Origin of the sequence: Lentzea alba (assembly GCF_047445655.1) — a bacterium.
Classification (GTDB): domain Bacteria; phylum Actinomycetota; class Actinomycetes; order Mycobacteriales; family Pseudonocardiaceae; genus Lentzea; species Lentzea alba_A.
In genome coordinates, this window is record NZ_JAJAEG010000055.1 from 1 (window position 1) to 45,165 (window position 45,165).

Genomic DNA, 45,165 nt, shown 5'->3' on the forward strand with positions numbered 1-45,165 from the left:
GACACCCCCAGCAACTGGGATGTCTTCGCCTTCGCGGTTGCGGAAAGGCAGCGGCCCCCGGCTCCAGCAGGAACCGGGGGCCGCCGAAACGCCTATCAGCCGACGAGTGCGCGCACCCGGCGCAGCACCTCGTCCTTGCCCAGCGTGCGGGCGACAGCGTGCAGGTCGGGGCTACGCGTAGACCCGGTCAGCGCCACCCGGATCAGCTGCGCCGCTTCCTTGATCGAGCCGGGGTAAGCGTCCGGGTTCTTCTTGAACTCCTTGGGGTTCGGCGCGAACCCGTGCTTGCCGGCGAGCTCGCGGATCTGCCCGAACCACTCCTGCCCGTCCTCCAGGTCCGCGTAGCCGTCCGCGAAGTCCGCGGCGAACGCGGAGATCAGCTCGGGCGACAGGCCACCCAGCTGCGAGTCGGTGCGGTCGGACACCAACGTGAACAGCGACGGGAAGAAGAAGCCGTAGGCCGTGCGGAAGTCGGACCACTTGCGGAGGTCCTTGCGCGGGTTCGCGACCTCGGGGCCGCGCTCGACCTGCAGTGCCGCCAGGGCCTCGGCGCGCGACTCCGACAGGACGGTGACCAGCTCCGGGTCGTAGGTGGCAGCCCAGTCCGAGATCCGGGAAATGATCTCCTCACCGGACAGCGTCGCCACGTAGTCGGCGCAGATGTCGTCGAGCTTCACCAGGTCGACCAGAGGCCCGGCGACACCGCACTCGGCCAAGGAGATAGGAGCCGCGAGAGCCTCAGCCAGGGGAAGCTCGGCCAGGCGGGCGTTCACCAGGCCGCGCATGTAGTACTGGACGGCCTCGGCCGGGAAGCCCGCCTCGATGAAGAACTCGACGGACGCCTCGGGGTCCTTGCGCTTCGAGAGCTTGCGGCGGGAACCGCCCTGCTGCTTCATCAGCGGCGCGATGTGGGCGTACTCGACGCGCTCGAAGCCCAGGGCGTCGAACAGCTGCAGGTGGGTCGGGACGGAGGAGATCCACTCCTCGCCGCGGATCACCAGGTTCACGCGCATCAGGTGGTCGTCGACGGCGTGCGCGAAGTGGTACGTGGGGAGGCGCGGTGACTGGTCGGACGCCTTGAGGATCACCACGTCGTTGCGGTTCGCGTCGTGCTCCAACGGGCCGCGGATGGCGTCGACGAACGACGTGCGCTCCCCCGCCTTGCCCGGCGAGCGGAAGCGGACGACGTACGGACGGCCCTCGTCCAACGCGGCCTGAACGTCTTCGGCCGTCTTGTCGCGCCAGATCGCCCAGCGGCCGTAGTAGCCGGTGGGGAGCTTGGTGGCCTGCTGACGCGCGGTGATGTCCGCCAGCTCTTCCTTCGTCGCGAAGCACAGGTACGCGGCGCCGGAACGCAGCAGCTCGCGCACGTACGTCAGGTAGATCTGCTCGCGCTGCGACTGGTGGTACGGGCCGTAAGAACCAACGGAGTCGGCCTCATCGGGCTCGATCCCGAAGTACTTGAACGCCGCGTTGAACTGGTCGACCGCACCGGCGACCTCGCGGGCCTGGTCGGTGTCCTCGACGCGCACGATGTACGAGCCGCCCGAGTGGGAGGCGATGTCGCGGTCGATCATGCCGACGTACAGGCCGCCGATGTGCAGGAAACCGGTGGGCGACGGGCCCAGGCGGGTGACCTTCGCGGCGGAACCGAGCTGTCGAGGCGGGTACTGCTCCTCCCAGAAGGACGGCTCGGGCAGGTCCGAGGGGAACAGGGCGTCGACGACGGCACGGTCGAGCATCGCTGAGGGTCTCCAAAACCGGGGAAAGAAGTCCTCCCAGGTTATCAACGTGCACCGACGGGGAACGCCACTGGGCATGAAGGCAGTCACTTGGCACGGCAAACGCGACGTCCGGGTCGACAACGTGCCCGACCCGGCGCTCAAGGAACCCGAGGACGTCATCGTCAAGATCACGTCCAGCGGCATCTGCGGGTCGGACCTGCACCTTTACGAGGTGCTCGGACCGTTCCTGACCGAGGGCGACATCCTGGGGCACGAACCGATGGGTGTCATCGAGGAGGTGGGCGCGCACGTCACCGAGCTCAAACCCGGCGATCGGGTGGTGATCCCGTTCAACGTCTCGTGCAACACGTGCGTGATGTGCACGCAGGGCCTGCAAAGTCAATGCGAGACCACGCAGGTGCGTGAACACAACTCGGGCGCCGCGCTCTTCGGTTACACCAAGCTCTACGGCCAGGTTCCCGGCGGACAGGCCGAGTACCTGAGGGTCCCGTTCGGCAACTCGCTGCCGATCAAGGTCCCGGAGGGCCCGGCGGACGACAGGTTCGTCTACCTGTCCGACGTCCTGCCCACCGCCTGGCAGGCCGTCGAGTACGCGAACGTCCAGCCGGGATCCACCCTCGCCGTCATCGGCCTCGGCCCGATCGGTGACATGGCCTGCCGCGTCGCGCAACACAAGAACGTCCGGGTCATCGGCATCGACCTGGTCCCGGAGCGACTCGCCCGCGTCAGGGCACGCGGCGTCGAGACGATCGACCTCCGGGGCGCCGGCAAGCACCTCACCGAGGTCGTCAGGGACCTCACCGACGGACGAGGCCCGGACGCCGTGATCGACGCGGTCGGCATGGAGGCCCACGGCGCGCCCGCGGCCAGGATCGCCCAGCAGCTCACCGGGCTGCTGCCGGACCAGGTCGCGCAGAAGTTCATGAAGGAGGCCGGCATCGACCGGCTGAAAGCCCTCTACAGCGCGATCGACATGGTCCGCAGGGGCGGCACGATCTCGATCGTCGGCGTCTACGGCGGCATGACGGACCCGATGCCGATGCTGACCATGTTCGACAAGCAGATCCAGCTCAGGATGGGCCAGGCCAACGTGTGGCGCTGGGTCCCGGAGATCCTCCCGCTGCTCACGGACGACGATCCGCTGGGCGTGGACGACTTCGCCACGCACCGCCTGCCGCTCGAAGACGCGCCCAGGGCGTACGAGACGTTCCAGAAGAAGAACGACGGCATGGTCAAAGTGCTGCTCAAACCTTGATCGGCATATCCTGCCCCGCATGGCCAAGTACCTGGACGTCCACCCGGTCAACCCGCAGAAGCGCGCCATCGACCAGGCCGTGCGGATCCTGCAGGAGGACGGCCTGATCGCGTACCCGACCGACTCCTGCTACGCGCTCGGCTGCCGCCTGGGCAACAAGGACGGCATCGACCGCATCCGGGAGATCCGCAAGCTCGACGACAAGCACCACTTCACGCTGATGTGCGAGAACTTCGCGCAGCTCGGCCAGTTCGTGGTGGTCGACAACGCGGTGTTCCGCGCGATCAAGGCCTCCACGCCGGGCAACTACACGTTCATCCTGCCCGCGACCAAAGAGGTGCCGCGCCGCATGATGCACGCGAAGAAGAAGACGGTGGGCGCGCGCATCCCGGACCACGTCGTGACGCAGGCGCTGCTCGAAGCGATGGGCGAGCCGCTGCTGACGTCCACGCTGCTGCTGCCCGACGAGGCCGAGCCCCTGGTGCAGGGCTGGGAGATCAAGGAACGGCTCGACCACGTGGTGGACGCGGTGATCGACTCCGGCGAGTGCGGCACCACGCCCACCACGGTGGTGGACTTCTCCAGCGGCGAAGCCGAGATCATCCGCTACGGCGCGGGCGACGCGACTCGCTTCGAGTGACGGTCAGGACCGCCGGAACCAGAACTGGTTGGGAAGGCGGCTGTCGCACGTCTCCAGCCTGACGTTGACGAGTCCCACGCGGGCGAGGCACTTGCCGGTGCGGTGGGTGCGGATGGTCAGCCGCGAGGCCGAGCCGCTCACGACCCAGACCTGCGACGGGGACCCGTTGCAGGTCGCGAGACCCACCCGGTCGCCCTCCTCCCAGGCGCACTTGTTGCTCTGGTTGCTCACCAGCTGGGTCTGGCGGCCGAACGACCCCACCCACCGGAAGTTCTGGAACGCGCCGCCGTTGCACCCGGTGTGGTAGACGTCGCCTTCCCGGTGGCCCACGTAGCCGTCCAGGCAGTTGCTCGTGCCCGAGCCCTGGAACTTCCAGGTCACGGCTGCCGAAGCGGGCTGGGCGACACCCACCGCGGCGACGACCGCCAGTGAGGCGGCTCCAAGAACGCTGAACATCTTCATCGGAGGACTCCCCTCTCGCGCACCACAGCTACGACCGCCGGAGCCACTGCTGGTAGACGTTGCTGGAATCGCAGGTCCTGAGCCGGACGTTGGTCGTGCCCACCCGCTGGAGGCACAGGCCGCTGATCTGGTTGCGGATGCTCAGGCGCGACGACGAACCGCTGATCACCCAGACCTGCGCCGGTGACCCGTTGCAGGCGACGAGGCCCGCGGTGTCGCCTTCCCGCACCGCGCACAGGTTGCTCTGGTTGCTCACCAGCTGGGTCTGGCTGCCGAACGACCCCGACCACCGGAAGTTCTGGAACGCGCCGCCGTTGCACCCGGTGTGGTAGATGTCGCCGGAGGCGTGGGTCGCGTAACCGTCGAGACAGTTGCTCTGGTTCACGGCCTGGAACTTCCAGGTCACAGCCGCCGAAGCGGGCTGGGCGACACCCACCGCGGCGACGACGGCCAGCGCGGCGGCTCCAAGAACGCGGAACAGTTTCATCGGATTTCTCCCCCTCACGCGAGAGCCCACGCGGAGCCCTGGACGGAACAGCCCTGCATGATCACGCGGCTCGGAGTGCTGCCCAGGGCCTGAGCGACGCACAGGTTGCCCTGCCTGATGATCAGGCTGCCCGTGTTGCCCCGGACCTCCCACAGCTGCAGGGAGGCGGAGCTGCACGGCTCCAGGTTCAGCCGGTTCGCGCCGGCGGCCTTCTGGACGCAGTGGCCGGCCACGCCCTGGCTGCGGAGCCGGGTCGTGCCGGTGAAGGAGCCGGACCAGTCGAACTTCTGGAACGCGCCGGAGTTGCAGCCGGTCACGTAGACCTCGCCGTCCGCGTGCCCGTTGTAGCCGTCCAGGCAGACGCTCGGCGACACACCCCAGAACCTGTTGACGGCCGCCGAAGCCGGTGACGCGGCGACCATCAGCAGTCCGGCCGCGGCCACCACGGTCAGGACCGCGGACCCGATCTTGCGAAACATCATCATCCCCTCTCGGTCGCGGCAACCCTGCCCGAGAGGCCTTGCGGCGTTTCTGCAATCCGCAGGTCAGAGCGGTGGCGACCCCGCGAGGACCGGGCCCGGTTCGAACAACGCGGTCGCGCCGCCGATGTGGATCACCCTAGGGTGACCGCATGCGCGTGCAGGGCCCTCATGACCCACTGCCGGGAGGCCGTCCGCGGCGGATCGCGGTCACCGGTCCTCCTGGCGCCGGCAAGACGACTCTCGCGCGCGACCTCAGCGACCGGATGGGGTTGCCGTTCGTCGAGTTCGAGTCCTTCTACCACGCTCCGGAGTGGACGGTCCGGCCCACGTGGCAGGAGGACGTCCTTCGGTACCTCGAACGTCCCGAGTGGGCGATCGAGTGGCAGGGCGAGGAGGTGCGCGAGCAGATGACCTCCCGGCTCCACGTCCTGGTGTGGCTCGACCACCCGCGCCTGTTCGCCGTGGCCCGCACGATCGCCCGCACGGTCAAGCGCCGTTTCGGCCGGGGAACCCCGATCGCGGGCGGGAACGTCGAGGGGCCGCTGCGGACGTTCTTCACCGACCCCGGCCACATCGTGAAGGTGTCGTGGCAACGCCACCCGGTGATGCGCGCCAGAGTCCTCAGGGTCGTCGCCGAGGACCGGCATCCCGGTCTGGTGATCGTCCGCCTGCGCGGCCAGCGGCAGGTCGACGCGTGGCTGCGCGGTCCGTTCTCCCGGAGCCTCGCAGCGGCGAGGCCGTGAGTGCGGCGGCAGCTCGAGCCACCGCCGCACCCCAGCGAACTAGGACACGACCAACGCGTAGTCAGCGTCGGTGGCCGCCGTCTCGCGGTGACCGTCCACGTTGACCGACGTCGCGAGCACCTCGACCGTCCAGGTGCCCGCCGCCGGGGCCTGGACGAACACGTTCTCCACCGTGTCGACGGTGTTCGCGGCACCACCGGCGGTGGACCAGTTGCCGCCCATCAGACCGTTGTTGCCCCAATACACAGTGCCGTTGGGCGCGGTGACCTTCAGCGTCAGGTCGTTCACGAGCGCCTTGGCCGCCGTCGGCGAACCGGCCGGGTCGGTGTAGGCCAACGTCGCACGCAACGGCGTCTGGCCGTTCGACGTCACCGTGTACTTGCGCGACTGACCGGTGGTGACCAGGTCGGTCTCGTTCACCAGCACCGGCAGCTTCCAGCCTCCGGCCTTCGCGCGGTCGTACAGGTTGCGGACGGACGCCGTGCCCCAGCCCTGGTGCGTGCGGGTCTGGTCGTGCGCGGTGCCGGAGAACGCGTGCTGGTCAGCGGTGTTGATCAGCAGCGCCTTCGCGGTCGCCGCGTGCGGGCGGGACGCGAACACGTCGCGCTTCTTGCCGGGAGCGCCGTCGAACACGCCGTCGGCCCACATCTGGAACAGCAGACCGGCGTTGCCGCAGGTGATCGGCGTGGCGCCGGACGTGCCGCCGAACGACGGCGTGTATGCCGTGTCGCTGGTGGACGTGGTGGTGTCGATGCCGTCGTAGAAGTTCGACAGCTCCGGCTTGATGCGGCCGTCGGCGGCGGGGCCGATCGACGCACCGCGGTTCCACTTGTCGTCCGCGCGGTCGGCGGTGTTGTAGTGGTAGTGGCCGCCGACCGACAGCACGTTCTTCGCCCACGCCTGCGGGCGCGAGCTGCGGGTGCCGGCGTTGCTCTGCGACTGGCAGATCAACAGGTCGTGGTCGAACACGATCCGGTCCATCTGCTGCGAGATCGCCGTGTAGGACGTGGTGAGCGAGTCACCCCAGCTGTTGCTCTGGAACACGGCCTTGTACTGACCCGCCGGGTCGACGAGCTGCTTGGTGTGCGCGTAGCGGTCGCCGGAGTTGTAGACGGCGAAGATGCCCTGTCCTTCGGGCAGCAGACCGCGGTGCGCGGCCGAGACACCGGACGCGAAGATCTGCCCGTACGTCGCGGTGCCGTGCGAGGTGCTCGACGAGTTCCCGGTGTGCATCACCGGCGGACGCGCGCGGAACTCCTGGTGCGTGGTGCGCAGGCCGCCGTCCATGACCTCACCGCGCACGCCCTGGCCGCGGTAGCCGCCGGCGGTCTCGATGTAGTTGGCACCGGACGAGTGACGCGAGATCGCCATGTCCGTCTCCGGCGCCGACACCGGGTCGACGGCGAGCACGGCGGGCAGCTTCGCGAGCTGCGCGACCTGACCGGCGTCCAGCGAGGCCAGGATGTGCTCACGGCTCTCGGACACCACGTTCACGTTGCCGCCCAAGGACTTCACCTTGTCGGCGACCTTCTGCTGGTCGCGCGTGTCCTGCTCGACCAGCGTGATCAGGTAGTTCGAGGTGCCACCGAGCGCGGCGACCTGCGGACGAGCCTCGAACGGGCGCAGCCCGCTCACGTAGCTCAACCGGGAGACGCGCGCGGTGTTCGTCATGCGCGCGACGTAGGTGCCGTCCTGGACGAACGCACCGAGCCGCACGCCGAGGCCCTTGAGCTGGTGGCGCTGGGCGTCGGACAGGGTGGTGCGGAACTGCAGCAGGTAAGCGCTCTCCACTGGTGCAGCGACGGCAGGAACGCCGCTGATCAGGGCGAACGCGGAGATGGCTGAGATTATTGTGCGCAGCACGAATCCAACCTCCACATCGGCAGGGATGGCGATGACCGGAGGGAGTCACCGCCCGTGACCAGCACGTTACCGTCAATCAGCAGGTCAGGACATCAGTCGATCGGCGGTGATCATCTTGACGACTGGTGTAGAACAATCCCTTTGGCCGCCGATATTCACATTCACCCGGATGGTGCATCCAGAGTAACGTCGGACCAGGTAAGCCCGACATGCCCGGCAAAGCATTTCCGCGCGGAGGACGGATGCCTGTCTCACCTGAGCAGCTGATGGAAGAACTGCGCACGTTGTGCCGCGGGCGCGGTGTGCAGACTCCCGGAATCGACTTGCACGTCGGACCGGCGCTGCGCGAGGTGTGCGGCATCGTGGAGGCGGACGGCGCGGAAGCGGTGAGAACGAAACTGCGGGACTGGGTGACGAACGCGGTGCGCGGTTTCCCGGCGGAAGCCCGCAACGCCGTTCTGGCCCCGCTCGGACTGCACGAGGAGGCGCAGTTCCGGTTCCTCAACGAACGCATCGAGTGGCTCGCGAAGGCGCAGGACCGCGGCGCACGCACGGTGCGCAGGCGAATGGAGGCCGGGCTGCAGCGGCTGGTGGAGGTCGCGCTGCAGCCGGCCCGCGCGGCGACACCGCCTCTCGCGCCCTCGGAACGCTGGCACGTGAAGGAGTTCGACGCGCTGTTGAAGCTGGACGGCCCGACGCCCGCGTGCACCGAGCGCCGGACCGTCGTGGCCGACACCGACGGCGTCAACGAGATCGCGTGGTCCATCACGATCCCCGCCCCGACGCCCGATGGCGCTCCCGGCGACATCGACATCGAGGTGTTGCACGGGGTGGAGCTCATCGGCCACGAACGGCCGTCCCCGCGGCGTTTCCTCATGAAGCTGCGCTTGCCCCGACCCCTCAACACAGGGCAAACGCACCAGTTCGCACTTGAGGTGAGGGTGCCGCGAGGTCAATCGATGCGCCCGACCTACGTGTTCTGGCCGGAGCGCTTGTGCGAGTCGTTCCGGTTGCGCGTCCGCTTCGACCGGGACGACCTGCCCGAATCGGTGTGGCGCGTCGAGGAGGCCCTCGCGCGCGACACCGATGACCTGACGCCGTGGCCGAACAGGCTGCCACTGGACGAGATCGGTGAGATCGACGTGTCCTTCTCACACCCTCGTCAGGGCCGCGGTTACGGCGTGCAGTGGGCACCACGAGCGATCAGATCAGATGCAGAAATGCGGTTCCACGGCTGACACCTCCCTCTCGTTGGATCGGGAGAACCGCAGTCCGAAGTCGGGTCAGATCACCGAAATAGTGAAGAAGCTGCCCACCACGAATCCCAGAAAAAGGCAGATCGCGGCGACCTTCACAACGGTGGCGAGTGAGCAGATCATTCTCATCGAGAAATTCACCTTCTCATTCTGACTGGCTTTCGGGCTGAAGTTCTCGCCGATGCACCAAGAGTGGCTTCACGCCAGTCGAATGAGAACGGGTTTCCTGTTTCCTGCGAAATCAGGAAACCCTCCGAGCTATTTCTGGTTCGCGCGGCGCAGGGCCATCACGAGCAATGCGTGCGAACTGCCGGCATGGGGAAGCATGCCCTGACGGACCAGGTCGAGCGCGTGGCAGAACGGCATGGTCCGCACGCGCAGATCGGACTCTCCGGGCCCCAGCGACGGCTCGCCCTGCGTCAGACCGGTGGCCAGGAAGATGTGGTCGACGTGGTTGCTCAGGCTGTCCGCGCCGTGGATCTGCCCGAGCCGTTCCCACTTCTCGGCCCGCAGGCCGGTCTCCTCGGCGAGCTCCCGACGTGCGGCGGCCTCGGGCCCCGCGTCGGTGTCGTCCACCGCCCCGCCGGGCAGCCGCCACTCGGTGCCGCCGTGCGTGTAGATCCACTGCCGGGTCAGCACGACCTGGTCGTCGTCCTGGATCGCCAGCACCGTCACCGAACCCGGTGCCACCACGTGGGTGTAGGTGCTGTGTCCGCCGTCCGGCCGAACGACGTCATCTGCCCGGACCTCGAACCACGGGGAACGGTGCACCACGCTGGTCGCCAAGCGCTGCCAGACCATCACCACACCAGCCGCCTCGTCGGAGCACGTCGTTGCCATGACTCACATGGAACCATCGACGACCACTTCAGATAGCCCCAGTTGATCGCCAAACTCCGGCCAATTCGTTGACATTCGGTATCCGGGAGTTTGAAGCGATCCACACTACCGAAGAGGGGGTGTAGCCGTTGTCGCCCACGTTCGCACAGGAGGTCCGCCGCCTGCGCACGGAGCGCGGGCTTTCACTCAACCAGATGACCACGCGCGTCCCCTACAGCAAGGGCCACCTGAGCAAGATCGAGAACGGCCAGGCCCGCCCCACACCGGAAATGGCCCGCCTCTTCGACAAGGCACTGCAGGCCGAGGGCCGCCTCATCGCCCTCGCCGACGCTCCGCTGAGTCCCATCCCCACGGACGACACGGTCCTGCTCATCTACGACTCGATGTTCGACCACCACCGCAAGCTCGGCCACCGCTACAGCCCGTCCTCGGTCCTGGCCGGCCTGCGCCCCCAGGTGAACATCCTCAGCGACATGGCCCGTTCCGCCGCCGATCCCGGCCTGAGCCGCGGACTCTGGCTGCTGGCCGCCAAGTACGCCGAGTACGCGGGCTGGATGGAACAGGAACGCGGCGACGACGCCTCGGCCGCCGAACTGACCAAGCGCGCCGTCCAGTACGCCGCGAAAGGCGGCGACCAGGAGCTGGAGGCTTACGCCCTGGTCCGCGCCGCCGAGTTCGCCCTCTACCGCGGCGACGCCCGCGCCACCGTCGACTTCGCCCGCCGTGCGGCGAAGTCCCGCTCCACCGCCGTGCAAGCCGTTGCCGCCCAACGGGAAGCCCAGGGCTATGCCCTCGCCGGCGCCGCCGTGCTCTGCCAAACGGCCCTGGACCGAGCCTCCGAGCTCCAGGAGTCGGTTCACGAATCCCGTTACGGCACAACAAGTCTCGTCGACCAGGTGGCGATCGCCCGCGCCTGGTCGTTCCACGACCTGGGCCGCCACGCGGAAGCCGCCGCGATCCTCGACACGCAGCTTCCCCTGATCGCCCCGACAGCCCTGCGCGCCCGCACCCGCTTCGGCCTGCGCCGTGCCCTGGCGCACGCCGAAGCGGGCGACGTGGACCACGCCTGCGAACTGGTGATCGGCCTGCTGGACGACATCCGCCAGGTGCAGTCCGCAACCGTGCACATCGACCTGACCGCGTTCAGCCGCTTGCTCTCCCGCCTGCGCCCGGCGGCGGGCCGCGAGGTGGCACGGGAGATCAGCGACATCCTGTTCGCGGTCTAGACGGCGGTCCTCCGGCTCTCCTGCTCCAAGGCCTCGGCCATCTCGGCCCACACCTCGGCACATCCCCGAGCCATGTCCGCGACGAGCTCACGGCAGTGCGACGGCACCCCGTCCACCACCGCGGCCCATTCCCCGGACGAGACCGCGTGGGCCTCGAGCCACCGCAACAACAACCGGCCGTGCTCGTTGAACCGCAGCGACGGATCGCGGCGCAGGATCGGCAACGTGACGCCAGGCTCCCGGACCTCGGTCCGCACCACGGGGACCTCTGCCCGTTCAGCCACCTGCATCCGCTCGGGCACGGGATCCAGCCCGGCGCTCAACCGCTGCCGGACGTCCCGGACGGTCCCCGGCGACACCCCGGCCGCACGAGCGATGTCCCGCAACGACGCATCCGGCCGAGCCAGGATCATCTGCCCGGCCAACCGGCGGCCGGCGGCGGAGTTGACCGGCCGGACCTTCCCGTCGCGCCCGACCCGGTGGGCGGAACGCCCGCCCACAGCCCGCCGCAACACGCCGACGGACTTCGCCGCCAGCCCGGTGGCCGCCGCGATCGCCCGGTCCGACCACTGCGGATGCGACCGCAGCAGCCGCCGGGCCGCGGCCTCCCGATCAGCGGTCGGCAGCGTCGCGAGGTTCAACGACACCGACTGGACGAACACGTCCTCTGCCGGACCGTCGATGTACGACACCTCGACGGCACGACATCCGCGCAGCACCGCCGCCCGCAGGCGGTGGGTGCCGTCGACGACTTTCATCGTGCCGCGGTGCACCACGATCGGCGCGAGCTCGGCGTCCGAGGACGCCAGCGACCGGACGAACTCCTCGCTGCAGCCACCAAGGCGCGGTGAATCCGCGGGCTGCAGCACGTTGATGTCAACGAGCATGCGAAACCAAGCCCCCCAGGCTCAGTGCGTCCAGGACCCCCAGCAGACCCCGGACTACCAGGAGCGAAGACTAACTACTCGCTCTGTGGAACCGCTACTCGGTCAGCGAGATCGCCACTCGATCGCGGGGCACACGTCCATCACCATCCGCAGCCCTGCCTCGCGTGCGCGCGAAAACGCGGCGTCGTCCACCACGCCGAGCTGGAACCAGACCGCGCGCGCACCGATCGCGACGGCCTCGTCGACGAACTGGCCTGCCTCCGACGACCGGCGGAACACGTCGACCACGTCCACCTCGAACGGGATGTCGGCCAGCGTCGCGTACCCCTGCTCACCGTGCACGGTCTCGGCCGACGGGTGCACCGGCACGATCTTCTTGCCGCGCTCCTGCAGGAACCGAGCCACACCGTGGGCGGCGCGCGACGGGTTGTCCGAAAGCCCGACGATGGCCCAGACCTGGCAGTTCTCGAGGATCCACTCGACGTCTTCGCGCATGCCACCCAGCCTAATAGTGTGACCCCGGTCACAATCTGCCAAAGCTCGTCGAAAGGTGGCGCCCCTGATCGACGCCTGGGTAGAAACGCACCGGACACACCAGACATGAGGAGAACGAGATGCGGTTCATGGTCATCGTCAAGGCGTCCCCGGAGTCCGAAGAGGGCCAGATGCCCACCACCGAGGACCTCACCAAGATGGGCAACTTCAACGAGGAGCTCGTCAAGGCCGGTGTGATGCTCGCCGGCGACGGCCTCTACCCGAGCTCCAAGGGCAAGCGGGTCGCGTTCGACGCCAAGGGTGCGACGACCGTCATCGACGGCCCGTTCACCGAGACCAAGGAACTGATCGCCGGCTACTGGATCTGGGAGCTGCCGACGCTGGAGGACGCCGTCGAGTGGGTCAAGAAGGCGCCGTTCTGGGACGGCGAGGTCGAGATCCGGCAGATCCACGGCACCGAGGCGTTCGACGACGTCATGACGCCCGAGCTGCAGGAGCAGGACGACCGGCTCCGCGAGCAGATCGCCGCCCAGAACAAGTGACTGCTCAGAACAAGTGATTGCTCAGAACAAGTGAGGTAGCGGCACCTCAGGCGCTGAGTGCGCGGTCAGCGCGACGCTCAGCGTGAGCAACGCACGCGGTGAGGTCGGACGGCAGCCCGTGAGCCGTTCGACCAACCGCAGGCGGTGATCCAGCGTGCTGCGGTGGATGTCCAACCGGCGGGCCGCCGCCGCACGGTTGCCGTCCTCCGCGATGAACGCACGCAGCGCGTCCAGCAACGGCTGTTGCGCCACAACGGGCTCGATCATGCGAGTCAGTCGTTCGGCGACGTGCGGCTGACGCAGCACCGCGAAGTCCGCGAGCACGTGCCGCAGTTCGTACACACCAGGCGCACGGCCAGAGGCGATCCGCAGCACGTCCTCCGCCGTCGCACGGGCAGAAGCCAGGTCACGCCTTGGCGCCCACGCAACGCCCATCCACACGTCGGCACCGAGCCGGGCGTGCAGCTCGCGCGCCAACCCCGTGTGCTCGTCCTGAGCGCACGGCAGCAGCAGGTAGCCACCACGAACCCCGTCGAGCACGAACACGTCCGCATCCTCGCGCACCAGGTCCAGCACCTGGGCCGCACCGTCCTCAGTGGACGAATAGAACGCCACCACCGCGTACGCCAGCGCCAGCCCGTCGAACGAACCGTTGTCACGCCCGGAAAGCAGAGTTCTGGCGAGCTGCCGGCGAGTGGCCACGTCCTCCACGGGCGGAAGGTCGAACGGGCTCAGAATGTCACGCAGCACGTCGTTGAGCAGCCTGCTGTCCAGCACGGTGGTGGTCACGCGTCGCCTCCCTGAGGGCCCTACGGTGTCGCACCAGAACGGTAGGCAACTGTCGACAGTTGGCACAGACCGCTTAAGTCATCCTTAACGTTCACCTGGGGCCGTCAGAACCGTTTCAGCCCAAGGCGTTCGTACGGCTCATGCCGATCGCGGTGCCGAGAACGGCGAGGTCACGGGGGTTGACCGGGCTCAGACCGGTGAGCTGCTCGATCTGCCACAACCGGTAGTCGATCGTGCTGCGGTGGATGAACAGCTTCTTGACAGCTACTGCCCGGTTGCCATCGGCCTCGAGCAACGCCAGCACGGTTTCGACGAGAACCTGGTTCGCCAGCAACGGCGCCACGACCTTCGCCAGCTCGTCGCGCACCTCCGGCGTCTCCAGCACGGCGCTCTCGAACAACATGTCGTCGATCCGGTACACCCCGGGCGGGCGGCCCAGCGACGCGACGAGGGCGTCGATCTCGTCGACCTCCTTGCGCGCCAGCGCAACGCGCGCCGCGGGCCTTTCCGCGACGCACAGCCACACCTCGCCGCCGATCTCCTCGCACACCTCGCGGCACAACGGCAGCGAGGCCGCCTCCGCCAGCGGCAACAAGAGATGTCCGGATGTCGCCAGAAGCGCCGGACCACGCCGTCGGAAAGCGCTTACCACCCGCTGTGTCAACGCCCCGCGCACCGCGACGACCGTGTAGAACGCAGCAGCGTCGTCAGGAGCGTTGCCCGCCAGCAAGGCATCCGCCAGGCCGTCGTCGCCGACGCAGAACGCGGCCATCAGCTCAGTGGCCAGCGCGGTACCGGCGGCGGCCAACGCCCGCGCGTCGCCGCCGTCGTCCAGCATGGTCTCGGTCAGCAACCTGTCCGTCGATCTCAGCGCCACGACGACGTGCGCGACCGGCACCTTGCCCGCGACCAGCCGTGAGCCGACCCGGTGCGCGACGGTGACCGCCGCGTCCTCCCAGCCGTCGGCGTCAGCGGCGGCGGCGCGGTAGACGGCGAGGAACTCCTCGTGCAGCAAGCGACCGACGTCGAAGAGCACGGGTCCCTCCCATCTTTCGCACCTCTGAAGGAAATCAGCACCGGACGTGGGGAAAACCCCAGCGTTCTCCAGCGTCACGCCAGTGTCGCCCACTTTAACGTCGTGCGCATGGCACCTCAGCTGCTCGCCCCGGCGCGGCCGGCGGTCCTCGCACCGTCCAACGAGGCGTGGCGCCAGTTCGCGCACGCCCTGGAGCCCGTCGAGTTCGGCCGCGGCGAGGTGCTGCTGCGCCTGGGGGTCCGCACCGACGAGCTGTACGTGATCCGTGCGGGCAAGGCGAAGACCTGCTGCACGTCCACCGACGGCCGCGAGCTCGTGCTGGACTTCCACTGCGCGGGCGACCTCCTGGTCGAGCCGACGCTGTTCGACGCGACGCCGTCGGTGTCGACGACGATCGCGATCACCGACGTGCAGGCGGGCCGGATCTCGCGCGCCGACCTGACCAAGTGGCTCGCGCTGTGCCCGGAGATCACCGACCGGCTGCTCGGCTGCATCGCGCGCCGCCAGCGCGAGTCGCACCAGATGCGCATGGACGTGGTGCAGCTGGACGCCTCCGCGCGGCTCGCGAAGGCGTTGCTGCGCCTGGCCGGACGGTTCGGCAACGACCGGCGCGGTGCCCTGCTGATGATCGAGGACCTCACCCAGGAGGAGCTCGGCCAGTACATCGGCTCGCGCCGCGACACCGTGAACAAGACGCTGTCGGACTTCGCGCAGCGCGGCTGGATCTCGATCGAGCGCAAGAGCATCTTCCTCACCGACCCGGCGCAGCTGTCCCGCCGGGTCCGCGTCGGCATGCCCGCGGTGCCCGCCCAGCGCTAGAACCCCCGCCAGTTCAGGAGGAGTCGCTTTGACGTCAACAGAAACCAGGACCAGCACGGGCAAGGTCGTGCTGGGAGTCGTCGGCGCCGTCGTGGTGGCGTCGATCGGCAACGCCGCCGTGTCGTTCGCGGCCCAGGCGCTCGGTGCCGACCCGAACGCGGTGGAAGGCCTGAAGCCACAGGGTTACGTCGTGCTGACCGCGGTCGGGGTGATCATCGCCGCGTTCGCCTGGGCGTCGATCCGCAAGCGCGCCAAGGATCCCGCCCGCACGCTCGGCAAGCTCGTGCCGATCGTCGTCGTGCTGTCGTTCCTGGTCGACATCCCGGTGTTCTTCCTGCCGGGCGCCTCCGCCGCCGGTGTGATCGCACTGATGGTCATGCATGTCGTCGTGGCCGCGGTCGCCGTCCCGATCTTCCGCCGCGTGCTGCCCGTCTGACCGACGCAGAAACGGCCGGGGAGACCTCCCCGGCCGTTCTCGCGTTCATTCCGAAAGACTCAGCTCCGGCCACACCAACGTCGTGGCACCCCAGGTGAGACCGCCACCGAACGCCGTCAGCAGCACCTTCTGCCCGGCCTGCAACTCCCCCGACCGCACGCCGTGCGCGAGCGCCAGCGGAATCGAGGCCGCGGAGGTGTTGCCGACATCGGTGATGTTGGAGACGAACTTGTCGCGCGGCACCTCCAGCTCGGCCGACACCGCGTCCAGGATCCGTGTGTTCGCCTGGTGCGCGATCACCTTGTCCACATCGGACGCGACCCAGCCCTGCCGCTTGATGGCGTTGCGAGAAGCGGCGGACATGCGCGCCACCGCGTTCGCGAAGACCTCGCGCCCTTCCATCTGGAAGAACTTGTCGCCGTGCGGCACGATGTCGCGCGACGACCGCTGCCGCGAGCCGCCGGCCGGCACGGTGATCAGGTCCGACAGCTCGCCGTCGGAGCCGAGGTCGAACGGCCCCAGCGCGCCCGGCTCGTCCGGAGACCCGGCCCTCAGCACAACAGCACCGGCGCCGTCACCGAAGATGACGGAGGTGGTGCGGTCCTGCGGGTTGAGGATCGTGGAGTAGGCGTCCCCGCCGATCATGATCAGGCTGTCCACGATCCCGGACGTGATCAGGCCGGCCCCGACCCCCAGCCCGTACACGAATCCCGTGCACACGGCCGCGATGTCGAACGCCGGCACGTCGACCAGGCCCAGCCGCGACGCGATCTCCGGCGCGGTCGCCGGGCAGGGCCGGTCCGGTGTCGTGGTCGCGAGGATCACCCCTCCCGCGCCCGGCACACCGGCCGAACGCAGGGCACGGCGAGCCGCTTCGACCGACAGGTCCGACGTCGCCATGCCGGGTTCGACCACGTGTCTCGTGGCGACCCCGATGCGCGTGCGGATCCACTCGTCGGTCGTGTCCAGCTTGGCTGTCAGCTCGTCGTTGGTGACCACTCGCGGCGGGAGCCATGACCCGAGTCCCGCGACCACCGCTGCGCGCATTCTCCGACCTTCCTCACGCTTTGTCCGCCAGCACTTCCGGGAGGAAGCGGCGGGGAAACCCTTGGAACACCACAGGTCGCTGGAACCGCTCGACGGCGCGCACGCCGACGGAGGTGTGGAACGGAGACGTCGTCGCGGGCCACGGGCCGCCGTGGTGCATGGCGGGGGTCGCCGCGATGTCGTTGGGCCACTGGTTCCACACGACGCGCCCGGCGCGTCCGGTCAGCTCGCTGATCAGCTCGGGCAGGACGTCGTCGTCCTCACCCTGCACGGTCGCCGTGAGCTGTCCGGGCAACGCGGCGGCGAGCTCCAGCAGTTCGTGGCTGTCGCGGTAGGTCACCACGACGGACACGGGCCCGAAGCACTCGGACAGCGCCTCGTCGTGGCCCGCCAGCACGTGGGCCGCGGTGGTGCGCAACAACGCCGGCGCGTGCCCACCGGCCACGGAGCCGCCCTCGACCAGCACGTCCAGGAACTCGGTCAGCGCGGCCACGCCGGTCTCGAAACGCTTCGCCACGAGCTTGTTGAACAACGGCTCCGCCCGCAGCGCGCGCACTTCGGCAGCGACGTCGCCGGCGAAAGCCTCTGGTACCACGAGAAGTCCGGGTTTGGTGCACAGCTGCCCGCTCTGCTGCGACAGAGCTTCGGCGAATCCCCGCGCGATTTCCTCACCGCGCATCGCGGCTGCCCAGGGAGTCACGAACACGGGATTCACACTGCCGAAGCCGCCGTAGAACGGGATCGGCTCCGGCCGGGTCGCGGCGAGGTGGTGCAGTTCGCGACCCACCCGTGTGCTGCCGATGAACGCGACGGCCTTGATCCGCGGGTCGAGCACGAGCTGACGGGCCTGGCGCTGACCGTGGACGAGCGCGAACACGCCCTTGGGCAGCACCTCCTCGACGATCTCGGCGGTGCGGTCGGCGAGGTCGGGATAGCTGTGGCTGGCCTTGACCACGACCGGGCAGCCGGCGGCCAGTGCGGACGCGGTGTCGTTGCCCGCCACGGAGAACGCGAACGGGTACGAGCTGGAGCCGAAGACGGCGACCGGTCCGAGCGGGATCAGCGTGCGGCGCAGATCCGGCCTCGGTCCCGGTGGCCACGAAGGGTCCTCGCGGTCGATCACGACCCCGTCGACCGCGCCGGAACGCAGGTGCTCGGCGAACGAGCGCAGCTGGAACGTGGTGCGACCCACCTCCGCGCGCAGCCTCTCGCCGGGCAGCCGGCACTCCCACTCGGCCAGCGCCACCAGCTCTCCGGTCTCGCGGTCGAGCGCGTCAGCGACGGCGTCCAGTGCCTGCGCCCGATCGTCCGGGCGGGTGGCGCCCCACTCACGGGCGGCGTGTGCCGCCCGATCTAAAGCGGTCTCGATGGAGGACTGCATGGCCCGCGGCCTTACTTGACGTAGTCCGGCGAGACCCGGGGCGGCCAGCTGGCGACGCTGAGCACACCGAGGCTGTAGGCGCGCGAGACGAGCGCGGCGCGGTTGGGTGCCTTGAGCTTCTTGAGCATCGTGCCGACGTGGTACTCGACGCCCTGACGTGACAGGAACAGCCGCGACGCGAGGCGGACGGTCGACTCGCCGGTGGCGATGCCCTCGAGGATCCGGGCGTCGAGCTCGGTGAGGATGCGGTTGCGGTCGACGACGACGGCGTTGGGCTGCTCACCCTTCTCCGGGTTCACGACGACGACGAACTGCACGAGGTCGCCGTGCGCGTCGTGGACGGCGATGCCGGTGATGTCGCCGGTGAAGACGGCGTGGCGCGGGCCGATGCCGGCGAGGTGCTCGACGAAGCGCTGGCGGCGGCCCTCGACGAGGCGGTCGAACTGCTTGCGCATCGGGCCGTGCACGCCGGGGTGCAGCAGCTCGTAGAAGCTGCGGCCGAGCAGCGACTCGCGGGAGTGGCCGAACTGGGTCACGAAGTCGTCGTTGGCCTCGACGACGCGCAGCTGGAGGTCGAGACGGGCGAGACAGAGGCCGGAGCGCTCCAGCAGCGAACGGAACACGTCGGCGTCCGGAACGACGGTGGTGTGGTCAGGTGCGAGAGAACCAGCGGCAACAGTGTGCATCGGAGAGAATCCCTCTCGATCTCGTCGAACTCGGCGTTCCGCGACTGCGTGAGACAAGAACTTGAGATGGTCGCGAGGCGATCTAGGGTTATTTCCCGAATCCGCCTTTGACACGATGAATCGTAGGAAGATTCGCCGAACGCGGTCAACGAGGTGTGAGGGGTGACCCCTAATGTTGTGGTAGGGGTGGTCCGGGGGTTCGGGGAGGCGTCCGAGTATTTCGGTAGGACGTTTCGGCTGCGTCTCACCTGATGATGTGCTACCGCGCTGAGCTGCGCAGACTCGGCCCGAGCCGATCGAGACGCCACCACACGGTAACTGAGGCGTGGGTCAACTGTGCGGTAAGAAGGCACAAGAAATTCGTAGATGTGTCGCAGAGGTTACGCGGAGGGCGGGTACGTCCTGCCGAGTGCGCCCGGCAGTTCGGTGCGCCTGCGGATGCCGAGCTTGCGGAACGAGTTGGTGAGGTGTTTCTCGATCGCCCGCGAGGTCACGGACAGCTCTTCCGCGATTTCGGCGTTGGTGAGACCCTGGACGACGAGCCCGGCGACTTTGAACTCGGTGCGCGTCAATGCCACGGCAATGCCCGGAGAATTACCGTCGAGTTCCTTCGCGATTCTCTGAGCAAGTCTTTCCGCCCCGCTTTGGACGGCGAGCCGGTGTGCCTCGTCGAGGTGGCGTTGTGCCTGTACGTCGCCGTCTGCCCGTTCGCGCGCTCCGAGCTGAAGGAGCGCCTTGGCCCGTTCGTACGGGTTGGCGTGCAGGACCTGGACCGCCTCGTGCAGCATTCCGAGCCCCTTGCGGCCGGGTGTGTAGCGGCCGAGCACGTAGAGCGCCCGCCCGACGCCGACCGGCGCACCCCACTCGACGGCGCGATCCCAGGCCTGCGCCGCGGCTTCCCGCGCGGCGGCCAGGTCGCCGAGCTGGGCGTGCAGCCTGGCCGTCGTGATGCACCACGGCAGCAGCACGGGATTGCGCCATCCCACGGCGTCGAACGCGCGGCCGCAGTCCAAGAACCGGTCCAGCGCCGGGCCCGCCTGTCCCGCCAGCGCCTCTCCCGCCGCGTGCAGCATCCGGTACACCGCGGCGCAGCCGGGAGGTTCGTCGCGGTCGGGCCGGGAGTGGAGGATCTTGGCGATCAGCCCGGGATCCCGCAGTTCCATGGCGACTGCGGTGAGCCCGATGGCGGCGGTCGTCGTGTCGCCGCGCCAGTCGAGCACGGCGAGGTCGACGGCCTGTTCGGCTGCCCGGTGCGCCTCTCCCGGCCTGCCCAGGTGCATGAGCACGAACGACTGCTGGGCGCGGATCAGGGCCTGTTCGACGGTGTTCGTGGCCTGACCGAAGGCCTGGTGGAGCCACGGCACGGCCTCGTGCGCGACGTCCGCGGCGGCGAGAACCTTGATGAGCAACGGGATCGCGGTGTGGACGTGCCGGGGGTGCGGCGGTTCCTGCTTGAGGACGTTGCTCGCGATGTCCGCGACCTCGTGCGCGGGCATGCGGGCGGTGAGCATGGCGGCGTCGAGCAGCACGATCTGCAGTTCACGTTCGCCGGGTGTCACGCCGATGATCTGCTTCAGGCGTTGCGCGGAGTCGGCGAGCGACGCGGGGTCGGAGTGCCACGCATACCGTTGCCGTGCCTCAAGCCTGAACGCGAGCTCCTTGTTGTGGCCGAGGTCAGCGGCGACCTGGTCGATGAGGTCGCGCACAGGCCGTGGCGCCGAACCGAGTGCAGTGGGCGCGATCCGCACGAGCGCGGCGGCTCGTTCCGTGATGTCGCGGAACAGCGGCACGGCGTATGAGATGTGCCGGATGGACGCGGCGGGGTCGAAGAACCTCTCGGCTGTCGCGAGATCGACGAGCAGCCGCGCGCGTTGCTCGGAGTCGCGCGGCACGTCTCGCAGCGCCCGCCGCAGATACCTCGCCGCGACCTCGGGTGCTCCGCGCCGGATCGCCGTGCCGGCCGCGGCCCTGAGCGTCTCGATCGCCCAGCCGCCCTGTGCCGTGGTGACCGACAACAGCCGGGCGGCGACCTGTTCGGCCGGTCTGCCGTTGTCGTGCAACAGTTTCACGGCCCTGACCTGCCAGTCCTCGCGCTCGGCGACGGACATCGACTCCTCGATGGCGTCACGGACGGCGGGCCGGCCGGTCGCGAGCCCGGCCTGGTCGAGCACGCGCCGAGCCTCGCGGGCCTGCTGATCGGTGAGCCGGGCGAGCGACCCGGCCAGTTCGTCGTCGTCTCCGAGCGTCGCCAGGGCTTTGGCCAGGTCCTGGGCGTGCTGCGGCTGGGTCGCGAGGCCGCGCACGAGCCGTTCCTTGAGTCGGGCGGGCCGCATTTCCCTGACGTACGGCGCCTGGTCCGCCGTCGGGCTGGTGACGTGGCTCAGCACCGCGCACAGGAACAGCGGGTTGCCGCCGGTCGCGGCGTGGCAGGCGGCGACGAACTCGTCGTCCGGGGTCTGACCGGTGCGGCGTTCGACGAGCTCGGTGATGGCCTTGGGAGACAACGGCTCCGGCCTGATCTCGGTGCGCCGGAACGCTTCCAGCCACGGGCCGCGCTCGCCGTCCCTGGTCGTCGCGACGAGCAGAACAGGTTGCCGTTCCAGGGTTCTGGAGAGTTTCACGAGCCAGCGCAACGACGGGTCGTCGGCCCATTGCAGGTCGTCGATCAACAGCACCGTCGGCCGCTCGGCGCTCATCGCGTGGGTGAGCGAGGTGAGGCCGCTGACCGCGGCTTCCTCCACCGCGAACGCCGAGTCGACCGGTGCGTCGTCGGAGAACACGGGCAGGGCGAGTCCGGCGGTTCCGGTGAGCCAGCGTTCGCCGCCGCGGCACAGCGCGGGTTCGAGCAGCTGACGGGCGACGCCGAACGCGTAGTCCTGTTCCAGCACCGAACAGTTCGCAGTGAGGACGCGGACGTCGGTGGCTCGCGCTCGAACCGCTTCGAGCAGCGCGGACTTGCCGCAGCCGAGCGGTCCGGTGATGACGATCTGGTCGCCGTGGCCGTCGCGGGCGCGGTGCAGTGCGCGGGTGAGCTGCCGCAGCTCGTCGGTGCGTTCGAGCAGGATCATCACGAGGCCAGGATGTCCGCCAGCTCCGCGCGGCTGGAGATCCCGAGCTTGCGGTAGGCCCTGGTCAGGTGGACCTCGACGGTCCGCAGCGTGACGAACAGGTGGTCGGCGATCGCGCGGTTCGTGACGCCGGCCGCGGCCAGCTCGACGACCTTGCGCTCGCTGGCGGTCAGCACCGCCAGGCCGTCCACTGTGGACGGAACGCGCATCCGGCCGCCGACGCCGAGCAGCATCGTCCTGGCCGAGTCCGCGAGTGCCCTGCTGCCGGCCCGCAACGCCAGCCCGACCGCGACCCGCAGGTGCGTGCGTGCCTCGCGCGCTTGACCCGCGCCGGTCCACCGTTGCCCCAGCAGCAGTTCGGCGCGTGCCTGCTGGATGAGCGAGGGCACGGCCGCGAACCCGTCGGCGGCGGCCTTCGCCATGTCCAGCGCCCCGAGTCCGGTGGTGGTGTACGCCCTGGCCAGCAACGAGTACGCGGCCGCTTCCCTGGAAGGCCACAGCTTCGCCAGCCGGTCCGCCTCCTTCATGGCGGCGGTGGCGTCACGGCCGGCGAGGGTCAAGACCTGGACGATGTCGGTCCACGACGGCAGCGCGCTGGGGTCGCTGAGCCCGACGGCCGACATCACCGTCGCGCACGCCTCCATCCGGTCGGCCGCCAGCGCGATCTCGTCTCGCACGTAGGCGAGCCATCCGGACGTGCGGAGGTACTCGCGGTGGGCCGGCGTCAGGTGCCGGATGTCGTCCTCGTTCACTTCGTCGAGCAGCTGCGCCGCCAGAGGCGTGTTGCCGGTCTGCAACGACAGCCAGGCCAGCAGGATGACGGCACGTGGCTGCTGCCAGCCCCTCTCGTGCGCCGCGTTGACCGCTGTCGACGCGTCGTGCGTCGCTCGTGGGAGATCACCCAGCGACATGTGCACCAGCGCCCGTTGCACGAGCGAGCGGCAGTGGGCGAGCGAGTCCCCGTTGCAGGAGAAGGCGTCGACGGCCCTGTCCAGCACGGCGAGCGCTTCCTCGGTGTGCCCGGCGACGCGCAGCACGGTGGCGGCGGACAGCATCGACCAGTCGGTCAACGCGTCCGCGTCGGCGAGCGCGGCCCGTGCGTAGCCGACGGCCTTGTCGATCGATCCGCCGCCCCGCATGGTCGCCTCGGCCACCACGCCGAGCAGACACCGTTGCGCTGTCGTGTCTCCGGCCTTGGGCGGCACCGCTTTCGCAACCGCGGCCTGTGCTGCGTGCGCGTCGTCGAGGTCGATCGACAGCTGCACGGCGTCGAGCAGGGTGACCAGGTCCTCGGACAGCGCGGGATCCCTGGCGAGCTTGAGGAACGTGCGCGTGCGGCCGGTCAGCGCGTGCTTGACGGCCAGGGCGGCTCGCAGGTCCGGATCGGTCGTGCGGTGGAACGCGGCCGCGAGGTGTTCGCACGCCTCGTTCGGATCGTGCCGGGAGAGTTCGGTCGCGAGGTTGACCCGCAGTTCGACGTCGTCGGGGTGGAGCTCGACGAGCCGCCGGAGATAGCGGGCCGCGTCCTGCGGTTTGCCACCGGCCGCGGCCTCGTGCAGCACCTGGGACATCCACGGCGTGTCGACCGCCGGGAGGTGCACGAGCTGGTCGGCGACCGCCCGCACGTCGTGCCCGAACTCGTCCAGCACGACCGCCGCCCGGTGCCGCAGGTCGGCCACCTCGGCCGGGTCCAGCACCTCCAGCACGCCCGCGCGATACCACTCGCGGACGTGGTCCGGAAGTCCGTCGCCGAGCAGATGTTCCTTCCGCAGTGCGGAAATCCCGGTCTCGGCGACCCGTGCCGACACGCCGGCCAGTGGCGCGACGAGCTCTTCCTGATCGACGACGACCAGGGCGGTGGCGATCGCTCGCAGGTGTTCGGGCTGGTCTCGGAGGCGTCGCGCCGCCACGAGCTCCACCGACTCCTGCCGCAGGGCCTGAGCTGCCCGGATGTCCGCGAGCACGGTCGTGAGATGGCGCGGGACGCCACCGGAGAGCCGCAGGCAGAGACTGGTGAACACGGCGTCCGGCGGGAAGTGCAGGGTCGTGGAGATCATGTCGGCGACCTGCGGCGTCGTCAGCGGCTGCAGGTCCACGACGTGCGCGCGGGCCAGGTCGACGTCGAGCGGCGCGTTCTGGGACAACACCAGGCTGATCGGTTCGCCGGCGAGGCGCCGCAGCAGGAAGTCCACCCACCGCACGGTCGCGTCGTCACACGCGTCCAGGTCGTCGAGCACCAGGCACACCGGTGAACGTTCGGCCAGACCCACGACATCGCGCCACATGCCCCGGTATACGCGGTAGAGCTCGGCGGCGGACGGGTCGGCGAGTTCCGGAACAATCACACCTGACTGGACGAGCAGCCGGCGGGCGACGGCGAGCGGCCGGCGTTCACCGCGGCCGACCGAGGACAGCACGGTCGTTCCGGCACGGGACTCGGTCGCGGCGGCCCGGCGCAGCACGGCGGACTTGCCGGAGCCGCGCGCACCCCGCACGACCACGGCCTGGGCGCCCAAGCCGCGGCGAGCGGCGGTCGTGTGGTGCGCCACCGTGGTGAGCGCGCTCTCACGACCGAACAGCTCAGTGACGGGGCCCGACTGGTTGTCCACCACCTACCGCCTCAGGCTCGAAGAGAGTGACCTGCGCTGAGGATAAATGCCCCAGGTGACCGGACCGCAAACTCTGCGAGGCAAGTGTCAAAGTCTGGCACGGTGATTCCGCAATGTGCGGGTGGTGAATCGGCCGCCGGTTCCAGTCAGTGAACTAATACGCCACAACGCGGCCGGGCACAACCCGGTAGAGGCTGGGTTTTTCCGGGAGGAACGCGAGCCCGAACCGGGTGAGGAACTCCCCGAACGGCGCGTCGACGAAGTCGTCGTCCGGCAGCCCGTCCCACGACTCGGCGGCCGCCCTGGCGACCTCGACCGCGGTGCTGTCGTAGACCACCAGGTCGGGCAGGTCGTCGGCGAAGTACCCGCGGGCCAGCGAGATCGGCGACACGCTGTCGTCCAGGAAGCCCACGACCTCCCACTTGCCGTCCGTGGCGTCGCTGAGGGCCAGGCGCGCGGCGACCTCGGAGGAGGTGGCGTAGGTGACGCGGTAGCCGCGCCGCACGAGTTCCTCGATCACCGCCAGCGCCGGTAGTGCCTGTCCCTGCCGGGGATTGGCGAAGATCGCGACGTGCCGCCGTTCCCTACCCTCCTCGGCCATTCGAGAATCCTCACTTTCCTTTGTTCACGAGGCGGAATCCGCTTCCCGTTTTGGTCCCGAGGTGGCCGGCTGCGACGAGCTGGCGCAGTTCCTCGGCGGGTGCGGGTTCGCCGGTTTTCGATGCTGCGGCGAGGGTCTCCAGAATGGCGAGCGACACGTCGAGACCAATGGTGTCCAGGAGTGTGAAGGGACCCATCGGGTGGTGGAACGCGGTGACGATCGCGGTGTCGATCTCCTCCACCGTGACGTCCGTGCGGGCGAGCATGCGGATCGCGTCGTTCAGATATGGGAACAGCACGTAGTTCACGATGAACCCGACCCGGTCGGTGCAGTCGACCGCGGTCTTGCGCAACCACTTCACCAACGCATGGGCGGTGGCGTGCACGTCGTCCGCGGTGTGTTCGGTTCGGACGATCTCGACGAGCTTCATGACCGGTGCGGGGTTGAAGAAGTGCAGCCCGATGACGTCTTCCGGACGGCTCGTGACGTTCGCGCAGTCGGTCACGGAGAGGCTGGACGTGGTGGTGGCGATGATCGCTTGGGGTCTGATCGCGGCGTCGATGCCTTGCAGGACAGCGCGTTTGACGGTCATGTCCTCGGCGACGGCCTCGATGACGATGTCGGCTTGTTCCAGTGCTTCGTAGTTCGTGGCGACGGTGAGGCGGGCGAGAACGTCCTGACGGTCCTGTTCGGACATCCGGCCTTTCTGCACGAGCCTGGTCAGTGAGGCGTGGATGCGATCCGCGGCTTCAACCGCCTTTTGCTCGGTCCGGGCGATGAGGGTGGTCGGAATGCCTGCCACGACGAGGATTTCGGCGATGCCGCGGCCCATCAGCCCGGCACCGACGACGCCGGCCGCACGGATCTCACGCGACTCGCCGTTCGTCTTCGCGGTGCGGGGCGGTGGCAGGATTTCGCCGCGATCGTCATACCGGTGGAAACCCCGGCCGGTTTTTCTTCCCAGCAATCCTTCTTCGACCATCCGGTCCAGCAGCGGTGACGGGATGTAGGAGTCGGAGCCGGTGATCTCGTGCAGCCGGATGAGGGCGCGCCTGACCGTGTCCAGGCCGATCAGGTCGAGCAGGTGCAGTGGCCCGTACTTGAGGCCACAGCCCAGTTTCACGGCGGTGTCGAGGTCTTCGACGGTGGCGTAGCCGGCGTCGGCGAGGTTCATCGTGCGGTTCATGCACGCGTAGAGCAGTGCCGTGGCGGCCTCGGCGGGCCGGCCGCCGAGGCTCACGATCTCGGTGCCGGCCAGCCGCACTGCCTTGCGTGCCAGGTGAAATGCCTCGGGTGAGGCCATGGACGTGCCGATGAGGCTGGCGTGCTGCCCGTACGGCGGTGGGATCGAGTACCGCAGTCCGACGACCCGGTCCGGCGCACCGGACGCGATCGCCAGTTTCGCCACCGAGAGCGTCGGTGTGGTGGTGAGGAAGACCGTGCCCGGCGCGCACTGCTCGACGAGCCGTTGCAGCACGGTCTCCTTGGTGTGGAAGTCGTCCGGTAGTGCCTCGATGACGAGATCGGCCCGTTTGAGGTCGACCAGCTCCGTCGCGAGGCTGAGCTGAGGCCCGCTCAGCCTGCGGTGGACGCGGGACAGCACCTCCAGGTCGCTGTCCACGCCGATGACCTCGGCCCCGTTCGCGAGAAGGACCTTGGTGAGGCCTTCGCCGAGGCCGCCGAGCCCCACCACGCCGATCACGAGTGGCATGTCGTGTCTCCTTCAGAGCCCGAGCTCTTCGTCGAGCATCGCGAACATCTCGTCGTCCGAGGCCGACTCGAAGTCCTTCTCGGAGCCGGTGTTCTTGGCCCACCTCGTGCGCAGGACGTCGAGCCTGCCCGCGATCTGCTGGTGCAGTGCGTCGTCGACCTGTGCTTCGTTGAGTGCTTTTTCGAGTGCTTCGAGGTCGGCGAGCACGGACGGCAGCCCGGCTGCCGGCGCGTCGGCCAGCAGCTCGGCCTTGAGGTGTGCCACCAGGTCCGCCGGCGTCGGGTAGTCGAACACCAGCGTGGCCGGGAGCCGCAGCCCTGTCGCCTGGCCGAGCCTGTTGCGCAGCTCGACGGCGGTGAGCGAGTCGAAGCCGAGGTCCTGGAACTGGCGGTCCTCCTCCACGACCTCGTTCTCCGCGTGGCCGAGCACCTCGGCGACCTGGCCGCGCACGAGCTCCAGCAGTGCGTCGGTCCTGCCCTGGTCGGTCATCGCGGTCAGGCGCTTGACGAGCGAGTCCGCGGTTTCCTGGCCTGCCACGGCCTTCTTCGACTTCGTCCGGACGAGGCCGCGCAACAGCGGTGCGACCTCGTGGTTGCGCAGTGTCGAGAAGTCGAGCTTGACCGGGATCGTTTGCGCGGCTCCGGTTTGGACCGCCTCGTCGAAGAGGGTGACGCCGAGTTCCGGTGTGATCGCGGGCATGCCGGAGCGTGCCATGCGTTCGGCGTCCTGGGCGCTGAGCATGCCGGTGTCCCAGGCACCCCAGGCCAGGCTCGTCGCCTTCTGGTTGTGGGCCTTGCGGTTCGCGGCGAGTGCGTCGAGGAACGCGTTGCCCGCCGCGTAGTTGGCCTGGCCGGCGTTGCCGAACGTGCCGGCGACGCTGCTGAACAGGACCAGGTTCGCTTGTGGTGCCAGCTCGTGCAGGTACCAGGCGGCGTCGACCTTCGGCTGGAGCACCGGGTCGACGCGGTCCAGCGTGAGCGACTCGATCATGCCGTCGTCCAGCACGCCGGCCGCGTGGATGATCGTGTCCGGGCGGTGGTTTTCGAGGAGTTCGGCGAGTTCTTGCCTCTCGCTCACGTCGCACGCGGCCACCGTGACGTTCGGCAGGTCGCTCGTGTCCGCCTGTCCGCTTCGGCTTGCGAGAACGATGTTCTCCGTGCCGTGGTTCTCGACGAGGTGCTTCGCGATGATCCGGCCGAGACCGCCCGTGCCGCCGGTGATGAGGACCTTGCCGTACTCGACCTCGTGTTCTCCGCGTTCCGCCCTCGTGAGGCGGCCGCCGAGGATCTCGCCGTCCCTGACGACGATCTGGGGTTCGTCGGCGTTCACGGCCTGCCGGAGGATCGCGAGGCTGGAGCGCTGGTCGTCGATGTCGAGCAACCCGAAGCTGCCGGGGTGCTCGGACTGCGCGACCCTGACCAGGCCCCAGACCGCCGCGGAGACAGGGTCCGGAGCTTCGTTGTCGTTGGTGGCAATGGCGTTCTTCGTGACGAACCAGAGCCTTCCTGCGCGGTGGCTCGTGATCCACTCCTGGACGTTGATCAGCGCGTCCGAGACGGCGGCGTGCGTGGAGTCCACGACGTCGTCCGAGTAGGCGACGATCTCGGTGACGACGACCTCGGCGTCGGCGGTCTCGATGTTGTCGAAGACGCGTCCGGCGACGAAGTGGTCGACCAGGCCGAAGTGGTCCTCGCCCGCGACCGCGACGGTCGCGTCGATCGGGTCGGTGGCGTTGATCGGCGTCCAGCCGAGCGTGAACAGGGCGTCGCGCGTGGTGTTCTCGTTGAGCTGCCCCGCGTTCACCGCCCGGACCACCAGCGACTCGACCTCGGCGACCGGGTTGCCCTGCGGGTCCGCGATGACGATGTGCATCGCCCCGCTCTCGTCCCTGGTCATCTTGACCCGCACGCTGGCCGCGCCCGTGGCGTGGATCTTCACGCCCTCCCAGCTGAACGGCAGCCCGGCGCCTCCGTCGCCTTCCTGGAGGAGCGCGGTGTGCAGCGTGGCGTCGAGCAGCGCCGGGTGGATGCCGAACGCGCCAGGCTGGACGTCGTCCGGCAGCGCGACCTCGGCGTAGACGGTTTTGCTGTCGCGCCAGGCGTTCCGGAGTCCCTGGAACGTCTCCCCGTACGCGAACCCGATCTCCGCGAACTTGTCGTAGACGTGGTTCAGGTCGACCGGCTCACCCTGCGGAGGCCAGGTGTCGAGCCGTTGGGCGGGCGTGTCGTTGCTGCTGAGGACGCCGCTCGCGTTCTCGGTCCACGGCAGGTCCGTGTCCTCGGGCCTGCTGTAGATCGTGACGTTGCGCTTCTCGTTGTCCTCGGCGCTGATCGCGACCTGCAGCTGCACACCACCCTGCTCGGGCAGCATGAGCGGTGCCGCTATCGTCAGCTCTTCCAACGTGTCGAGCCCGAGCTCCTCCGCGGCCTTGAGCGCGACCTCCACCAGCGCCGCACCCGGCACCAGCGCCCGCCCCATGATCACGTGGTCCGCGAGCCAGCTGTGCGTCCTCGTTGAGATCCGGCTCGTGAACAGGTGCCCGTCCTGCCCGGCGAGCTGCACCGCCGCTCCGAGCAACGGATGCCCGACGCTCCCGAGCCCGGCCGCCTTCACATCGCCTGTGTTGTCGACAACCTTCGGCCAGTACGACTGCCTCCGGAACGCATAGGTGGGCAGATCGATCTTCTCGGCTCCGGTGAGCAGCTGCGACCAGTCGACGTTGACGCCCTGCGTGTGCGCCTGCCCCAACGCGGTCAGGAGCTGCCTGCGTTCGTCGTGGCCACGCTTGACCGTCGGAATCGCCCCGTCGACCAACGGCGTGAGCGCCGCGTCAGGCCCGATCTCCAGGAAGGTCTTCTCGCCGAGCGCAGTCACGTTGTCGTGGAACCGCACGGCATCCCGCACGTGGTTGACCCAGTAGTCGACCGACGTGACATCGCCACTCGCCTGGAACGGGATCTTCGGCTCGCTGAACGTGACCTCCGCGATCGCCTCCCGGAAGTCCTCCAGCACCGGCTCCATCAACGGCGAGTGGAACGCGTGACTGACCTTGAGCTGCTTGAACTTCCACTGCTTGGCAATCTTGAGGACCTCGTCCTCCTCGCCCGCCAGCACCACGGTCCGCGGCCCGTTGATCGCCGCGATCGACACGTTGCCCGTCAGGTACGGCGTCACCTCCTCCTCCGAGGCGATGACCGACACCATCGCGCCACCGGCCGGAAGGTTCTGCATGAGCGCGGCCCGCGCCGTGATGAGCTGACACGCGTCCTCAAGGCTCAGCACACCGCTCACGTGTGCCGCCGCGACCTCACCGATCGAGTGCCCGGCAACGTGATCCGGCTTCACCCCGAACGACTCGATCAACCGGTACAGCGCGACTTCGAACGCGAGCAACGCCGGCTGCGCGAACCCGGTCTGGTTCAGCGCCTCCTGGTCCTCACCCCACATGACCTCGCGGAGTGCCGGGTCGAGGTGCTGCAGCGCGTTGTCCAACGCCTCGGCGAAGACCGGGTACGCCTCGTACAGCTCGCGTCCCATGCCGATCCGCTGTGATCCCTGCCCGCTGAACAGGAACGCCACCGGCTGCTTCTTCACTGACCCGCGCGCCACGACCTCGCCGTCGAGCACCACCGCCCGGTGGTCGAACAACGTCCTACCGCTCAACAACGAGTGCGCAATGTCCTTCGCATCGCCGCGAACCTGCAGAATCCGCTGAACCTGCCCGTCGAGCGCACCTTCGGACTTCGCCGAGACCACCCACGGAATCGAGTTGTCCACAGCCGCCGAGTTGTCCACAGATTCCGCAGCACCGCCCTGACCAGCAATTTCACCCGGTACGCTGGAGAACGGGGGGATCCCCGAGCCCGGCGCTTCCAAGATCACGTGCGCGTTCGTGCCCGAGATGCCGAACGACGACACCGCAGCCCGCCGCGCCCGCGAAACCGCAGGCCAAGCCGTGTTCTCCTGCAGCAGCTCGACCGCACCCTCACTCCAGTCGACGTGCGACGAAGGCGTCGAAGCGTGCAGCGTCCGCGGCAACACCCCGTGCCGCATCGCCTGCACCATCTTGATCACACCAGCGACACCCGCGGCCGCCTGCGTGTGCCCGATGTTCGACTTGATGCCGCCCAGCAACAGCGGCACATCACGCTCCTGCCCGTAAGTAGCCATCAGCGCCTGAGCCTCAATGGGGTCACCCAAAGAAGTACCCGTGCCGTGCGCCTCGACAGCATCGACATCAGCAGCGGTCAACCCGGCAGACGCCAACGCCTGACGGATGACCCTCTGCTGCGACGGCCCGTTAGGCGCCGTCAGCCCGTTGGAAGCACCGTCCTGGTTGATCGCAGACCCACGCACGACAGCCAACACGTTGTGGCCAAGACGCAAGGCATCCGACTGACGCTCCAGCACGAGCAGACCAACACCTTCAGACCAACCAACGCCATCAGCCGTGTCCGAGAACGCCTTGCACCGCCCGTCCTCCGACAGACCGCGCTGACGGGAGAACCCGACAAACGAGCCCGGCGTCGACATCACGGTCACACCACCGGCCAACGCAAGCGAGCACTCACCAGCCCGAAGAGCCTGCATAGCCCAGTGCATCGCCACAAGAGAGGACGAACACGCGGTATCGATCGACACCGACGGCCCCTCAAGCCCGAGCGCGTAGGACACCCGCCCCGAGATCACCGAAGGCGAAGCGCCGGTCGACCCGAAGCCCTCGGTGTCCGCACCGCCGATGAGCTGCGTGTAGTCGTTGTACATGACACCGGCGAACACACCGGTCTGCGAACCCCGCAGCGAAGCCGGCGCGATCCCTGCCCGTTCCAACGCCTCCCACGCCGTCTCCAGCATGAGCCGCTGCTGCGAGTCCGTCGCGACGGCCTCCCGCGGCGACATCCCGAAGAACTCCGGGTCGAACAGATCGGCGTCGTGCAGGAAGCCACCCGCCCGCACGTAAGACGTGCCGGGGTGGTCGGGGTCCGGGTGGAACAACGTGTCGAGGTCCCAGCCGCGGTTCGTCGGGAACGGCGTGACGGCGTCAACACCGTCGGCCACCAGCTGCCACAGCTCCTCCGGCGAGGAAACCCCACCGGGATAACGACAGGCCATCCCGACGATCACGATCGGATCGTCCGAAGTGGACACCAGCGCAGGCAGATCCGAAGCAGCAACAACCGAACCGAGCAGCTCGTCCTTCAAGTACCCGGCGAGCTGCACCGACGACGGGTAGTCGAACACCACGGTCGCCGCCAGCTTGAGCCCGGTGACCGCCGTGAGCCGGTTCCGCAGCTCGACCGCGGTCAGCGAGTCGAACCCGAGCTCCTGGAACGCCCGCGCCGGGTCGACCGCCGCGATCGTGTCGTAACCGAGCACGGCCGCGACCTCACCCCGCACCAGGTCCACCAACGCGTCCATCCGGCCGGTCTCATCGAGCACGGCCAATCGCTGCACCAGCCCGGAAGCCGTCTCCGACCCCGCGACCTTGCGCCGGGCCTTGACCCGGATCAGCCCTCGCAGCAACGGCTTCACGTCACCGTTCTGCTTCAGCGCCCCGAGGTCGAGCCGCACCGGCACCACCGCCGCCTCAAGCCCGCCAACTGCCGCGTCGAACAACCGCAGCCCCAGCTCGGCCGAGATCGCCGGCATCCCCGAGCGCTGCATGCGTTCCGCGTCCTCGGCCGACAACATGCCGGTGTCCCAGGCACCCCACGCCAGCGACACACCCGGCAGCCCGTTGAGCTGCCGGTGCGCGGCCAACGCGTCGAGGAACGCGTTGCCTGCGGCGTAGTTGCCCTGCCCGGCGTTGCCGAACACACCGGCCGCCGACGAGAACACCACGAACTGCGAAGCCTCCGTCGCCAGATCGTGCAGGTTCAGCGCCGCGTCGACCTTGGCCCGCAACACACCGTCGACACGCTCCGGCGTCAAAGACTCGATCACACCGTCGTCGAGCACACCGGCAGCGTGCACAACCCCCCGAACCTTGTGCTGCTTCAACAGCTCCCACAACGCGGCCCGATCAGCGACATCACAGGCGACGACGGAAACCTTCGCTCCCAACGCCTCCAGCTCGCTCACGTCACCCCGCCCGCTGCGGCTGACCAGCACCAGTTCGGTCACGCCGTGGTTCTCGACCAGGTGTCGCGCCACGATCCTGCCCAGCCCACCGGTACCGCCGGTGATGAGAACCGGGCTCTCCCAGGCAACGGCCGCACCTCCGGCAACCCGCCCCAGTCGTGCCGCCCGAGCCTCACCGTCCCGGATCACCAGCTGCGGTTCGTCGAGGTCCAGCACCCCGAGCAACGTCGCCAGCGACGACTCCTCGGCATCCAGGTCGATCAGCCCGAACCGTTCCGGGTGCTCGGTCTGCGCCGTCCGCAACAGACCCCACACCGCCGCACCGGCCAGGTCGTCACCCTCGACCGCACCGCGCGTGACGAACACGAGCCGCCCGTCACGGTCCTCCCGGATCCACTCCTGCACGAGCTCCAACGCCCGATGCGTAGTCGTCCGCACCGACTCGGCGGTCTGCTCCCCCGCGACGGGCACGAGCACAACATCCGTGTCAGTCAACGAAAGCAGACCCTCGACCCGGCCGACCGACAACCCGATCACGTCCGGCCCGAGCACGCTGATCGTCTTGCCCGCCTCAGCCGGAGGCACCGCGATCGGCGTCCACTGCACCGCGAACAACGCGTCCAACTCGGCCGGCTGCTCTGCCGCAACCGCCCGCATCACGAGCGACTCGACCGACGCCACCGGGTTGCCCGCGGGGTCGGCGAGCGCGATCCGGAGCCCGTTGTCGTCCCGCGTCATCTTGACCCGCAACGCAGTCGCCCCGGTCGCGTGCAGCGACACGTTCTCCCAGGCGAACGGCAACCCGGCCGCCCCGCTCTCGTCGAGCAACGACGCGTGCAGCGCGGCATCGAGCAAAGCCGGATGCAGCCCGAACGGCTTGACGCTCACGTCGTCCGGCAACGCGACCTCGGCGTAGGTGGTGTCGCCGTCCCGCCAAGCCGCGCGCAGCCCCTGGAACATGCCTTCGTAAGCGAACCCGGCCTCAGCGAACTTCTCGTAGCAGCCCGCGACGTCCACCATCTCAGCGTTCGGCGGCCACACCGAAGCGTCGAACTCGACCCGCTGCTCCCCCTTGGCCAGCACACCGCTGACAACCTGAGTCCACTGCGCGTCAACAACTTCATCCGGCCGCGCGTGAATCGTGAACGTCCGGCGTTCATCACCCGCCGACACCTTCATCTGCAACGCCAGTCCACCGTGATCGGGCAGCACCACCGGCGCCGACAAGGTCAGCTCCTCCAGCCGGTCCAGCCCGACCTCGTCCCCGGCCCGCATCGCGAGCTCGACGAGCGCCGCCCCCGGCACCATCACCCGACCCATGATCGTGTGGTTGCGGATCCACGGGTGCGTGCGCAGCGCCAGCCTGCTGGTGAACAGGAACCCTTCCCCGTCAGCGAGTTCCGCCGACGCGATGAGCAACGGGTGCCCGACCGCGACCATGCCGATCCCGGTAGCGCCGTCCCCGCCGAGCTGCACGGCCGGCCAGTACCGCTGGTGGTCGAACGCGTACGTGGGCAGATCGATCTTCTTGCCGCCCGCGCAGAACCCGCTCCAGTCGACCTTCACGCCGTCGACGTGCAGCCGCGCCAGCGCCGTCAACGCCGCCACGCGCTCGCCCTTGTCCTTGCGCAGCACCGGAATGGCGTCCTCGACCAGCGCCGAGAGCACCCCGTCCGGCCCGACTTCGAGGAACGTCGTCGCGCCGCCGTCCCTCAGCTTCTGCACGTTCTCGCTGAACCGCACCGCATCCCGGACGTGGTTCACCCAGTAGTCGACGGTCGTGACGTCCCCGCTGGCGACAACCGGAATGCTCGGCTGGTGCAGCTCGATCTCCGCCAGCGCTTCACGGAAGTCGCCCAGCATCGGCTCCATCAACGGCGAGTGGAACGCGTGCGACACCTTCAGCCGCTTGCTCTTCCACCGCTCGGCGATCCGGACGACCTCATCCTCGTCACCCGCGATCACCACCGACTTCGGCCCGTTGACCGCCGCGATCGACACCTTCTCGCTCAGGTGCGGCACCACCTCCTCCTCAGAGGCTTGGACCGCAACCATCGCGCCTCCGACCGGCAGCATCTGCATCAACGCCGCCCGCGCCGTCACCAGCAAACACGCGTCCTCAAGCTCAAGGACGCCGGCGACATGCGCCGCCGCGATCTCACCGATCGAATGCCCGGCGACCTGCTGCGCCTTGACACCCCAGGACTCGACCAACCGGTAGAGCGCAACCTCCACCGCGAACAACGCCGGCTGCGCGTACCCGGTCTGGTTCAACGCCTCCTGGTCGTCACCCCACATGACCTCACGAACGGCCGGGTCGAGGTACTGCAGCACGTCGTCGAACGCCCCGGCAAAGACCGGGAACGCCTCGTACAGCTCACGCCCCATGCCGACCCGCTGCGACCCCTGCCCGGAGAACAGCACCGCCAGCGACCGCTGCGACTGCGCGGTCCCCTGCGCCAGCACCTCATCCCCGAGCACCACCGCCCGATGCTCGAACTGCGCCCGCGTCGTCAGCAGCGAGTACGCCACGTCCTCCGGCGCACCCTCAGCCGCCTTGACCCGCTCGACCTGCCCCGGCAACGCCTCCGCGGTCTTGGCCGACACCACGAACGGCACCTCGGGTGTCCCCGCCACGAACTCCGCGCCCTCAACCAGCGCGCCCTCAACCTGTGCGCTCTTGACCGGCGCACCCTCGACCTGGATCGATCCGGGTTGGCTGGCCCCCTGGGGGGAGCTACCCCCCATCCCAATCATCTCAGGCAGGTCTGACAATTCCGGACCGCTCGCAGCCTCCAAGATCACGTGCGCGTTCGTGCCGGAGAACCCGAACGACGAGACACCCGCACGCCGCGGCCGCGACACAGCAGGCCAAGGCGTGGCCTCGGTGACCAGCTCGACCGCACCCTCACTCCAGTCGACGTGTGTGGACGGCTCGGTGATGTGCAGCGTCGGCGGCACCACCCCGTGCCGCATCGCCAGCACCATCTTGATCACACCGGCGACACCGGCGGCCGCCTGCGTGTGGCCGATGTTCGACTTGATGCCACCGAGCAGCAGCGGCGATGGACGGTCCTGCCCGTAGGTGGCGAGCAGCGCCTGCGCCTCGATCGGGTCACCCAGCGTTGTACCCGTGCCGTGCGCCTCGACCGTGTCAACGTCCGAAGTGGACAGCCCAGCAGAAGCCAACGCCTGCCTGATCACCCGCTGCTGCGAAGGACCGTTCGGCGCGGTCAACCCGTTGGAAGCACCATCCTGGTTGATCGCCGAACCGCGCATGACCGCCAGAACGTTGTGGCCGTTGCGCAAGGCGTCAGACTGGCGCTCCAGCACCAGCAGACCGACACCCTCGGACCAGCCGACACCGTCCGCCGAATCCGAGAAGGCCTTGCAGCGACCGTCCTCCGAAAGCCCGCGCTGCCGCGAGAACCCGACGAACGCCCCCGGCGTCGACATCACCGTCACACCACCGGCCAACGCCAGCGAGCACTCGCCGGCCCGCAGCGCCTGCGCCGCGAGGTGCATCGCGACCAGCGACGACGAGCACGCGGTGTCGACCGACACCGACGGCCCCTCGAACCCGAACGTGTAGGAGACCCGCCCGGACACCACGGAAGGCGACGTACCGGCACCCTGATGGCCCTCGGAGTCGGCCTCGACGATCTGCGCGTAGTCGCTGTACATGACACCGGCGAACACACCGGTCCGCGAACCCCGCAGCGAAGTCGGGTCGATCCCTGCCCGCTCCAACGCCTCCCAGGTCGTCTCCAGCAGGATGCGCTGCTGCCCGTCCGTGCCGAGCGCCTCGCGCGGCGACATCCCGAAGAACGCCGGGTCGAACTGGTCCGCGTCGTGCAGGAAGCCACCGGAACGCGTGTAGGACGTGCCCAGGTGGTCGGGGTCCGGGTGGAACAACGTGTCGAGGTCCCAGCCGCGGTTCTCCGGGAACGGCGTGATCGCGTCCGTGCCCGAGACCACCAGATCCCACAACGTCTCCGGCGACGTCACGCCACCGGGGAACCGGCAGGCCATCCCGACGATCACGATCGGATCGTCCGAAGTGGACACCAGCGCGGGCAGCCCGGCGGTCTCCGAGACCTCACCGAACAGCTCGGCGTGCAGGTGGTCGGCCAGCGCGAGAGCGGTCGGGTAGTCGAACACGAGCGTCGCCGGCAACCGCAGCCCGGTCGCCTCGGTCAACTGGTTGCGCAGCTCCACCGCGGTCAACGAGTCGAACCCGAGGTCCTGGAACGCCCGCGCCGCGTCCACAGCGTCGATCGACGCGTGCCCCAACACCGACGAAACCTGAGACCGCACCAGATCCACAAGCGCAGCACGCCGATCCGTCACGTCCATCGCACCGAGCTTCTGCACCAGCCCGGAAGCCGTGGCGGAACCAGCCGCTGCCCGCCGCGTCCGAACCCTGATCAGCCCCTGCAACAACGGCGCCACCGCACCACGCGCCCGCAGCGCAGCGAGGTCCAGCCGCACCGGAACGGTCAACGCCGACCCGCTAGCCACGGCCGCGTCGAACAGCTCCAGCCCCTGCCGCAACGTGATCGGCGGCATGCCCGCGGCGGTCATCCGTGCCGCCTCAGCCTCGGTCAGTTCACCGGTCATCCCGCTGACCTCGGACCAGACACCCCAGGCCATCGAGGTCGCGGGCAGCCCCAAAGCCCTGCGACGCAGTGCCAACGCATCGAGGAACGCGTTGCCCGCCGCGTAGTTCGCCTGACCGGCGTTACCGAACACCCCAGCCGCCGACGAGAACACGATGAACGCCGTCAAGTCACCCGTCAGCTCGTGCAGGTGCCACGCGGCGTCAGCCTTGGGCTTGAGGACACTAGCGACCCGCTCGGGCGTCATCGACTCGATCACACCGTCGTCCAGCACACCGGCCGCGTGCACGACACCCCGGATCTCGTGCTGCGCCAGGAGTTCCGCGACCGCATCCCGGTCCGTCACATCGCACGCCGCAACGGTGACCTGCGCGCCCAACGCTTCCAGCTCCGCCGTGTCCGCCTGACCACGCCGGCTGACGAGCAACAGCTCCCTCACGCCATGCGTCTCGACAAGGTGCTTCGCGATGACCGCACCCAGCCCACCGGTGCCACCGGTGACCAGGACCTTGCCTTCCCAACGAACTTCCTGCACACCCGTGACCCGCGCCAGCCGAGCGGCGAGCACCTGCCCGTCCCGCACCACCAACTGCGGCTCGTCCACCCCGAACGCCACCGACACCATCGCGGTGGACAGGTCGTTGCCGCACAGGTCGATCAGCCCGAACCGGCCGGGGTGCTCGGACTGCGCCGACCGCACGAGCCCCCACACCGCCGCGGCTCCCAGGTCCTCGCCCGTGGTCGCGCCGCGCGTGACGAACGTGAGCCTGCCGCCCTTCCCGCTGCTGATCCACTCCTGCACCAGCCGCAGCACCCGCGCGGTGTTGCCGTGTGTGCTGCCGAGCACGTCCTCGTCACCGGTGATCGGCACCAGGACCAGCTCGGCATCGGCCTCCGCAACCGCCTCGACCACCGGGAACCCGAGTTCGAGCACGTCCGGCCCGATGACCACGACCGACTCGGGCGCCGCGACGTCGTCCTGCGTCACGGGCACCCACTCGACCCCGAACAGCTCGCTCTTCTTCTCACCGAGCTGCTCGACGTTGACCGCCCGCACGACCACGGCCTCGACCGTGGCGACCGGCGCGCCCGTGACGTCGGCCAGCGCGATCGTCCGCCGCATGCCGCCCTCGTCGCGTGTCAGCTTGACGCGCAACTCGCTCGCACCGGTGGCGTGCAGCGACACGCCCTCCCACGAGAACGGCAGCCCCGCGTCGAGCGTCTCGTCCAGCAACGCCGCGTGCAGCGCCGAGTCGAGCAACGCCGGATGCAACCCGTACCGCGTGCCGTCAACGTCCTCCGGCAACGCGAGCTCGGCGTAGATCTCGTCCTCAACACGCCAGGCAGCCTTGAGGTTCTGGAACGCCGCCCCGTAAGCGAACCCGGCGCCCGCGAACCTCTCGTAGCACTCCTCGTAGTCCATCGCCACAGCCCCGGCAGGCGGCCACACCGCCGCCTCGAAGTGGCTACTGGTCGTGCCGGCCGCCAGGAAACCGGTCGCGTGCTGCGTCCACGGCAGGTCCGGGGCGTCCTCAGGCCGCGAGTGGATCGCGTACTGCCGTCGCCCGTTGTTGTCCGCGCCGACCTTCAACTGCACCTGCACCGCCCCGCGCTCCGGCAGCACGAGCGGCGCGGCCAGCGTCAGGTCGTCGACCCGGTCGAGCCCGACCTCGTCCGCCGCCCGCAACGCGAGCTCGATCAGCACCGCGGCGGGCACCAGGTTGCGCCCCATGATCACGTGGTCCGCGAGCCACGGGTGCGTGCTCAACGACACCCGGCTCGTGAACACGACGCCTTCGCCCTCGGCCAGCTCCACCGCCGCCCCGAGCAACGGGTGCGCGATCCCGACCAGCCCGAGCCCGGAAGCGTCCGACGCCTTCCCCGCACTCGCCGGCCAGTACCGCTGCCTGTTGAACGGGTACGTGGGCAGCTGGATCCGCTTGCCGCCGCCGTAGAACCGCATCCAGTCAACATTGATTCCGTCAACATGTACTTGACTGAGCGCAGTCAACATTGAATCAACATCAGACTTGACTCGCGTCAACGTCGGAATCAACCCGTCAACCATCGCCGTCAACTGCGCGTCCGGCCCGACCTCCAGCACGGTTACGTCACCCAACCGAGTGACGTTCTCGTGGAACCGCACCACCTCACGCACGTGACTGACCCAGTAGTCGACGGTCGTGACGTCCCCAGACGCGCTGATCGGAATGCTCGGCGCGTTGAACGTGATCCCACCGACCGCTTCACGGAAGTCGTCGAGCATCGGCTCCATCAACGGCGAGTGGAACGCATGACTGACCTTCAGCCGCTTGTTCTTCCACCGCTCCGCAAGCTGGAGAACCTCGTCCTCAACCCCGGAGATGACGATCGACCGCGGCCCGTTGACGGCAGCAATCGACACGCCAGCGGTCAGATGCGGCAGCACTTCTTCTTCGGACGCGATGACCGACACCATCGCCCCACCGACCGGCAACGCCTGCATGAGCGCCGCACGAGCCGTGACCAACAAACAGGCATCCTCAAGGCTGAGCACCCCGGCCACATGCGCAGCCGCGATCTCACCGATCGAGTGCCCGGCAAGCTGCGCCGGCCGCACCCCGAACCACTCCAGCAACCTGAACAACGCCACCTCGACCGCGAAGATCGCCGGCTGCGCGAAGCCTGTCTGGTTCAACGCCTCCTGATCGTCACCCCACATGACGTCCCGCAGCGCCGGATCAAGGTTCACCAGCGCGGCGTCCAACGCCTCCGCGAACACCGGGAACGCCTCGTACAACTCCCGCGCCATCCCGAGCCGCTGCGCCCCCTGCCCGGAGAACACCACAGCGAGCGGCCGGTTCCGCACCACACCACTGGCGAGCTCAACGCCGTTCCACACCACGGCCCGGTGCTCGAACACCGCCCTCGTGGTCGCCAGCGAGAACCCGACGTCCACCGCCGGAACACCGCTGTCCACCAGCGCGCAAACCTGCTCAACCTGCGCCCGCAGCGACGCCGCCGACTTCGCGGACACCACGAGCGGCGCACCCTCGCCCAGCACACCATCACTCAGCGCGCCCTCAACCAGCGCGCCCTCAACCTGTGCGCTCTTGACCGGCGCACCCTCGCCCTGGATCGATCCGGGTTGGCTGACCCCCTGGGGGGAGCCACCCCCCATCCCAATCATCTCAGGCAGGTCTGACAATTCCGGAGCGCTCGCAGCCTCCAAGATCACGTGCGCGTTCGTGCCCGAGACACCGAACGACGAGACGGCAGCACGGCGCGCGCGAGAGACCTCAGGCCACGAGGCGTTGCCGGTCAACAGCTGAACCGAACCCGCCTCCCAGTCCACGTGGGACGAAGGCTCGTCAACGTGCAACGTCTGCGGCACGACGCCGTGCCGCAGCGCCTGCACCATCTTGATCACGCCCGCGACACCCGCGGCAGCCTGCGTGTGGCCGATGTTCGACTTGATCGAACCGAGCAACAGCGGCTCCGACCGGTCCTGTCCGTACGTCGCCAGAAGCGCCTGCGCCTCGATCGGGTCACCCAGAGTCGTACCCGTGCCGTGCGCCTCCACGACGTCAACGTCCGCAGTGGACAGCCCAGCGGAGGCCAAAGCCTGCCGGATCACCCGCTGCTGCGAGGGACCGTTCGGCGCAGTCAGGCCGTTGGAAGCACCGTCCTGGTTCACCGCCGAACCGCGCACGACAGCCAACACGTTGTGGCCAAGACGCACAGCGTCAGACAGACGCTCCAGCACGACCACACCGACACCCTCGGACCAGCCGACACCATCAGCAGAATCCGAGAACGCCTTGCAGCGGCCGTCCGGCGAGAGCCCGCGCTGCCGCGAGAACCCGATGAACGCCCCCGGCGATGCCAGAACAGTCACACCACCGGCAAGCGCGAGAGAGCATTCCCCGGCGCGAAGAGCCTGCATAGCCCAGTGCATCGCGACCAACGACGACGAGCACGCCGTGTCGAGAGTGACCGCAGGTCCCTCAAAACCGAACGTGTAAGACACCCGGCCGGACACGACCGAAGGCGAGCCGCCAGTCGTCTGGTAGCCCTCGGAGTCGCCTTCGAGCAGCAGCGAGTAGTCGTTGTACATGACACCGGCGAACACACCGGTCGGACTGCCCTTCAAACCGACCGGGTCGATGCCCGCGCGTTCCAACGCCTCCCACGACGCTTCGAGCAACAGCCGCTGCTGAGCGTCGGTCGACACCGCCTCGCGCGGCGACATCCCGAAGAACTCCGGGTCGAACAGATCGGCGTCGTGGATGAAGCCACCGGACTTCGTGTACGAGGTACCGACGTGGTCGGGATCCGGGTGGTACAGCGAGTCGAGGTCCCAGCCGCGGTTGGACGGGAACTCCGTGATCGCGTCGCGTCCGTCGACCACGAGGTCCCACAGCTGTTCCGGCGTGGCGACCCCGCCCGGATAGCGGCAGGCCATGCCGACGATCACGATCGGATCGTCCGAAGTGGACACCAGCGAGGGCAACTGCGAAACCACATCCGAGGCGCCGAACAGCTCGTCCCGCAAGAAGCCGGCGAGCACCTCGGACGTCGGGTAGTCGAAGATCAACGTGCTCGGCAGCCGCAGCCCGGTGACGCCGGTCAGGCGGTTGCGCAGGTCGACCGCGGTGAGCGAGTCGAACCCGAGGTCCTGGAACGCCTTGGCCGGGTCGATCGCCGCATGACCGTCATGGCCCAGCACCGCCGCGACCTCGGTGCGAACCAGGTCGAGCAACGCGGCCACGCGCGCCTCGGGAGCCATCGCGGTGAGCCGCTGGACGAGCCCGGAGTCCGCCTGAGCCGCGGCGCGTCGAGCGCGCGACCGGATCAGGCCGCGCAACAACGGGCGGATCTCGCCCTGATCGCGCAACGTCGCGAGGTCGAGGCGCAACGGCAGCAACACCGCGTCCTCACCGGCGATCGCCGCGTCGAACAGCGCAAGCCCCTGCTCCACCGACAACGGCGGCGTGCCACCGCGCGCCATGCGTTCGGCGTCGGCCTCCGACAACATGCCGGTCTGGTTCCAGGCACCCCACGCCAGCGAAACAGCCGGCAGCCCCGCAGCCCGCCGGTGTTCGGCAAGAGCGTCGAGGAACGCGTTGCCCGCCGCGTAGTTCGCCTGACCCGCGGCACCGAACGTGCCGGCCGCGCTGGAGAAGATGACGAACCTGTCCAAGCCCTTCGTGAGCTCGTGCAGGTTCCAGGCCGCGTCGACCTTGGGCTTCAGCACGTTCGCCAGGCGCTCCGGCGTGAGCGACTCGACCACGCCGTCGTCCAGCACACCGGCCGTGTGCACGACGCTGCGCACCTTGTGCTTCTTCAGCACCTTCTGCAACGCCTTGCGGTCACTGACATCGCACGCGACCACGGCGACCTTGGCGTCCAGATCGGACACGTCAGCCTTGCCGGTCCGGCTGACCAGCACGAGTTCCTTGACGCCGTACCGTTCGACGAGGTGCCGGGCAACCACACGCCCGAGCCCACCGGTGCCGCCGGTGATCAGCACCGGCCCCGCGAACTCGCCGGGCTCCGCCGCCTCAGCCCGTGCGAGCCGTGCCGCGAACACCTGCCCGTCACGCACCCGCAGTTGCGGCTCGTCGATCGCGAGCACCTGCTCCGAAACCTCGGCATCGGTGTCGATCAGCGTGAACCGCCCGGGATGCTCGTTCTGCGCCGCCCGAACCAGGCCGTGCACCGCGCTCGCCGCCAGGTCGCCCTGACGCGTCACGAACACCAGCCGTTCCGCGCGCTCCTCGGCGATCCACCGCTGCACCAACTCAAGTGCACGCGCGGCGAGCGCATGCGTCTGCTCGACGACATCGCCGTCGCCAACGAACTCCTCCACCACCACGGCGGCCGCACCGGCGTTGGGCAACGACACCGGCACCCAGTCGAGCCGGAACAACGAGTCCCGCTCCACAGCGCTCACCTGCTGCGCCGACACCGCACGCGTCACCAACGACCCGATCGTGGCCACCGGCGCACCGGCCGCGTCGGCGACCGCGATCACCCACGCGTCCCCGTCCCGCCGCAACCTCACCCGAACCGACGAAGCTCCAGTGGCGTGCAGCGACACGCCCTCCCACGAGAACGGCAGCCCGGCCTCGACCCCGTCGAAGAACCCACCGGCGTGCAGAACGGCGTCGAGCAACGCCGGATGCAGCCCGAACGCCGCCCCGTCCACACCCTCGGGCAACGCGACCTCGGCGAACACCTCACCGTCGCCGCGCCACACAGCTCGCAGCCCCTGGAACACCGGCCCGTAGTCGAACCCGTTCGCCGCGAACCGCTCGTAAGCCCCTTCGACGTCAACGCTTTCCGCCCGCGGCGGCCACACGGTCGCATCGAAGTCGCTGCCAGTGGCACCATCGGCCAGGAACCCGGTCGCGTGCCGCGTCCACGGCACCTCCGCACCGTCCGGCCGCGAGAACACCTCGACCGCGCGCCGCCCGTTCTCCTCAACGCCAACCGCGACCTGAACCCGCACCGCACCCTGCTCGGACAACACGAGCGGCGCGGCCAGCGTCAGCTCGTCGACGCGGTCGAGTCCGACCTCGTCACCCGCCCGCACCGCGAGCTCCAGGAACGCGGTGCCAGGCAGCAGCACCTGCCCGAACACCACGTGATCCGCGAGCCACGGGTGCGAGCTCAGCGACAAGCGGCTCGTGAACAGCACCCCGTCCGCCCCGGCGACGTCGACCGCCGCCCCGAGCAACGGGTGCTCGACCCGCGTCAGCCCCAACGCACCGACGTCGCCGGCCTTGCGCACCGCCTTCGGCCAGAACACCTGGTGCTCGAACGCATAGGTGGGCAGATCGACCTTCCGTCCACCTGCGTACAGCTGAGTCAAGTCAACATTGATTCCGTCAACATGTACTTGACCGAGTGCAGTCAACATTGACGCGACCTCACCGCGGTCACGCCGCAACACCGCCGTGGCCCCGTCGACCATCGCGCTCAACTGCGCGTCCGGCCCGACCTCCACCACGGTTACATCACCTAACCGGGTGACGTTCTCGTGGAACCGCACCGCATCCCGGACATGACTCACCCAGTAGTCGACGGTCGTGACATCCCCGGACACGCTGATCGGGATGCTCGGCGCGTTGAAGGTGATCCCGCTGATCGCCTCACGGAAGTCGTCGAGCATCGGCTCCATCAACGGCGAGTGGAACGCATGACTGACCTTCAGCCGCTTGCTCTTCCACCGCTCCGCAACCTGCAGAACCTCGTCCTCAACCCCAGCGATCACCACCGCGCGCGGCCCGTTGACCGCCGCAATCGACACGCCAGCCGTCAGATGCGGCAGCACTTCTTCTTCGGACGCGATGACCGACACCATCGCCCCACCAG

General features: G+C 68.9%; 26 protein-coding genes. 8 read left to right on the top strand and 18 right to left on the bottom strand.

Features of this window, described 5'->3' with window-relative positions; all coding sequences use genetic code 11:
• Positions 1–95: 95 nt before the first annotated feature.
• Positions 96–1,742, bottom strand: a complete 1,647-nt coding sequence (locus LFM09_RS47390; RefSeq protein ID WP_414103229.1) for a glutamate--tRNA ligase — start codon at positions 1,740–1,742, stop codon at positions 96–98.
• Positions 1,743–1,818: 76 nt separating this feature from the next.
• Between LFM09_RS47390 and LFM09_RS47395 the strand changes: the two genes are divergently transcribed.
• Positions 1,819–3,000 carry a zinc-dependent alcohol dehydrogenase gene (locus LFM09_RS47395; protein ID WP_414103230.1) on the top strand — a complete coding sequence of 394 codons (1,182 nt, stop codon included), beginning with the start codon at positions 1,819–1,821 and terminating at the stop codon, positions 2,998–3,000.
• A gap of 19 nt (positions 3,001–3,019) precedes the next feature.
• Positions 3,020–3,640, top strand: a complete 621-nt coding sequence (locus LFM09_RS47400) for an L-threonylcarbamoyladenylate synthase (RefSeq protein WP_414103231.1) — start codon at positions 3,020–3,022, stop codon at positions 3,638–3,640.
• A gap of 3 nt (positions 3,641–3,643) precedes the next feature.
• Here LFM09_RS47400 and LFM09_RS47405 read toward each other — a convergent pair whose 3' ends face one another.
• Genes LFM09_RS47405 through LFM09_RS47415 form a run of 3 tightly spaced genes read right to left on the bottom strand, consistent with a single transcriptional unit; the run spans position 3,644 to position 5,068 of the window.
• Complete coding sequence (locus LFM09_RS47405; RefSeq protein ID WP_414103232.1) at positions 3,644–4,102, bottom strand: RICIN domain-containing protein; 459 nt, start codon at positions 4,100–4,102, stop codon at positions 3,644–3,646.
• A gap of 28 nt (positions 4,103–4,130) precedes the next feature.
• Positions 4,131–4,589, bottom strand: coding sequence for an RICIN domain-containing protein (locus tag LFM09_RS47410; RefSeq protein ID WP_414103233.1), 459 nt, complete (start codon positions 4,587–4,589; stop codon positions 4,131–4,133).
• A gap of 14 nt (positions 4,590–4,603) precedes the next feature.
• On the bottom strand, positions 4,604–5,068 hold the full coding sequence (locus LFM09_RS47415; RefSeq protein WP_414103234.1) for a ricin-type beta-trefoil lectin domain protein: 465 nt from the start codon (positions 5,066–5,068) through the stop codon (positions 4,604–4,606).
• 152 nt (positions 5,069–5,220) lie between these two features.
• On the opposite strand from LFM09_RS47415, the gene LFM09_RS47420 reads away from it, so the two are divergent.
• A complete protein-coding gene (locus LFM09_RS47420) occupies positions 5,221–5,814 on the top strand; it encodes an AAA family ATPase (RefSeq protein WP_414103235.1) in 594 nt (197 codons plus the stop codon).
• A gap of 39 nt (positions 5,815–5,853) precedes the next feature.
• Here the strand turns inward: LFM09_RS47420 and LFM09_RS47425 are convergent, their stop codons facing one another.
• Complete coding sequence (locus LFM09_RS47425) at positions 5,854–7,677, bottom strand: S8 family serine peptidase (RefSeq protein ID WP_414103236.1); 1,824 nt, start codon at positions 7,675–7,677, stop codon at positions 5,854–5,856.
• A 242-nt stretch (positions 7,678–7,919) separates the two neighbouring features.
• On the opposite strand from LFM09_RS47425, the gene LFM09_RS47430 reads away from it, so the two are divergent.
• Positions 7,920–8,915: a hypothetical protein gene (locus tag LFM09_RS47430; RefSeq protein WP_414103237.1), complete on the top strand. Its 996-nt coding sequence runs from the start codon at positions 7,920–7,922 to the stop codon at positions 8,913–8,915.
• Between the two features lie 276 nt (positions 8,916–9,191).
• Here LFM09_RS47430 and LFM09_RS47435 read toward each other — a convergent pair whose 3' ends face one another.
• Complete coding sequence (locus tag LFM09_RS47435) at positions 9,192–9,773, bottom strand: NUDIX domain-containing protein (protein ID WP_414103238.1); 582 nt, start codon at positions 9,771–9,773, stop codon at positions 9,192–9,194.
• A 128-nt stretch (positions 9,774–9,901) separates the two neighbouring features.
• On the opposite strand from LFM09_RS47435, the gene LFM09_RS47440 reads away from it, so the two are divergent.
• Positions 9,902–10,999: a helix-turn-helix domain-containing protein gene (locus LFM09_RS47440; protein WP_414103239.1), complete on the top strand. Its 1,098-nt coding sequence runs from the start codon at positions 9,902–9,904 to the stop codon at positions 10,997–10,999.
• On the opposite strand, the gene LFM09_RS47445 is transcribed toward LFM09_RS47440, so the two are convergent.
• Positions 10,996–11,886, bottom strand: coding sequence for a ParB/RepB/Spo0J family partition protein (locus tag LFM09_RS47445; RefSeq protein WP_414103240.1), 891 nt, complete (start codon positions 11,884–11,886; stop codon positions 10,996–10,998). The two genes, LFM09_RS47440 and LFM09_RS47445, sit on opposite strands and share 4 nt — an antisense overlap.
• Positions 11,887–11,988: 102 nt before the next feature.
• Positions 11,989–12,381, bottom strand: coding sequence for a CoA-binding protein (locus tag LFM09_RS47450; protein ID WP_414103241.1), 393 nt, complete (start codon positions 12,379–12,381; stop codon positions 11,989–11,991).
• Between the two features lie 119 nt (positions 12,382–12,500).
• On the opposite strand from LFM09_RS47450, the gene LFM09_RS47455 reads away from it, so the two are divergent.
• A complete protein-coding gene (locus tag LFM09_RS47455; RefSeq protein WP_414103242.1) occupies positions 12,501–12,923 on the top strand; it encodes a YciI family protein in 423 nt (140 codons plus the stop codon).
• A 21-nt stretch (positions 12,924–12,944) separates the two neighbouring features.
• Here LFM09_RS47455 and LFM09_RS47460 read toward each other — a convergent pair whose 3' ends face one another.
• Both LFM09_RS47460 and LFM09_RS47465 read right to left on the bottom strand, forming a co-directional pair.
• Positions 12,945–13,712 carry a PucR family transcriptional regulator gene (locus LFM09_RS47460; protein ID WP_414103243.1) on the bottom strand — a complete coding sequence of 256 codons (768 nt, stop codon included), beginning with the start codon at positions 13,710–13,712 and terminating at the stop codon, positions 12,945–12,947.
• A gap of 115 nt (positions 13,713–13,827) precedes the next feature.
• Positions 13,828–14,748 (bottom strand): PucR family transcriptional regulator, encoded by a 921-nt coding sequence (locus LFM09_RS47465; protein ID WP_414103244.1) that lies wholly within the window; start codon positions 14,746–14,748, stop codon positions 13,828–13,830.
• A 108-nt stretch (positions 14,749–14,856) separates the two neighbouring features.
• Between LFM09_RS47465 and LFM09_RS47470 the strand changes: the two genes are divergently transcribed.
• Entirely contained in the window at positions 14,857–15,567 is a 711-nt protein-coding gene (locus tag LFM09_RS47470; RefSeq protein ID WP_414103245.1) for a Crp/Fnr family transcriptional regulator, read from the top strand.
• Between the two features lie 28 nt (positions 15,568–15,595).
• Positions 15,596–16,003, top strand: coding sequence for a DUF6069 family protein (locus tag LFM09_RS47475; protein ID WP_414103246.1), 408 nt, complete (start codon positions 15,596–15,598; stop codon positions 16,001–16,003).
• A 45-nt stretch (positions 16,004–16,048) separates the two neighbouring features.
• Here LFM09_RS47475 and LFM09_RS47480 read toward each other — a convergent pair whose 3' ends face one another.
• The 8 genes from LFM09_RS47480 to LFM09_RS47515 form a co-directional block, all read right to left on the bottom strand.
• On the bottom strand, positions 16,049–17,050 hold the full coding sequence (locus tag LFM09_RS47480; RefSeq protein WP_414103247.1) for a beta-ketoacyl-ACP synthase III: 1,002 nt from the start codon (positions 17,048–17,050) through the stop codon (positions 16,049–16,051).
• A 13-nt stretch (positions 17,051–17,063) separates the two neighbouring features.
• Positions 17,064–18,431: an aldehyde dehydrogenase family protein gene (locus LFM09_RS47485; protein ID WP_414103248.1), complete on the bottom strand. Its 1,368-nt coding sequence runs from the start codon at positions 18,429–18,431 to the stop codon at positions 17,064–17,066.
• Between the two features lie 11 nt (positions 18,432–18,442).
• Positions 18,443–19,117 carry a PAS domain-containing protein gene (locus tag LFM09_RS47490; RefSeq protein WP_414103249.1) on the bottom strand — a complete coding sequence of 225 codons (675 nt, stop codon included), beginning with the start codon at positions 19,115–19,117 and terminating at the stop codon, positions 18,443–18,445.
• Between the two features lie 380 nt (positions 19,118–19,497).
• Positions 19,498–22,185 carry an ATP-binding protein gene (locus LFM09_RS47495; protein WP_414103254.1) on the bottom strand — a complete coding sequence of 896 codons (2,688 nt, stop codon included), beginning with the start codon at positions 22,183–22,185 and terminating at the stop codon, positions 19,498–19,500.
• Complete coding sequence (locus LFM09_RS47500) at positions 22,185–24,794, bottom strand: LuxR C-terminal-related transcriptional regulator (protein WP_414103250.1); 2,610 nt, start codon at positions 24,792–24,794, stop codon at positions 22,185–22,187. Before LFM09_RS47500 ends, LFM09_RS47495 begins: the two co-directional genes overlap by 1 nt.
• 154 nt (positions 24,795–24,948) lie before the next feature.
• Positions 24,949–25,395, bottom strand: coding sequence for a hypothetical protein (locus tag LFM09_RS47505; RefSeq protein ID WP_414103251.1), 447 nt, complete (start codon positions 25,393–25,395; stop codon positions 24,949–24,951).
• A gap of 10 nt (positions 25,396–25,405) precedes the next feature.
• Positions 25,406–27,106, bottom strand: a complete 1,701-nt coding sequence (locus LFM09_RS47510; RefSeq protein ID WP_414103252.1) for a 3-hydroxyacyl-CoA dehydrogenase family protein — start codon at positions 27,104–27,106, stop codon at positions 25,406–25,408.
• A 12-nt stretch (positions 27,107–27,118) separates the two neighbouring features.
• Positions 27,119–45,154: an SDR family NAD(P)-dependent oxidoreductase gene (locus tag LFM09_RS47515; RefSeq protein ID WP_414103253.1), complete on the bottom strand. Its 18,036-nt coding sequence runs from the start codon at positions 45,152–45,154 to the stop codon at positions 27,119–27,121.
• Between the last annotated feature and the right edge of the window lie 11 nt (positions 45,155–45,165).

What these genes read in the sequence shown, in the direction of transcription:
- LFM09_RS47390 (WP_414103229.1), bottom strand. Translation starts at nt 1,742, where the DNA reads ATGCTCGACCGTGCCGTCGTCGACGCCCTGTTCCCCTCGGACCTGCCC.
- LFM09_RS47395 (WP_414103230.1), top strand. Translation starts at nt 1,819, where the DNA reads ATGAAGGCAGTCACTTGGCACGGCAAACGCGACGTCCGGGTCGACAAC.
- LFM09_RS47400 (WP_414103231.1), top strand. Translation starts at nt 3,020, where the DNA reads ATGGCCAAGTACCTGGACGTCCACCCGGTCAACCCGCAGAAGCGCGCC.
- LFM09_RS47405 (WP_414103232.1), bottom strand. Translation starts at nt 4,102, where the DNA reads ATGAAGATGTTCAGCGTTCTTGGAGCCGCCTCACTGGCGGTCGTCGCC.
- LFM09_RS47410 (WP_414103233.1), bottom strand. Translation starts at nt 4,589, where the DNA reads ATGAAACTGTTCCGCGTTCTTGGAGCCGCCGCGCTGGCCGTCGTCGCC.
- LFM09_RS47415 (WP_414103234.1), bottom strand. Translation starts at nt 5,068, where the DNA reads ATGTTTCGCAAGATCGGGTCCGCGGTCCTGACCGTGGTGGCCGCGGCC.
- LFM09_RS47420 (WP_414103235.1), top strand. Translation starts at nt 5,221, where the DNA reads ATGCGCGTGCAGGGCCCTCATGACCCACTGCCGGGAGGCCGTCCGCGG.
- LFM09_RS47430 (WP_414103237.1), top strand. Translation starts at nt 7,920, where the DNA reads ATGCCTGTCTCACCTGAGCAGCTGATGGAAGAACTGCGCACGTTGTGC.
- LFM09_RS47435 (WP_414103238.1), bottom strand. Translation starts at nt 9,773, where the DNA reads ATGGCAACGACGTGCTCCGACGAGGCGGCTGGTGTGGTGATGGTCTGG.
- LFM09_RS47445 (WP_414103240.1), bottom strand. Translation starts at nt 11,886, where the DNA reads ATGCTCGTTGACATCAACGTGCTGCAGCCCGCGGATTCACCGCGCCTT.
- LFM09_RS47450 (WP_414103241.1), bottom strand. Translation starts at nt 12,381, where the DNA reads ATGCGCGAAGACGTCGAGTGGATCCTCGAGAACTGCCAGGTCTGGGCC.
- LFM09_RS47455 (WP_414103242.1), top strand. Translation starts at nt 12,501, where the DNA reads ATGCGGTTCATGGTCATCGTCAAGGCGTCCCCGGAGTCCGAAGAGGGC.
- LFM09_RS47470 (WP_414103245.1), top strand. Translation starts at nt 14,857, where the DNA reads ATGGCACCTCAGCTGCTCGCCCCGGCGCGGCCGGCGGTCCTCGCACCG.
- LFM09_RS47480 (WP_414103247.1), bottom strand. Translation starts at nt 17,050, where the DNA reads ATGCGCGCAGCGGTGGTCGCGGGACTCGGGTCATGGCTCCCGCCGCGA.
- LFM09_RS47485 (WP_414103248.1), bottom strand. Translation starts at nt 18,431, where the DNA reads ATGCAGTCCTCCATCGAGACCGCTTTAGATCGGGCGGCACACGCCGCC.
- LFM09_RS47490 (WP_414103249.1), bottom strand. Translation starts at nt 19,117, where the DNA reads ATGCACACTGTTGCCGCTGGTTCTCTCGCACCTGACCACACCACCGTC.
- LFM09_RS47495 (WP_414103254.1), bottom strand. Translation starts at nt 22,185, where the DNA reads ATGATCCTGCTCGAACGCACCGACGAGCTGCGGCAGCTCACCCGCGCA.
- LFM09_RS47505 (WP_414103251.1), bottom strand. Translation starts at nt 25,395, where the DNA reads ATGGCCGAGGAGGGTAGGGAACGGCGGCACGTCGCGATCTTCGCCAAT.
- LFM09_RS47510 (WP_414103252.1), bottom strand. Translation starts at nt 27,106, where the DNA reads ATGCCACTCGTGATCGGCGTGGTGGGGCTCGGCGGCCTCGGCGAAGGC.
- LFM09_RS47515 (WP_414103253.1), bottom strand. Translation starts at nt 45,154, where the DNA reads ATGGTGTCGGTCATCGCGTCCGAAGAAGAAGTGCTGCCGCATCTGACG.